The 48,552-nt window shown below is 60.6% G+C and carries 38 protein-coding genes, 1 tRNA gene and 1 pseudogene (1 of these 40 cut by a window edge); 26 read left to right on the top strand and 14 right to left on the bottom strand.

All coding sequences use genetic code 11. The features are described 5' to 3' along the window. The 9 genes and pseudogenes from FBY02_RS28605 to FBY02_RS19100 form a co-directional block, all read left to right on the top strand. A pseudogene (locus FBY02_RS28605) lies at positions 1-102 on the top strand (IS110 family transposase); the annotation flags it as partial. 67 nt (positions 103-169) lie between these two features. Beyond that, positions 170-742 carry an RNA polymerase sigma factor gene (locus tag FBY02_RS19135; protein ID WP_144929800.1) on the top strand — a complete coding sequence of 191 codons (573 nt, stop codon included), beginning with the start codon at positions 170-172 and terminating at the stop codon, positions 740-742. Beyond that, positions 739-1,353, top strand: a complete 615-nt coding sequence (locus tag FBY02_RS19130; protein WP_144929799.1) for a hypothetical protein — start codon at positions 739-741, stop codon at positions 1,351-1,353. The genes FBY02_RS19135 and FBY02_RS19130 overlap by 4 nt, the downstream gene beginning before the upstream one ends. Positions 1,354-1,663: 310 nt before the next feature. Next, on the top strand, positions 1,664-2,374 hold the full coding sequence (locus FBY02_RS19125; protein ID WP_256662542.1) for a hypothetical protein: 711 nt from the start codon (positions 1,664-1,666) through the stop codon (positions 2,372-2,374). 1 nt (position 2,375) lies between these two features. After that, positions 2,376-2,900, top strand: a complete 525-nt coding sequence (locus tag FBY02_RS19120) for a PIN domain-containing protein (protein WP_144929797.1) — start codon at positions 2,376-2,378, stop codon at positions 2,898-2,900. A gap of 136 nt (positions 2,901-3,036) precedes the next feature. Next, positions 3,037-4,536, top strand: coding sequence for a DUF3375 domain-containing protein (locus tag FBY02_RS19115; protein ID WP_144929796.1), 1,500 nt, complete (start codon positions 3,037-3,039; stop codon positions 4,534-4,536). Positions 4,537-4,538: 2 nt separating this feature from the next. Then, entirely contained in the window at positions 4,539-5,288 is a 750-nt protein-coding gene (locus tag FBY02_RS19110) for a DUF4194 domain-containing protein (protein WP_178115377.1), read from the top strand. After that, the gene (locus FBY02_RS19105; protein ID WP_144929795.1) at positions 5,285-8,590 is read left to right on the top strand and encodes an ATP-binding protein; all 3,306 of its coding nucleotides are present in this window, start codon (positions 5,285-5,287) and stop codon (positions 8,588-8,590) included. The genes FBY02_RS19110 and FBY02_RS19105 overlap by 4 nt, the downstream gene beginning before the upstream one ends. Further along, positions 8,541-9,731, top strand: coding sequence for a Wadjet anti-phage system protein JetD domain-containing protein (locus FBY02_RS19100; RefSeq protein WP_256662543.1), 1,191 nt, complete (start codon positions 8,541-8,543; stop codon positions 9,729-9,731). The genes FBY02_RS19105 and FBY02_RS19100 overlap by 50 nt, the downstream gene beginning before the upstream one ends. 116 nt (positions 9,732-9,847) lie before the next feature. Here the strand turns inward: FBY02_RS19100 and rhuM are convergent, their stop codons facing one another. Together rhuM and FBY02_RS19090 are read right to left on the bottom strand one after the other, a co-directional pair. Next, positions 9,848-10,852, bottom strand: a complete 1,005-nt coding sequence (rhuM, locus tag FBY02_RS19095; protein ID WP_144929794.1) for a RhuM family protein — start codon at positions 10,850-10,852, stop codon at positions 9,848-9,850. A 177-nt stretch (positions 10,853-11,029) separates the two neighbouring features. Continuing rightward, positions 11,030-11,106 (bottom strand) — tRNA-Arg (locus FBY02_RS19090). Positions 11,107-11,455: 349 nt separating this feature from the next. Here FBY02_RS19090 and gabD point away from each other — a divergent pair. The 3 genes from gabD to FBY02_RS19075 all read left to right on the top strand — a co-directional run bounded on the left by gabD (position 11,456) and on the right by FBY02_RS19075 (position 15,709). Further along, a complete protein-coding gene (gene gabD, locus FBY02_RS19085) occupies positions 11,456-12,898 on the top strand; it encodes an NADP-dependent succinate-semialdehyde dehydrogenase (RefSeq protein ID WP_144929793.1) in 1,443 nt (480 codons plus the stop codon). 174 nt (positions 12,899-13,072) lie between these two features. After that, complete coding sequence (gene gabT / locus FBY02_RS19080) at positions 13,073-14,350, top strand: 4-aminobutyrate--2-oxoglutarate transaminase (RefSeq protein WP_047700115.1); 1,278 nt, start codon at positions 13,073-13,075, stop codon at positions 14,348-14,350. A gap of 141 nt (positions 14,351-14,491) precedes the next feature. Continuing rightward, the gene (locus FBY02_RS19075) at positions 14,492-15,709 is read left to right on the top strand and encodes an HDOD domain-containing protein (protein WP_144929792.1); all 1,218 of its coding nucleotides are present in this window, start codon (positions 14,492-14,494) and stop codon (positions 15,707-15,709) included. Between the two features lie 118 nt (positions 15,710-15,827). Here FBY02_RS19075 and FBY02_RS19070 read toward each other — a convergent pair whose 3' ends face one another. Both FBY02_RS19070 and desA read right to left on the bottom strand, forming a co-directional pair. After that, complete coding sequence (locus FBY02_RS19070) at positions 15,828-16,817, bottom strand: sensor domain-containing diguanylate cyclase (protein WP_144929791.1); 990 nt, start codon at positions 16,815-16,817, stop codon at positions 15,828-15,830. Positions 16,818-17,012: 195 nt separating this feature from the next. Continuing rightward, positions 17,013-18,197, bottom strand: a complete 1,185-nt coding sequence (gene desA, locus FBY02_RS19065; RefSeq protein ID WP_144929790.1) for a delta-9 fatty acid desaturase DesA — start codon at positions 18,195-18,197, stop codon at positions 17,013-17,015. A gap of 146 nt (positions 18,198-18,343) precedes the next feature. Between desA and dibA the strand changes: the two genes are divergently transcribed. From dibA to FBY02_RS19020, 9 genes are all read left to right on the top strand, one after another. Further along, positions 18,344-20,248, top strand: coding sequence for a phosphodiesterase DibA (gene dibA / locus FBY02_RS19060; protein ID WP_144929789.1), 1,905 nt, complete (start codon positions 18,344-18,346; stop codon positions 20,246-20,248). A gap of 233 nt (positions 20,249-20,481) precedes the next feature. Next, positions 20,482-20,664 (top strand): sulfur starvation response protein OscA, encoded by a 183-nt coding sequence (gene oscA / locus FBY02_RS19055; RefSeq protein WP_042732574.1) that lies wholly within the window; start codon positions 20,482-20,484, stop codon positions 20,662-20,664. Between the two features lie 81 nt (positions 20,665-20,745). Beyond that, positions 20,746-21,759, top strand: coding sequence for a sulfate ABC transporter substrate-binding protein (locus tag FBY02_RS19050; protein WP_144929788.1), 1,014 nt, complete (start codon positions 20,746-20,748; stop codon positions 21,757-21,759). A gap of 167 nt (positions 21,760-21,926) precedes the next feature. Then, complete coding sequence (gene cysT / locus FBY02_RS19045) at positions 21,927-22,745, top strand: sulfate ABC transporter permease subunit CysT (protein WP_041023314.1); 819 nt, start codon at positions 21,927-21,929, stop codon at positions 22,743-22,745. Between the two features lie 12 nt (positions 22,746-22,757). Continuing rightward, positions 22,758-23,627 (top strand): sulfate ABC transporter permease subunit CysW, encoded by an 870-nt coding sequence (gene cysW, locus FBY02_RS19040; RefSeq protein WP_144929787.1) that lies wholly within the window; start codon positions 22,758-22,760, stop codon positions 23,625-23,627. A gap of 3 nt (positions 23,628-23,630) precedes the next feature. Continuing rightward, positions 23,631-24,620, top strand: coding sequence for a sulfate/molybdate ABC transporter ATP-binding protein (locus tag FBY02_RS19035; RefSeq protein WP_144929786.1), 990 nt, complete (start codon positions 23,631-23,633; stop codon positions 24,618-24,620). Positions 24,621-24,887: 267 nt separating this feature from the next. Next, on the top strand, positions 24,888-26,252 hold the full coding sequence (locus FBY02_RS19030) for a cytochrome C (protein ID WP_144929785.1): 1,365 nt from the start codon (positions 24,888-24,890) through the stop codon (positions 26,250-26,252). Further along, positions 26,249-26,767: a sorbitol dehydrogenase gene (locus FBY02_RS19025; RefSeq protein ID WP_144929784.1), complete on the top strand. Its 519-nt coding sequence runs from the start codon at positions 26,249-26,251 to the stop codon at positions 26,765-26,767. Before FBY02_RS19030 ends, FBY02_RS19025 begins: the two co-directional genes overlap by 4 nt. After that, on the top strand, positions 26,764-28,983 hold the full coding sequence (locus tag FBY02_RS19020; protein WP_144929783.1) for a GMC family oxidoreductase: 2,220 nt from the start codon (positions 26,764-26,766) through the stop codon (positions 28,981-28,983). The genes FBY02_RS19025 and FBY02_RS19020 overlap by 4 nt, the downstream gene beginning before the upstream one ends. A gap of 131 nt (positions 28,984-29,114) precedes the next feature. On the opposite strand, the gene FBY02_RS19015 is transcribed toward FBY02_RS19020, so the two are convergent. After that, entirely contained in the window at positions 29,115-29,639 is a 525-nt protein-coding gene (locus tag FBY02_RS19015) for a DUF962 domain-containing protein (protein WP_144929782.1), read from the bottom strand. A gap of 85 nt (positions 29,640-29,724) precedes the next feature. On the opposite strand from FBY02_RS19015, the gene FBY02_RS19010 reads away from it, so the two are divergent. Continuing rightward, a complete protein-coding gene (locus FBY02_RS19010) occupies positions 29,725-30,411 on the top strand; it encodes a Crp/Fnr family transcriptional regulator (protein WP_144929781.1) in 687 nt (228 codons plus the stop codon). 143 nt (positions 30,412-30,554) lie between these two features. Here FBY02_RS19010 and FBY02_RS19005 read toward each other — a convergent pair whose 3' ends face one another. Then, a complete protein-coding gene (locus FBY02_RS19005) occupies positions 30,555-31,559 on the bottom strand; it encodes an AraC family transcriptional regulator (RefSeq protein ID WP_144929780.1) in 1,005 nt (334 codons plus the stop codon). Between the two features lie 100 nt (positions 31,560-31,659). Between FBY02_RS19005 and FBY02_RS19000 the strand changes: the two genes are divergently transcribed. Continuing rightward, positions 31,660-32,733, top strand: a complete 1,074-nt coding sequence (locus tag FBY02_RS19000; RefSeq protein ID WP_144929779.1) for a fatty acid desaturase — start codon at positions 31,660-31,662, stop codon at positions 32,731-32,733. Between the two features lie 75 nt (positions 32,734-32,808). On the opposite strand, the gene FBY02_RS18995 is transcribed toward FBY02_RS19000, so the two are convergent. The 3 genes from FBY02_RS18995 to FBY02_RS18985 all read right to left on the bottom strand — a co-directional run bounded on the left by FBY02_RS18995 (position 32,809) and on the right by FBY02_RS18985 (position 36,891). Continuing rightward, positions 32,809-35,313, bottom strand: a complete 2,505-nt coding sequence (locus FBY02_RS18995; RefSeq protein ID WP_144929778.1) for a TonB-dependent siderophore receptor — start codon at positions 35,311-35,313, stop codon at positions 32,809-32,811. A gap of 86 nt (positions 35,314-35,399) precedes the next feature. Then, entirely contained in the window at positions 35,400-36,401 is a 1,002-nt protein-coding gene (locus FBY02_RS18990) for a FecR domain-containing protein (RefSeq protein ID WP_144929777.1), read from the bottom strand. Next, a complete protein-coding gene (locus tag FBY02_RS18985; protein ID WP_144929776.1) occupies positions 36,391-36,891 on the bottom strand; it encodes a sigma-70 family RNA polymerase sigma factor in 501 nt (166 codons plus the stop codon). Before FBY02_RS18985 ends, FBY02_RS18990 begins: the two co-directional genes overlap by 11 nt. A 253-nt stretch (positions 36,892-37,144) precedes the next feature. Between FBY02_RS18985 and FBY02_RS18980 the strand changes: the two genes are divergently transcribed. Further along, complete coding sequence (locus tag FBY02_RS18980; protein ID WP_144929775.1) at positions 37,145-39,025, top strand: methyl-accepting chemotaxis protein; 1,881 nt, start codon at positions 37,145-37,147, stop codon at positions 39,023-39,025. A 107-nt stretch (positions 39,026-39,132) separates the two neighbouring features. Here FBY02_RS18980 and FBY02_RS18975 read toward each other — a convergent pair whose 3' ends face one another. From FBY02_RS18975 to FBY02_RS18955, 5 genes are all read right to left on the bottom strand, one after another. After that, the gene (locus FBY02_RS18975) at positions 39,133-39,597 is read right to left on the bottom strand and encodes an SRPBCC family protein (protein ID WP_144929774.1); all 465 of its coding nucleotides are present in this window, start codon (positions 39,595-39,597) and stop codon (positions 39,133-39,135) included. A gap of 32 nt (positions 39,598-39,629) precedes the next feature. After that, complete coding sequence (locus FBY02_RS18970; RefSeq protein ID WP_144929773.1) at positions 39,630-43,133, bottom strand: non-ribosomal peptide synthetase; 3,504 nt, start codon at positions 43,131-43,133, stop codon at positions 39,630-39,632. Positions 43,134-43,143: 10 nt separating this feature from the next. Next, positions 43,144-44,076 (bottom strand): diiron oxygenase, encoded by a 933-nt coding sequence (locus tag FBY02_RS18965; protein ID WP_144929772.1) that lies wholly within the window; start codon positions 44,074-44,076, stop codon positions 43,144-43,146. Further along, positions 44,073-44,849 carry a DUF3050 domain-containing protein gene (locus FBY02_RS18960; RefSeq protein ID WP_144929771.1) on the bottom strand — a complete coding sequence of 259 codons (777 nt, stop codon included), beginning with the start codon at positions 44,847-44,849 and terminating at the stop codon, positions 44,073-44,075. The genes FBY02_RS18965 and FBY02_RS18960 overlap by 4 nt, the downstream gene beginning before the upstream one ends. A 687-nt stretch (positions 44,850-45,536) precedes the next feature. Further along, positions 45,537-46,226, bottom strand: a complete 690-nt coding sequence (locus tag FBY02_RS18955) for a GntR family transcriptional regulator (protein ID WP_144929770.1) — start codon at positions 46,224-46,226, stop codon at positions 45,537-45,539. A 194-nt stretch (positions 46,227-46,420) separates the two neighbouring features. Here FBY02_RS18955 and lapG point away from each other — a divergent pair, with 194 nt between their 5' ends. Together lapG and lapD are read left to right on the top strand one after the other, a co-directional pair. Further along, positions 46,421-47,113: a cysteine protease LapG gene (gene lapG, locus FBY02_RS18950; RefSeq protein WP_144929769.1), complete on the top strand. Its 693-nt coding sequence runs from the start codon at positions 46,421-46,423 to the stop codon at positions 47,111-47,113. Positions 47,114-47,127: 14 nt separating this feature from the next. Further along, positions 47,128-48,552, top strand: partial view of a cyclic di-GMP receptor LapD gene (gene lapD, locus FBY02_RS18945; RefSeq protein WP_144929768.1) — the 5' portion only. Its footprint extends 522 nt past the window's final position; the window shows 1,425 of its 1,947 coding nt (coding positions 1-1,425); its start codon is at positions 47,128-47,130; its stop codon lies off the right edge, out of view.

The following is a 48,552-nucleotide window of genomic DNA, read 5'->3' as shown; positions in this document are numbered from 1 at the left end:
GTGGTGCTCGCCCGCAAGCTTTGCCGAGTGGCATTTGCCCTGATGAAAAATCAGGACGAATACCAGCCGAAGCCTATGTTGCAGGGTTGTCCTGCAACATAGAATCTCCCACAGCGGGCCTGTGCTGTTTGCAGAATCGCATTTCAACTGGAAGGAATCCGCCACCCAAATGCCCACCCCGATTGACTCCGTCAGCGACGAAACGCTGCTGGCCCGCTACCGCGACGGTGATGGCGCCAGTTTTGAAATCCTGTATGCGCGGCATCGGCAGGGGCTTTACCGTTTCCTCGTATCCTTGAGCAACAAGGCCGAGCTGGCCGAGGAGGTCTTCCAAGACACCTGGCTCAGCCTGATCCGCAGCAGCACCCAGCCACAAGGACGGGCGAGTTTTCGTACCTGGCTGTTCCAGATTGCCCGCAACCGATTGATCGATCACTGGCGCCGGCACGGTGTTCACAATCCATTGCATGACAGCTATGACGAGCAGCTTCACGTCCAGACCGACGACGCCAATAGCCCGGAACAACAGTTGAGCCTGAGCCGCGATCAGGGCCGCCTGGAGGCCGCGTTGCAGGCCTTGCCCGAAGACCAGCGCGAAGTCTTCCTGCTGCGCCTGCACGGCGATCTGGAGCTGCCACAGATCGCTGCCTTGACCGGCGTCCCGCTGGAAACAGTAAAGAGCCGTTTGCGTTACGCCCAGCAGAAGCTGCACCGGCTGCTGGCCGAGGAGGTACCCGCATGATTGACTCCCGACAGACCCCGGATCCCGCCGACGAAGCGCTGGTCGAGCATTTCCGCCAACACACCGGCGGCGAGCCCCCCGCGTCCCTGGACGCCTTCATCCTGGCCACCGCCCGCCGCGAAGCGCCGGCGCCCAGGCCGAGCCTGTGGCAACGTTGGCTGCAGGCCTGCCAACGGCCGCGCTGGCAAATGGCGTTCGCCACGGTGGCGGGTGTGGCGCTGATGATCGGTCTGGTGCTGCGTTCGCCGGTTCCAAGGGACGAACTGGCGGCGCCGGCAACGCTGGATTATTCCGCTGCCCGACAAGAACTTGCCGTTGCCCCCGCTCCGGCCGCCCCTGCTGCTCCGGCACCGATGGCGCGCATGGCGCCCCTGGGTGAACTGAGCCGGGAACCGGAGCAGCCTGTGCAAGTCCAGGCGGATAAGCCCATGGCGAAAAAGAGCCAATCCGTACCCGCCGCACCCCCTTCGCTGGAGCAGGGGTTGCTGGAAATCCTGCGGCTGCGCCAGGCGGGGCAGACCAAGGCGGCGGATGAGAAACTGCTCGCGCTGCACAAGCGTTTCCCCAAGGAAGACTTGCCGGCACGGCTGGAGGCGTTGCAGAAGCGTTGAGGGAATCGGCGCATATGAAGCCCAGTGTCCGCACATCAATGCTGCTTACTTCAGGATGTCAATGAACCGGTGGCGAGGGAGCTTGCTCCCGCTGGGCTGTACCGCAGCCCTTTTTTGTGAGCGCTTCGCACTCAAGCGGGAGCAAGTTTTCTCGCTACGATGATTCATGCAAACCTCAGGAATGGGGGCGTGAAGTGGTAAGTTGCAATATTGCTGGAGAGGGCAGGCGAAGCTGTAAGCGGTCCGTCACCGCTTGGCGTTACAAATGCAGGCGTAGCAGGATCATATGAGCGGAACTATACTCGCCAGCATGAAAAAGCTGACGCTCGAACTCGACGGAACCGACCCAAGCAAGCTCTCGATGGCTCGCTTGACGGATTATCTGTGTGAGCTCGCTGAGCTTTTTGGCTCGCAAGATAATGTTCATTTTGACTCTGTCACCGAAGGCTGTGTCTGCCTGAATACATGGGTTGAGGATGAGAAATATCCCCACGTGTTAAACAGGGTGCGCGAGGCCGCTCAGGGAATCGGTCCTAAGCGGGCAAGAAAAGCGTATCAGCAGCTATCCACACTGATGGAGCAAGATCGAGTGGATGGTGTCCTGCAAGCAGCGGATGCGAACATTCTTCAATTTCCCAAAGCCAAGGCGGCTTTACCTCCCATGATTGTCATTAAACAAGGTAGCGTCCAAGGCCGCTTGTATGTGGTAGGCGGGAAGGATGAGACGGTTCCTGTTCGGCTTGAGGGGGCTGGTGGCGAAACGCTTCTTTGTGAAGCCGATACGGCATTGGCTGAACAACTGGGCAAGCTGTTGTTCAAGCATGTCCGGGTTCACGGGAAGGGGGAATGGGAAAGTCGACCGCATGGTGGCTGGCGGCTGCGAAAAATGTTCATTCAGTCTTACGAAAAGCTCGAAAAAACCTCTTTGCGTAGCGCTGTTACCCAGCTCAAAGAACTTGGTGGTATCACCTGGAGCGAGATGGATGACCCTCATGGAACGATTCAGAACCTAAGGGGGTGAGGTGCGCATAGTTCTTGATACTAATGTTCTCGTCCAAGCCTTGGGAAATGCAAAGGACGGTATCGTCTTGGTTGATCCCGCCACGGGGCACGATATTGATAGGGCGGAGGCTAGAGCTGAGGCCCTGATTGAACTGGTCGACGCGAGGGGCGGGACCGTGTTGATCCCAACACCTGCACTGGCTGAGTATCTGGTCGGCATTGATCGGGATTTTCATCAGAGTCACCTTGATGTCATAAACGGCCTCTCATGTTTTGAAATAGTATCGTTTGATCAGATCGCAGCGGTTGAATGTGCTCGAATGGTTGATGACAACGAACTGAAGGTGCTTGATCCGGCAGCAACGAAAGCCAAGTTACGTTTTGATCGTCAGATCATTGCGACAGCCTTGGCAACCAATGCTGATGAAATCTGGACTCATGATGCGGGGCTTTACTCCAAGGCTCAGAAGTGTGGGCTTGTGGTGCGATCGCTGGGAGATATTGAGCCGGCTCCCGAGCAACTCGAGGTCAATCTCGATCCCTAGGATTTATTGGAACGTAGACAACGGGATTCATTTGTTTTCATTACCACGCGGAGCGTAAAAGCGATCACCCATAAAAAGCCCCAGGTCTTACGACTCGGGGCTTTTTGTGCTCAGACAATCTTTGAATGTGGCCGTCATGGAAGAAAGCGCGCAACAGCGTTCAGAACGCTATGTATCCACCCGCAGCCAGCACCCGGCGTGGCTTTTGCTCGCCTCGCGTCGTGCTCCGCTCGTACTGGGTTGCCTACGAACACTTTTCGAGCGGGCGCACGATGGGATTCCCATGGAGGACGCGCTGCAGGCTCTATCTGAAATGCTGACTGCTTACGCCAGCCAGGAGCTCTATGAGATCGACCCGGATGCAACGCATCTCCAAGCAGGTCGTGAACTTCGTGAGTGGATTAAGCGGCGTCTTGTAGTCGAGCGGGAGGGCCGGATCTACGCAACCGACGCGTTGGAGTCCGCCATCCAGTTTGTCGACTCGTTGGATAGCCGGATCATGACCACTACGGCATCGCGCCTTTCGGTGGTCCAGCGCGAAATCGAAAACCTGGAAACAGGTCTGAACCCCAGCCCAACTGGCCGTATTATCAGCATTCGCCGCCGCATCCAGGATTTGGAGCACGAGCTAGCGCAGGTAGAGGCTGGTCACGTTGTCGTGCTGGATGAAGCACAGGCGATAGAAGGCATACGCGAGATATATAACCTGGCCACCAGCCTGCGCGCTGACTTTCGACGAGTTGAAGATTCTTGGCGCGAGGCTGATCGCGCTCTTCGACACTCCATCATCAGCGAGCAATCTCACCGGGGCGAAATCGTCGATCGCTTGCTGGATGGTCAAGATGCTCTACTTAATACACCGGAGGGGCGTGTCTTCGAAAGCTTCCAGCAGCAACTGAGGCAGTCCGCTGAGCTGGAAGTCATGCGAGAGCGCTTGCGCACTATCCTTCGTCACCCGGCGGTTCCAAAGGCGTTGAATCGTCCCCAGCAACGTGAGCTGCGTTGGTTGGCTTTACGCCTGGTTCGGGAGTCGCAGGCTGTGCTCCAGGCACGCGCCCGAAGCGAGCGCGATGTCCGCGGCTTCATGAAGACGGGGCTGGCTGCCGAGCATCATCGCGTCGGACAATTACTCAACGACTTCTTCAATTTATCGCTCAGCGTCGATTGGCAACGCCAGCCAGAACGCCGTAAGCCTGTCTGTCTACCGCCGGTTGGCGTAGCCATTACCGGTATTCCGGCAATCGAGCGTCTGCGCTTCAAAGCCTTGGATGACGATGATACGGGTGAGCTGGATCTGAGTTTGAAGCCAGCGGGACTGGAACAAATTGATGACGACTTTTGGGATGCCTTCGATGGACTGGATCGTGGAGCGCTGATACAGAACACCCTGGCAGTTCTGGTGGCACAGGGGCGACCTGTGAGTCTCGGGGAACTTGCATCTTTGCTTCCACCTGCCCACGACTTGGAAACCTTTGCGCTCTGGTTGGCGATGGCGCGCGAGGCAGGTATTGAGGTACTGACAGAGGAGCGTCAGCTCGTGGAGTTAGTTGACGAGGAGCAGCTACGCTGGCGCTTCAATTTGCCTTACGTCGGACTCGACCACGAGGCACTCAAGGATATCGATTGGGAGTTGTGAGCATGGCAGGGATCTTCGATCGAATTGCAGGCGCCCATAGTGCAGACGAAACGGCACTGACGGTGGAGCCCATGACGTGGGGTGACGGCATGGATGAGGAACAACCTGTCATGAGTTCGGCTGTACACGTCGATGAGCGCCGGTCGCCGCAACGGGTACGCGAGGCCGTACAGGAGTTGCTCAAGTACGGGCTGCTGGAACAGAGTCACAAGCCCAATCTATATCGCTCAGTGCTTTCCAATGTCGAGGAGGTAGATAGAGTTCTGGAACCGCTCGACCTTGCCATGGGGCTCGATGAGGTTCGGGGGCTAGTGTTTGTTATCGTTCGCCAGGATGAGTCGGCAGAGCAGGATGAGTGGTCGCATCCACTTGTGCGTCGGCAAAGGCTGAATCTGGAACAATCACTGCTGATTGCCATTTTGCGACAGCATTTCATAGCGTTCGAACAGGAAAGCGGTACGGGAGTCATTCAGGCGCTGGTAGCGGTTGATGATTTGATTCCGCAGGTGCAGCTTTACATGGGAGAACTGGGCAGTGAGGCGAAGGAGCGCAATCGCATCATCACGCTGCTTGACCAGCTCAAGGGGCATGGTTTGGTATCGGCTCCAGACGCACATGATCGCGTCATCATTCGCCCCATCATCACGCATTTGGCCAACCCGGAGAACCTGCAGGCGCTGGTGGCATGGCTGCGAGAGCAAGTGGAGGGCACGGCGACGCTGGCTGCTGATAGCGAGGAGGACATGGCATGAAGCAGACCCTCCTCTGGCGTGACAGCGAGACCTTCATTCTCAGCAGCATCGAACTCTATAACTGGGGCGGCTTTCAGGGCTATCACCGTGCCGAGATCGATCCCTCCGGTACCGCCGTGATCGGCCCGACAGGCAGCGGTAAAACGACGCTGGTGGACGCTTTGATGACCTTGCTGTGCGCCAATCCGCGCTACAACCTGGCATCCACGGGGGGGCATGAAAGTGACCGGGATCTGGTGTCCTATGTGCGGGGAGTGACCGGCCCCGGGGACGGTGGTGTGAAGCAATCTCATATAGCTCGCCAGGGTAAGACGGTAACCGCAATTGCAGCCACGCTCGAGCGTGACGGTACGCAGGTTCGACTGGGCGCTGTGCTTTGGTTCGAGAGCACAAGCTCCTCGGCATCAGATCTGAAAAAACTTTGGCTGTTAAGCGAGTCCCCCGAGCAGACTCTTGAGCATTGGCTCAGCCAGCATCACTCAGGCGGCATGCGGGCTCTGCGTCAAATGGAGAAGGAAGGGACTGGTATCTGGCCTTATCCGAGCAAGAAAACTTTCTTGGCCAGGCTGAGGGATTATTTCGAGGTCGGCGAAAACGCATTCACCCTGCTCAACCGCGCTGCCGGCCTGAAGCAGCTCAATAGTATTGATGAGATCTTTCGAGAGTTGGTGCTGGATGACCGCTCCGCCTTCGAGCGGGCTGCCGAGGTCGCCAGCAGCTTCGATGATCTAACTGACATCCACCGAGAGCTGGAAACCGCTAGAAAGCAACAGCGCTCATTGCAACCGGTCGCCGATGGCTGGGAGCGCTATGGGGCCTTGCAAGAACAGCTGCAGGATAAACAAGCTCTCGAAGGCATTCTTCCGGTCTGGTTTGCCGAGCAGGGTTATCGCCTGTGGTTGGCTGAAACCAATAGGCTCGAGAAGGAACACAAACAGGCCGAACTGGATCAGGAGCAGTTTAAGAGTCAGCTTGAGATCCAGAAGGGCGTGGTCGATCAACATCATCAGCGCTATCTGCGAGTAGGCGGCGCAGGGATAGATCAATTACGCGAGCGCATCGGTGATTGGGTCAGGGAGTGCGATAAGCGCAGCCTGAAAGCCGAGCAATACCAACGCTTGGCCAAAGGGCTTGGACTATCGGATGAGTTATCGGCCGCTGCTCTCAAGGAGAATCAGCAGCAGATCGCGGCACGATTGGAAATACTGACCCAGCAAATTAATGCCGCGCGCCAAAAGGCGTTCAACGCAGGCGTCGTCCAGCAGGAGCTGAATGGTCGTCTACAGACTTTACAGCAGGAGTGTGCTGAGGTTGAGAGACGGCCAGGCTCGAACCTGCCCGGGCACTTTCATGCTTTTCGAAGCGATCTGGCGCAGGAGCTTGGAGTCGATGAGTCGGCTCTGCCTTTTGTTGCCGAGTTGGTTCAGGTCAAGCCCGAGGAGCTGGCCTGGCGGGGTGCCATCGAGCGGGCCATCGGTAGCCACCGGCTACGTATCCTGGTGCCGCAGGGCTCATCCCAGGCTGCACTGCGCTGGGTGAACCAACGGCACAACCGCTTGCATGTGCGCCTGTTGGAGGTAAACGAGCGGTCTTCGCGATCAGTGTTCTTTGATGATGGTTTTACCCGCAAGTTAACCTTCAAGGAGCATCCGTACCGAGAAGCTGTAAAGGCACTACTGGCGGACAATGATCGCCACTGCGTCGAAAGCACGGAGCAATTACGTCATACCCCTCACGCCATGACGGCCCAGGGGTTGATGTCGGGTAAAGAACGCTTCTTCGACAAGCAGGATCAAAAGCGCCTGGATGAAGACTGGCTGACTGGCTTCGATAACCGCGACCGTCTGGCCTTCTTGGCTGAGCAAATTCGCGAGGTCAATGAACAGCTCGCGCCTGCCAGGCTGGCCTTGGATGCTGCCCAGAGCGGTGTCCGTCAGTTGGAGACTCGAGCTTCGCTGCTGCAACGCGTCGAAGAACTGCAGTTCGAGGAAATTGATCTGCCGGGCGCCGAGCGTCAGCTGGAGTCGTTGCGTACTCAGTTGGGCACCCTTACGCGCCCCGATTCTGACCTTGCGATGATCAAGGCTGAGCTGGATGAAGCCGAGGCCCTGCAGGATTCTCTGGATCAGCAGCTGCGCCAACGGATCGAGCAGCGTGTACGGTTGAGAACTCAGTTTGACCAGGCCGCATCCGCTACTCGTAAGGCCTATCACAGTGCCGAGAAGGGGCTAAGTGATACGCAGCGTGAACTGGCACAAGCGCATTTCCCGACCCTGACCGCCGATGACCTCGGCGATATTGTCGAGCTGGAGCGCAAGCATACGCGTGAGCTGCAAGGACAGCTCAAAGCGCTCGGCGAGAAACTGGGCGACCAGAAAACAGAGCTTGCCAAACGTATGTCTGACGCCCTGAAGATAGATACCGGGGCGCTTGCAGAGGTCGGGCGAGAGCTGATGGATGTACCCAAATATCTGGAGCGTCTACGTGTGCTAACCGAGGAAGCCCTACCCGAGAAACTCAAGCGCTTCCTGGAATACCTCAATCGTTCCTCGGATGACGGCGTCACCCAACTGCTCAGCTATATCGACCATGAAGTCTCTATGATTGAGGAGCGCCTGGATGACCTGAACAGTACGATGCAGCGTGTCGATTTCCAGCCCGGGCGCTATTTGCGCTTGGTTGCAAAAAAGGTCATCCATGAAAGTCTGCGCACCCTGCAACACGCTCAGCGCCAACTGAACTCGGCGCGTTTCATCGATGATGAGGGCGAGAGCCATTACAAGGCATTGCAGGAGCTCGTCGGACTGCTCAAGGACGCCTGTGAACACAACAGGAATCAGGGGGCAAAGGCGCTTCTGGATCCGCGCTTTCGCCTGGAATTCGCGGTATCGGTGATTGATCGAGAAAGCAGGAGCGTCATCGAGACCCGAACAGGCTCTCAAGGTGGTAGCGGTGGCGAGAAGGAGATCATCGCCTCCTATGTACTGACCGCTTCTCTCAGTTATGCGCTCTGTCCCGACGGCAGCAGCCGGCCGTTGTTCGGCACCATCGTACTCGACGAGGCGTTCTCGCGCAGTTCTCATGCGGTTGCCGGTCGGATCATCGCGGCGCTGAAGGAGTTTGGCCTACACGCTGTCTTCATTACGCCCAACAAGGAAATGCGCCTGTTACGCCATCACACTCGCTCGGCAGTCGTCGTTCATCGGCGTGGCATGGAATCCAGTCTGGTTTCCCTGAGCTGGGAAGCGTTGGATGAGCATCATCAACAGCGTATCAAGGCCATGCATGAAGTCGCCCACTGAGATCGGCCGCAACTTGGCCAGACAATGGCAGCGCTCCAGTGTTCGGTTGGACCGTTTGCTCAATCCCGCTAGTTGGCCGCAAAGCCTCAGCATCGGTAAGCCTTCGGCACGACTCTTCACTGACAATATCCAGGCGGTGCTCCGGCATGTGGAAAACTGGCGGGGCGTGAACGTGGGTAAGGTCGACTGGGAACCCGTCAGCTACCGAGCAGGGCTGGCCCCCATTTCCTTGCCGATGCGCTGGCACTTGCGCAGTCCCTCCGAATGGGTTGCCGCGACCAATGATCCAATGGTCAGCCAGGAATACGCTCAACTCGAGTATCTGGTCGAGCAGGTAGACAGCGCCTTTCATGCGTTGCTGGTGGCACAACGGAGCTTGTGGTTAACGAAGCCGTCTGAAGAAGTCGTCGCCACGGCGCGACTCGCCACCCGGTTGTCGCCGGGCTGCGCTCAAGGCCGTCCACTGCGCCTGCTTGCCGAGCACGGCGTAGACACCAAGTTTTTCGAGCGCAACGCCAGCTTACTGACCAAGCTCCTCGACGAGCGCTTCGAAGGCGCGGCGTCCGAACAAGGCTTGGCGACGTTTCTGGATGCCTTTGAAGAAGCCAATCATTGGGTTCTGATCGTTCCTCTTCAGCCTGAGCTGTTGCCCTTCAAGCGGCTTAGGCTCAGCACTGCGGAGCTGGCCGAGACCCCACTTCCCGGTTCTCGATTGCTCGTGGTGGAAAATGAGCAATGCATTCACTTGCTGCCAGAAACCTTACCGGACACCCTGGCTGTATTGGGCGCAGGACTCGATTTGCAGTGGTTGGCATCTGCACACTTGGCCGGGAAACAGATCGCTTACTGGGGCGATATGGACACCTGGGGCTTGCTGATGCTGGCGCGAGCGAGACTCCATCAACCCGCAGTCCAGGCACTATTGATGGAACAGGAGCTGTTTGAACAGCACTCGTTGGGTAACGCAGTCGTTGAGCCAACCAAAGCTCCAGAGTTGGCTCCGCCTGGTTTGCTGGCTGACGAAGCGGGTTTCTATCGGTATCTGCTGGTGCAAGAACGAGGACGTCTCGAGCAGGAGTATCTGCCAAAGGCACGAGTGGAGCGGGCTATCAGGGAGTGGGTTCGAAAGATCCCCGTATAGAGCTGCTGATAGGGAGTCAACGGTTGCTCAGCCGCCGTTAAGCAAACTTCCTGAAGTTTTGGGGCAGGGAGCACGGGATAATGCCGGGCAATGCGCAATTGCGATTTCGCGAGTGGTCAATGTTTCTTTTTTTGACTGTTCAGGCGCTTTTCCAAACGCTCCAGCTCTGCCAACTCTTGGGCATCGGTGGCTAGGGCTTCGGCCTGTCGGCGGTGCTGGTCGAACTGCTCGTATCGCTCATGTACCAGCTGTTTCATTTGTTCATGGCTGACGCTGCCTGCGGTGCGCAGGAGCGGTTGCTCGTTGAAGGCCATAAAGCTGTCAATGTATTGCCGCCAGTCGGCGAGCATTAGGTGCTTACGCTGCTCGGCGCGTAGTTCTGCGAAGTCCAGGAACATGCCAACCAGGCGATTGAGCTGGTCTAGCTCCTCGGCGTTCAGGTAGTTCTTGGCCACCACAACATCGGCCTTGCGCACCCGGTCGCCCTTGAAGCTGAGCAGGTTCATGTTGGGGGCGCGGCCATCGGCACGGTGCACGATCAGCTCGGCTGCGGTGTGGCCGGTTACGGCGAAAAACAGCTTGTTCTGCACTTCGGCAAAGAGCCAGGCGGTGTCCTGCTCATTAGCTCGGTAATCCTCGGCCAGGGTGAAGAGGTCGCGTACCTTCTGGTAGAAACGCTTCTCCGAGGCCTGTATGTCGCGGATGCGCTTGAGCAGTTCATCGAAGTAGTCCCAGCGGGGCTCTTTTAGCCGGGCATCGTCCATCACGAAACCCTTCTGCAAGTACTCACCTAGGGTGCGGGTGGCCCACTGACGGAACTGGGTACCACGCGTTGAGCGCACCCGGTAGCCTACGGCGATAATCATCGGCAGGGCGTAAAGATGGGTCAGGTAATCTTTGCCATCGGCGGCAGTAGTAAACTTCTGGTTTACAACTGCCCGTTGAGCCAGTTCCCCATCAGTGATGATGGCTTGGATATGCTTGCCAATGTTCTGCTTGCTGGTCTGGTACAGCTCGGCCATTTCCAGTTGTGTCAGCCAGACTTGGCCATCCATTTCACGCAAGGTGAACTGCGCCAGACCGTCTTCTGTGCTGTAGAGAATTAGCTCGCTATTTGCCATCAGGCGATCTCCAGTTCATCTCCCTTGACGGCGCTTGCCGGTGAGCAGTAGCTGCATAACTGCTACCTTTTCCTGCCGATTTTAAAAGCGAGAGATAATCAGAAACGGCAGAGCCCGCACGGAGCGGGCTCTGTCGAGCGTTTCGTAGACATCTATAGACAACTAGAAACAATTATCTGGCGCACCAGGCGGGATTCGAACCCACGACCCCTGCCTTCGGAGGGCAGTACTCTATCCAGCTGAGCTACTGGTGCAACGCGGCGCCATGATACTCATATGCATGGCGGGCGTCCATGCTGCTGATTTGCTGTTGTTTTCCGGCCTGGGGGCAGGCGTTGGCTACGCTGATCAGAAAAAACGGTCAATTTCGTCTTTTTCGTTCTTTTTTTCGAACAGCCTATTGTCCTTCACCCCCATCGGCCCTAGGATTCGTTTGAGATTTCAAACGCTCCTGTCTGGGTGCTGAACCGCACGTCTATGCTTGTTGTGCGTTATTTCTGTGCTTCAGCCCAGTGAATGATTTCCCTGACGGCAGCCCATAAGGCGCCTTTCTACAACTCTAATTCGCTCCGCGTGTGCGCGGTGCTGTTAAGGAAAGCCGACATGCAGCTTAAAGACACCCAGTTGTTCCGCCAGCAAGCCTTCATCGATGGCGCTTGGGTCGATGCGGACAATGGTCAGACGATCAAGGTCACCAATCCGGCAACGGGCGAAGTGTTGGGTACCGTGCCGAAAATGGGCGCTGCCGAAACCCGCCGCGCCATCGAGGCCGCCGACAAGGCGTTGCCGGCCTGGCGTGCACTGACTGCCAAGGAGCGCGCCAACAAGCTGCGCCGCTGGTATGAATTGCTGATCGAGAATCAGGACGACCTCGGTCGCCTGATGACCCTGGAGCAGGGCAAGCCGCTGGCCGAAGCCAAGGGCGAAATCGTCTATGCCGCGTCGTTCATCGAGTGGTTCGCCGAAGAAGCCAAGCGCATCTACGGTGACGTGATTCCCGGCCACCAGCCCGACAAGCGCCTGATCGTGATCAAGCAGCCGATCGGTGTGACCGCCGCCATTACTCCGTGGAACTTCCCGGCCGCGATGATCACCCGCAAGGCCGGCCCGGCTCTGGCCGCCGGTTGCACCATGGTCATCAAACCGGCCTCGCAAACGCCGTTTTCGGCCCTGGCCCTGGTGGAACTGGCGCACCGTGCCGGCATCCCGCAAGGCGTGCTGAGCGTGGTCACCGGCAGCGCCGGCGACATCGGCGGCGAGCTGACCAGCAACCCGATCGTGCGCAAGCTGTCCTTCACCGGTTCGACCGAAATCGGTCGCCAACTGATGGCCGAATGTGCCAAGGACATCAAGAAAGTTTCCCTGGAACTGGGCGGCAACGCGCCGTTCATCGTGTTCGACGACGCGGACCTGGATAAGGCCGTCGAAGGCGCGATCATTTCCAAGTACCGCAACAACGGCCAGACCTGCGTCTGTGCCAACCGTCTGTACATCCAGGATTCGGTGTACGACGCGTTCGCGGAAAAACTCAAGGCCGCGGTGGCCAAGCTCAAGATCGGCAACGGTCTGGAAGACGGCACCACCACCGGTCCGCTGATCGACGAGAAAGCCGTCGCCAAGGTCCAGGAGCACATCGCCGATGCCGTCGGCAAAGGTGCGACCGTACTGGCCGGTGGCAAGGCGATGGAAGGCAACTTCTTCGAGCCGACCATCCTGACCAACGTCCCGCAAACCGCTGCCGTGGCGAAGGAAGAAACCTTCGGCCCGCTGGCGCCGCTGTTCCGCTTCAAAGACGAAGCCGAAGTGATCGCGATGTCCAACGACACCGAGTTCGGCCTGGCCTCGTACTTCTATGCCCGTGACCTGGGCCGTGTGTTCCGTGTGGCCGAAGCCCTGGAATACGGCATGGTCGGCGTCAACACCGGGTTGATCTCCAACGAAGTCGCGCCGTTCGGCGGCATCAAGGCTTCGGGCCTGGGCCGTGAGGGTTCCAAGTACGGCATCGAGGACTACTTGGAGATCAAGTACCTCTGCCTGGGTATCTGATCCTGCTGCAAGCGCAAAGGGCACGAGAGCGCTGTCCCTTTGCGCCGTTTCAAAACTGCACTTTTTTCTGCGGCCGGGAACGCCGTGGCAGTCGATCATCGCATGCTGCCGCCGTTGAATTCCCGCCGTGTAATCCTTGAGCCGCGCCGCCCTGAGCTGCGAATGAGGACTGTAATGAGCAAGACTAACGCTGATCTGATGGCCCGCCGTACCGCTGCCGTTCCACGTGGCGTCGGCCAGATCCACCCGATCTTCGCCGAGTCGGCGAAGAACGCCACGGTGACCGATGTTGAAGGCCGCGAATTCATCGATTTCGCCGGCGGTATCGCCGTGCTGAACACCGGCCACGTGCACCCGAAAATCATCGCTGCCGTGACCGAACAGTTGAACAAGCTGACCCACACCTGCTTCCAGGTTTTGGCCTACGAGCCATACGTGGAGCTGTGCGAAAAAATCAACGCCAAGGTACCCGGCGATTTTGCCAAGAAAACCTTGCTGGTAACCACCGGCTCCGAAGCAGTGGAAAACGCCGTGAAGATCGCCCGTGCCGCCACTGGCCGTGCCGGGGTGATCGCTTTCACTGGCGCCTACCACGGCCGCACCATGATGACTCTGGGTCTGACTGGCAAGGTCGTGCCGTACTCGGCCGGCATGGGCCTGATGCCTGGCGGTATCTTCCGTGCGCTGTACCCGAACGAATTGCACGGCGTGAGCATCGACGATTCCATCGCCAGCATCGAACGCATCTTCAAGAACGACGCCGAGCCGCGTGACATTGCTGCAATCATCATCGAGCCGGTGCAGGGCGAGGGTGGTTTCTATGTGGCGCCTAAAGAGTTCATGAAGCGCCTGCGCGCCCTGTGCGACCAGCACGGCATTCTGCTGATCGCCGACGAAGTACAGACCGGCGCAGGCCGTACCGGTACCTTCTTTGCCATGGAACAGATGGGCGTTGCCGCCGACCTGACCACCTTCGCCAAATCCATCGCTGGCGGTTTCCCGCTGGCCGGTGTCTGCGGCAAGGCCGAATACATGGACGCCATCGCCCCGGGTGGCCTGGGTGGCACCTATGCGGGCAGCCCGATCGCATGCGCGGCGGCGCTGGCGGTGATGGAAGTGTTCGAAGAAGAGCACCTGCTGGATCGCTGCAAGGCCGTGGGCGAGCGCCTGGTCAGCGGCCTCAAGGCTATCCAGAAGAAATACCCGGTAATCGGTGAAGTCCGTGCCCTGGGCGCGATGATTGCCGTGGAGCTGTTCGAAAACGGTGATACCCATAAGCCGAACGCCGCTGCCGTGGCTCAGGTCGTGGCCAAGGCGCGTGACAAGGGGTTGATCTTGTTGTCCTGCGGCACTTATGGCAACGTCCTGCGTGTGCTGGTGCCGCTGACCTCGCCGGACGAACAGCTGGACAAAGGCCTGGCGATCCTCGAAGAGTGCTTCTCCGAACTCTGACTTTTCGAGCTGTGCGCTGACCCACAAAAAACCCGCTTTTTAGCGGGTTTTTTCATGCCCGGGTGCCTATCCTGAGGGTTTGGACTGTCTGGAACGGCAGCTATTGTCTAAGGTGCAGGTATTGCAAGGGAGCGATGCCGCATGACTGCTGTGGATTTACCCGCTGTACCCCGCATATTGATCGCCGAGGCCGACCCGGCCTCCCGTGAGTTACTGGAACAGGTGTTATCGGATCTGCGTTGCGATGCGCGGGTGGACACATGCAGCGAGGGCAGACGGGCGCTGGAGTTGTTGGCGCATCATCCTTACGATCTGGTGATCGCTGATTGGGAGCTGCCGGGTGTCGATGGCTTGAGTATCCTGCGCGGCCTTCGCAACCAGCGCCGCACCCCACCATTGCCATTCATCCTGATGAGTCGACGCAATGACAGCGCCAGCGTGCGTGAGGTATTGCCGCTGGCGCCGGCCGCCTATCTGACCAAACCCTTGGACCGGGAAAGCCTGAGCCGGCGTCTGCACGGCTTGCTGTTGGATGGCTCCGAAGACGCCGCCAGCGACGCGCCGGCTCCTGGGCCTGCGCTGACCCTGGCTGCGTATCTTGAGCGTCGGCGCGAGCAGTCCGAAGGCGCACCGTTGATGACCGATGTGCAAGTGGCGGTCAAGCGCAGCCTCAACCCCAGCGGCCTGGACCTGAAGTTGCTGGAAGAGGAAATCCGCACCGACCCGCAGATCACCGCCGTGCTGATCGCCGCGGCCAACAGCGCAGCCCAGCACCAGGGCGGCGGTCCGGTGCAGACCGTGGCCCAGGCGCTGCACCAGCTCGGCAGCGGGCAAAGCATGAACCTGATCCTCGGGTTGACCCTCAAGCGCTGTGCCCGCCTCAATAATCCCTGTCTGGCGGATTATGCCGAGCGTTATTGGCTATTGTCGCTGCACACCGCCGAATACGCCCGGACGATGGCTCGTTTGCTGGATCTGGATCAGGAGCGCTGTTATTGCGCCGGGCTGCTGCATCGCCTGGGTGAACTGGCGGTGTTGCGCTGTCTGGAAGAATGGAAACAGGCCAATGGCGCACTGGATGAGCCGGAGGAGGTGGGCAATGTCCTGGCGCAGTACGGTGCCGGTTTCGGCTCGGCGTTGCGTACCCGCTGGCGCTTGCCGCTGGAGCTGCGGGAGTTGATTGCGGCAGTCTATGGCCTCGGCGGCGGGGTGTACTCCCGCGAGGCCCTGGTGATGGACATGGCGGCGCAAATGGCCCACCTGACCGAGCATGAAGGCCTCGAAGAGCTGGCCCGGGGGCGCACGGCGCGTCTGCTGAAGATCGGTTTGCCGGAGTTGATGCGTTTGCGCAGGAAGTAGGAGCACAGTGGCCCCTGTGGGAGTGGGCTTGCTCGAGAATGGGATCTGTCAGCTAAGTTGATGTTGGCTCGCATACCGCTTTCGCGAGCAAGCCCGCTCCCACAGGGTCTTTTGTCGATCAGGCGACGATGATGCGATTTTTGCCCTGGCGCTTGGCTTCGTACATGGCGGCGTCAGCGCGCGCGAACAGGCTGTCGAGGGTCTGGTCTTCGTCGGTGATGCTGGTCAGGCCCTGGCTGACGGTGATGCCGAAACCCTGCTCCCCGCTGCGGAAGGTCAGGCGCTGGATTTCCCGTTGCAGGCGCTCGGCCACTTGCATTGCCATGTCCGGGGCACAGCCGGGGAATACGGCGGCGAACTCTTCGCCGCCGATCCGTCCGAACAGGTCGCCGCTGCGGAGCACGGTCCGCCCGCTTTCGGCGATTTTCTGCAGCACGTTGTCGCCCTCCTGATGACCGTAGGTGTCGTTGATCACCTTGAAATCATCGATGTCCAGCAACAGGAATGCCATGGGCGTTCCTTGCAATCGTGCCTGCTCGAATTCGCGATGGGCACATTCGAAGAAGTGGCGGCGATTGCTGCTCTGGGTCAGCACGTCGGTGGTCGCCAGTCGCTGCAGCTCGCTTTCCAGCAGCTTCTTTTCGGTGATGTCTTCGGCGATGCCCACCACGATCACCGGCTGCCCCGATTCGGCCTGGCGGTTGATGAAGCATTTGTCGCTTAGCCAGCGGATCTGCCCATCGGCGGCGATGATGCGGTACTCACGATCCTCCACGGCACCTTTGACCAGCACTTCGGCCAGGCTGCGTTCGGCGTAATCCAGGTCGTCGGGGTAGATTGCGTCACGCCACTCGTTGAAATCCGCCAGCACCAGACCGACGGGCCGGCCGAAGATCCGTTCGTAGGCGGGGCTTACATAGAGCAGTTGCCGGGTTTCCCAGTTGAATGCCCAGAGCACTGCATTGACGCTGACCAGCAATGAGCTGAAGAGCTGTTCACGTTCGCTCAGGCGCGCCACCTCGCCCTTGGCGTGCATCAGCGCCATGAGCGTCTGGGCCGCCTCGGGCCAATGAGGTTGGGTTGAATCCTGCAGGTTCTTGTCGACCATTGGTACAAATCTCAAAGAGCGTGCATTGTTGAAGGTTCGCACGCGCTTGCTCCGAAGCCCGCCCGGATGGCGAAGTGCTCTTGAGATAAGGGATTCGGGGTGAAGTTCCTTTTCAGGCGACGAAGGGGTGGGGTTCTGGCAGTCGCAGGATTGGGTGCAGAAAAGAAAACCCCGCCGGGTGGCGGGGTTTGGTTATCAGGCCGTAGCAGGCCGCAACGAGTAGGTCTTGAGTTGATCGGCAAAGTCGCGCAAGGATTGGATGCCGCTGACCTCGGCGTCGTGGACCCATTCCTTGATAGCCGCCAGCATGTCGTGGCCGTTGCTGCTGGTCTTGGCCCAGATCTGCTGCAGGGCCAGGCGTTTTTCGTAGATAACCTTCAATGCCTGGCTGTGCTCCAGCATGTTCTGGATGCGTAGATGGTGACGTTCATCCAGCAGGCTGGTTTCCCGCGACAGCAGGCGTTTGGCCCGGTGGAACTGGTGGCGCACCGAATGATCGACCTTTTCCAGTTCCTGCTTGACCAGCGGGGCGATCACCAGCCTGCGGTACTGGGCCATGATCTGGAACCGATTGTTGAGGATCGCGAGGGCGGTATCCATGTCCAGATGACCCTTGCCTTCGATCCGATGGGCAATCGGCGCGACCCGCTGGACCTTGGCCAGATGCAGGAAGCGGAACACCTGGATCCAGGCCCAGCCCAGGTCGAACTCCCATTTGCGTACCGACAGCTTGGCCGAGTTAGGGTAGGTGTGGTGGTTGTTGTGCAACTCTTCGCCACCGATCAGGATGCCCCAGGGTACCAGGTTGGTCGCTGCGTCGCGGCACTCGAAGTTGCGGTAGCCCACGGCATGGCCCAGGCCATTGACCACGCCGGCGGCCCAGACCGGGATCCACATCATCTGGATCGCCCAGATGGTGATGCCGATGGTGCCGAACAACAGCAGGTCGATCACGCCCATGATCGCCACGCCCAGGAGTGGGTAGCGGCTGTAGAGGTTGCGTTCGATCCAGTCTTCGGGGCAGTTTTTGCCGTAGATGCGCAGGGTTTCCGGGTTTTCCGCTTCGGCGCGGTACAGCTCGGCGCCTTTGCGCAGCACGGTGGACAGGCCTTTGACGACCGGACTGTGGGGATCGTCGACGGTTTCGCACTTGGCGTGGTGCTTGCGGTGGATAGCGGTCCACTCGCGGGTGTTCTGCCCTGTGGTCAACCATAGCCAGAAGCGGAAGAAATGTTTGAGGCCGGCGTTGAGCTCCAGGGAGCGGTGAGCCGAATAACGGTGCAGATAGACCGTGACGCTGATGATCGTGACGTGGGTCATCAGCAGGGTGACCGCCACCAGCGACCAGGGCGACAAGCCAAGAAAACCTTCGTACCACATAGGCTGTAGGGCCCTCGATAAAGATAGAAACAGCCGTTGCATTATCAACAGCCCTACAGATAAAACCAGTCGGCCTTTCAGATAAGAGTGGCAGGATGTTTCTTCCTCTATAATCCCCGCCTATTTATAAGGACATGGACGACCGCATGACTGCCCATCACCGCATTGCCATGGGTGAAGCGCTGCTTTACCTGGTGCTATCAATTGCCTGGTTGCAACTGGTTGGTTATTTATTAAGCAGTTTCTTCGATCAATCCGCCGCCAGGCAGACCTGGCAACTGATCAACGGCTATGCCTGGCTGCTGGTCAGCGCCGGGTTGATCTTTTTCGCGCGGGTGCGGATGTCCCGGTCCGGCGAAGGAGGGCACACGGGCGATCGCGAGCGTCTGCGCCAGGCCGCCGCCGTCTTCGATTGCACCCGCGAAGGGGTACTGGTGACGGATCGCAGCGGGCTCATCGTGCACGTGAACCGAGCCTTCATGGTAATAACCGGTTATGACCGGGATGAGGTGCTGGGCCGGCGCCCCAACCTGTTCAAGTCCGGCCGCCATGGGCCGGATTTCTACCGCGACATGTTTGCTTCCCTGAACGGGCGGGGCGAATGGAGCGGGGAAATCTGGAATCGACGCAAAAGCGGTGAGATCTTCCCGCAGTGGCAGACGATCCGGGCGCTCGTCGACGACAACGGCCAGGTCAGCCAGTACGTTGCAGTGTTCTCCGACATCAGTGCGATCAAGGATTCGCAACACGAACTGTCATACCTGGCTCATCACGATCCGCTGACCGGCCTGCCCAACCGCATGCTGTTTTCCGACCGTGCGGAACAGGCCCTGGCGTCGGCGCAACTGCACAAGCGCGGCTGCGCCCTGCTGTTGGTGGACCTGGACCATTTCAAGAACATCAATGACAGCCTCGGACACTCGGTGGGCGACGAGTTGCTCAAAGGCGTGGCCGAGCGGTTCCAGGAGCTCTTCGTGCCGGGGGTGACCCTGGCTCGCCTGGGCGGCGATGAGTTTGCCGTACTGGTGGAAAACTGTTCGCAGCCGGGGCAGGCAGCGGTCCTGGCCCAGCGCATTCTCGACGTCCTGAAGGAGCCACTGCGGGTCGACAGTCATGCCTTGTTCATCAACGCCAGTATCGGTATCAGCCTGTTTCCCGGTGACGCCCTCAGCGCCGGTCAATTGTTGCGCAATGCCGACTCGGCCCTGTTCAAGGCCAAGAGCACCGGGCGTGACGGCTATGCCTTGTACACCGAAGAATTGACCGCCCATGCGCAACAACAGGTCGAGATTGCCTTCGAACTGCGTCGTGCCCTTGCCCAGCAAGAGTTGCGGGTCCATTACCAGCCGGTGCACGACCTGGCGTCCAATCGCCTGATAGGCGTCGAAGCGCTGGTGCGTTGGGAGCATCCTGTGCGTGGTTTGATCTCGCCGGCCGAATTCATCCCCGTCGCCGAGCGCACCGGGCTGATCGCCCAGATCGATGGCTGGGTCATGGCCCAGGCCTGCCGACAGATGTGCCAGTGGCAGCAGGCCGGGGTCGCGTTGACGTTCGTCGCGGTGAACGTTTCCAGCCGATTGTTCGCCCATCGCGAGTTGTATGAGCAGGTTTCCCAGGTGCTGCATGAGACCGGTCTGGATCCGTCGTTCCTGGAGTTGGAGGTGACCGAAAGCGCGGTGATGGAAGATCCGGAAGTGGCGTTGGAGCAGATGCATCGTTTGCGGGAGCTGGGCGTGCGCCTGGCGATCGATGACTTCGGCACCGGCTATTCGTCGTTGCTGCGGCTCAAGCGCTTGCCGGTGCAGAAACTCAAGATCGACCAGGGTTTTGTCGCCGGGTTGCCGTGGGATGAGGACGACGCGGCAATCGTCCGGGTCATCATCGCCCTTGCCCGTAGCATGGGTATGCAGGTGCACGCCGAAGGCATCGAACAGCGCGAACAGGCGGGATTCCTGCTGGAGCAGGGCGGTGAGATGGGACAGGGCTACTGGTTCGGGCGGCCGATGCCGGCGCAGCAGCTGGATTGGGAACGGGCCCCGGCGATCACCTGACAGACAAAAAAACCTGTGGGAACGAGCCTGCTCGCGATAGCGGTGGGACAGTCAACATTTTGGTCTCTGGCAGACCGCATCGCGAGCAGGCTCGCCCCCACAGGATCTGTTGGTATTTTGGTTATATAAAAATTCTTAAATAGTCTTTTTAAGAATATCACGGCTTATCTAGTATTGCTCCAACGCCCCAGGCAGTGCCGCCACTGCCGGGCATTCATTCAAGGAGCAGCAGCATGAGCGCATCCCTACGTAGCGTCGACGGCCAGGACGAAGCAACCATCTTGCGCGAGATCCAGAGCGCATTGCGTGATCTGCGCTTTGGCGCGGTGGAAATCACCGTGCATAACGCGCAGGTGGTCCAGATCGAACGCAAGGAAAAATTCCGCCTGCAGCAGCCGAGCCACAAACCGGGCTGAAACAGTATGGCTGTGGGGAATTTTCAGGACCACCCGATCTGCCAGAAACCATAAGAAACCAGAATTCCAGGAGCTTTCACCATGTCGTCGATTCGCCGTTATGCCCTGGCCGCCCTGGCCAGCGCTGTTTTCGCAGGTTCCGCCGTCGCGAAGGATTACGAGCTGCTCAACGTGTCCTACGATCCAACCCGTGAGCTGTACCAGGATTACAACGCCGAATTCGTCAGTTTCTGGAAGCAGGCCCACCCGGACGACAGCGTGAAGATCCAGCAATCCCACGGTGGCTCGGGCAAGCAGGGCCGTGCGGTGATCGATGGGTTGCGTGCCGACGTCGTGACCCTGGCCCTGGCCGGTGACATCGATGAAATCGCCAAACTGGGCAAAACCCTGCCGCTGGACTGGCAGCAGCGTCTGCCGGAAGCCAGCACGCCTTACACGTCCACCATCGTGTTCCTGGTGCGCAAGGGCAACCCCAAGGGCATCAAGGATTGGGGCGACCTGATCAAGAACGACGTGTCGGTCATCACCCCGAATCCGAAGACCTCCGGCGGTGCGCGCTGGAACTTCCTCGCGGCCTGGGCCTATGGCCTCAAGGCCAACGGGGGTGACGAGGCCAAGGCCAAGGAGTACGTGCAGGCGTTGTTCAAGCACGTACCGATCCTCGATACCGGCGCCCGCGGTTCGACCATTACCTTCGTCAACAATGGTCAGGGCGACGTGTTGCTGGCCTGGGAAAACGAAGCCTTCCTGGCGCTGAAAGAAGAAGGGGGAGCCGACAAATTCGACATCGTCGTGCCGTCGCTGTCGATCCTTGCCGAGCCTCCGGTGGCGGTGGTGGACAAGAACGCCGAGAAGAAAGGCAACCTGGAGATCGCCGAAGCTTACCTCAAGCATCTGTACAGCCCGGCCGGACAGGAAATCGCCGCGAAGAATTTCTATCGTCCGCGCGACAAGGACGTGGCCGCCAAGTACGCCCGGCAGTTTCCCAAACTGGAGCTGGTGACCATCGACAAGGACTTCGGCGGCTGGAAAACCGCCCAACCGAAATTCTTCAACGATGGCGGCGTGTTCGACCAGATCTATCAGGCGCAGTAAGCTGGATGGACCTTGCAAAACGGTTTACTTAAGAAGGGCTTCTGTGGGAGCGAGCCCTGCTCGCGATGGCGGCGTGTCAGTCAACATCCAGGTTGCTGATCCGCCGCCATCGCGAGCAGGCCTCGCCCCCACAAGGATATTCTGCGCGTTCCCAACCAAGGACTTTTATGTCGCGTCGCATCTCCCCCGTCATACCCGGCTTCGGGCTGACGCTGGGCTACACCCTGGTGTACCTCAGTCTGATTGTGCTCATACCGCTGGCGGCGATGTTCGTGCATGCCGCCCAACTCACCTGGGAACAGTTCTGGACGATCATTTCGGCGCCGCGAGTGCTGGCTGCCTTGAAGCTCAGCTTCGGCACCGCGCTGTGCGCCGCGATCATCAACGGCGTGATTGGCACGCTGCTGGCCTGGGTGCTGGTGCGGTATACCTTTCCTGGCCGCAAGATCATCGATGCGATGATCGACCTGCCGTTCGCTCTGCCCACCGCTGTGGCCGGGATCGCCTTGACGGCGTTGTATGCACCGACCGGTCTGGTCGGCCAGTTCGCCACCGACCTGGGATTCAAGATCGCCTATACCCCGTTGGGCATTACCCTGGCGCTGACTTTCGTGACGCTGCCGTTCGTGGTGCGTACGGTGCAGCCGGTGTTGGCGGATATTCCCCGTGAGGTGGAAGAGGCGGCTGCCTGTCTCGGCGCCAAGCCCTGGCAGGTGTTTCGTCACATCCTGATGCCGGCGTTGTTGCCGGCCTGGCTGACCGGTTTCGCCCTGGCGTTTGCCCGGGGTGTGGGCGAGTACGGTTCGGTGATTTTCATCGCCGGCAACATGCCGATGAAAACCGAGATCCTGCCGCTGCTGATTATGGTCAAGCTCGACCAGTACGACTACACCGGCGCCACCTCCATCGGCGTGCTGATGCTGGTGGTTTCCTTCGTCCTGTTGCTGCTGATCAACTTGCTGCAGCGGCGCATCGAAACCCCATAAGGAGGCGCGAACATGTCCCAATCGTCTATTTCCGCGGCCTCCACCAACGCTGCCCGCCGTGGCAGCGCGACGTCGCGACGAGTCCTGATCGGTCTTGGCTGGTTGTTCTTTGCGCTGTTCCTGCTGTTGCCGCTGTTCATTGTGGTGTCCCAGGGCCTGAAGCTCGGCCTGGGGGCGTTCTTTACCGCGATCTTCGAGCCCGACGCGCTGTCGGCGCTGAAACTCACGGTGATTGCGGTGCTGATTTCGGTGCCGCTGAACCTGGTGTTCGGGGTCAGCGCCGCGTGGTGCGTGAGCAAGTATTCGTTCCGTGGCAAAAGTATGCTGGTGACCCTGATCGATCTGCCGTTCTCGGTCTCGCCGGTTATCGCGGGTCTGGTCTACGTGCTGATGTTCGGCGCCCAGGGCCTGTTCGGGCCATGGCTGGCGGACCACGACATCCAGATCGTGTTTGCGCTGCCGGGTATCGTGCTGGCGACGATCTTCGTCACGGTGCCGTTCGTGGCCCGTGAGCTGATCCCGCTGATGCAGGAACAGGGTACCCAGGAAGAAGAAGCCGCGCGCCTGCTGGGTGCCAACGGCTGGCAGATGTTCTGGCATGTCACCGTGCCGAACATCAAGTGGGGCCTGATCTATGGCGTGGTGCTGTGTACCGCCCGGGCCATGGGTGAGTTCGGCGCGGTGTCGGTGGTGTCCGGGCACATTCGCGGGGTGACCAATACCCTGCCGTTGCACGTCGAGATCCTCTACAACGAATACAACCACGTGGCTGCGTTCGCCGTGGCGAGCCTGTTGCTGATCCTGGCGCTCTTCATCCTGCTGCTCAAGCAGTGGAGCGAAAACCGAATCAACCGCCTGCGCGCCAGCGCCGCGGAGGAATAATTCATGTCGATCGAAGTCCGTAACGTCAGCAAGAATTTCAACGCCTTCAGAGCCTTGGACGACATCAGCCTGGACATCCAGAGCGGTGAGCTGGTGGCGCTGCTCGGCCCTTCGGGTTGCGGCAAGACCACCTTGCTGCGGATCATCGCCGGTCTCGAAACCCCGGACCAGGGCAGCATCGTGTTCCACGGCGAGGACGTGTCCGGCCACGACGTGCGTGATCGCAACGTCGGCTTCGTGTTCCAGCACTACGCCTTGTTCCGCCACATGACCGTGTTCGACAACGTCGCCTTCGGCCTGCGCATGAAACCCAAGGGCCAACGCCCGAACGAGAGCCAGATCGCGACCAAGGTTCACGAGCTGCTGAACATGGTGCAACTGGACTGGCTCGCCGACCGTTACCCCGAACAACTGTCCGGTGGCCAGCGCCAGCGTATCGCCCTGGCCCGCGCCTTGGCTGTGGAACCCAAGGTACTGCTGCTGGACGAACCGTTCGGTGCCCTCGATGCCAAGGTCCGCAAGGAACTGCGCCGCTGGCTGGCGCGCCTGCACGAGGACATCAATCTGACCTCGGTGTTCGTCACCCACGACCAGGAAGAAGCCATGGAAGTCGCCGACCGTATCGTGGTGATGAACAAGGGCGTGATCGAGCAGATTGGTTCGCCGGGCGACGTGTACGAGAACCCGGCCAGTGATTTCGTGTATCACTTCCTGGGTGACTCTAACCGCCTGCACTTGGGGGAAGACCGGCACGTGCTGTTCCGCCCCCATGAAGTCTCACTGTCGCGTTCGGCGCTCGAAGACCATCACGCCGCCGAGGTTCGGGACATCCGTCCGCTGGGCGCAACGACCCGGGTGACGTTGAAGGTGGAAGGTCAGGGTGAGCTGATCGAGGCCGAGGTGGTGAAAGACCACGACAGCCTGGTGGGGCTGGCGAAGGGCGAGACGCTGTTCTTCAAGCCGAAGGTCTGGCAGAAAGTCGCCAACCTTTAGGATCAAAAGCATCGCGAGCAGGCTCGCTCCCACAGGGATCGTGGTCTCCCTGAAATCCCTTGTGGGAGCGAGCCTGCTCGCGATGGCGTCCTCCATGACAGCGCTCTTCTAATCCGAATAACACCGTCAGGTTTTGCTTCGATTGGTTCTATTTCCACAACCCTTCTTGATTCAAACCCTACCTAGACTCTGACATGCCAGGAGGCAGTGAGAGTCCATGACGGACCGGTGTGATCCCCTGGCGCCCTGATGCCAAGGAGATCAAGCATGAGAATGGAAGTCAGTCGGCGTGGCCCGTTGGGCTGTGCCTTGTTAAGCGTTCTGCTATGCCCGTATGCCAGCGCCGACCCCTCGCTGTCGCCGCAAATACCCTTCGATGTCACGGCCACCCAACCCATCTCCCTGCCCAGCCTGCAAGGCAATTTCGATGAACTGTCGTGGCAGACCTTCATCGCTCTGAACTGGCCGGCCCTGGACAATGGCAATCCCAATACCGGCACTACCATTGGCAAGCAGGATGGGGCCACGGTCTGGGAAAGTTGGAAAGAGAGTTATCAGATTTTCCGCGCCAAGGGCCAGACGCCCTTGCCCTGGGATGCGCCGGCGACGCTCCCCGAAGTGTGCAAGCAGCTCAAGCCCGGGCGGCTGCTGCAGCAAATGGGCAAGGTCCCCGACGTGCTGGATGAATTTATCCAGCCCTTCGAAAGCGGCCCGCTGGTAGACCAGAACGGCGTTTATACGCGCAACGAAATCGTGGTCAACCAATCGATGTTCAACGGAATCGTCGACAACGGCCTGTACAGCATCGAAGGCCAGCAGAAATTCTTTGCCGCGAACAAGACCAACACCGTGGCGTTCAGCTGTGGTTCCAACGACACGAGCCAGGTCGGTTCGGTGATGGTGAAGGCATCCTGGAAGGTGCTGGGGGCCAACGACCGTCCCCAGGATTTCCACACGGTCGACGCGTTGGTCTATACGCCGGGCAACAGCGACCCGAGTCATGGGCCGATAGTCGAGGAGTCGTGCGCATCGCAATCGGTCGGGCTGGTGGGTTTGCACATTGTCCATAAGACCGCCAGTGCGCCGCAGTGGGTCTGGTCGACCTTCGAGCACGTGAACAACGTGCCGGAGCAATCCACACCGGTGGCGCAGCGCAAAGGGCCGTACCTGTTCTACAACGCCGCCAGCACCAGTGCGATCAACCAGCCTCCGCCACGACCATGGAACCCGGCCGTCAAGGCGACGCCTTCGCAGATCGTGCGCGAAGTGCCGCTGACCGGGCCCACCAACGCCTTGAACGCCAAGTATCAAACCCTGTTGCGCACGGCCAACCCGCAGAGTGTCTGGGCCAACTATCAGTTGATCAGCACCCAGTGGCCGACCGCCGCGCCGCCACCGAACTGCCAGATTTCGGCCGCCAACCCGCTGGGCAATCCCGCGCCCGCGTTCCTCGCCAACGCCACGCTGGAAACCTACATCCAGGGCACCACGCCCCAGGCGTCCTCCAGTTGCATGGCCTGTCATGGCAACGCCGCTACTCATGTCACCGAATCCCCGCGCACCAGCTTCGCGGACTTCACCTATTTGCTCGAACGCGCGCAGTCCACTTCCGGACAAGGAGCCAAACAATGAGCACTGACCTGGACAATTTCGTCGGCCTGTCATCGGCCCTGACCGGTATTCCCATCGCGCGCCTGGCGCCGCAGCTCGACCCGATAGGTCTGCCTCCGCTGTTTCTCGATTACGTCACCCCACGCATCACCACCGATGTGCTCAACCCGTTGCTGACGCAGTACGCCACGTTGGCGGCCGACAACGTGTCCCCGGATAGGATCGCCCAGCAGGTGCTGGTCACCACGCAACCGACCCCCAACTCCGTGCTGGCGGCGCGTTCAATCATGAAGCTCTGGTTCCTGGGTGTCTGGTACCAACCGTATGACGCGGGGAATTACAAAAAGGGTGACTCGGCGGTGGTGTCCGACCAGGCGTATATCAACAGCTGGGCCTGGAAAGCTGCCCAGGCTCACCCAATGGGCTACAGCGAATCGTTCTTCGGCTACTGGAACGAACAGCCGCCGAGCCTTGAGGACTTGACCGGCGTACCCGCCACCGCGTCCTCCAATGTCCAACAAGGAGACCGGTCATGACTATTGAACAAGCCGAAGTGGTGATCGTGGGCGCCGGGCTGGCCGGCAGTATCGTTGCTTATCAACTGGCCATGGCCGGCGTGGAGGTGCTGGTGCTCGAATCGGGACCGGAGATCCCGGTCAATCGGGCTCAATACCTGGAACGGTTCTACACCACCACGCTGAAAACCCCGGAATCGCCCTATCCACCGGTCACCAGCCTGGACCCGCCCCGTGACCCGGCCAAGCAGAACGCCCCGCGTGCGACCATCGCCGACCTGATCCTGGGATGGGACAAACCGGAGGTCAGTTACCTGGTGCAGAAAGGCCCGATGCCTTTCACCAGCACCTATGAGCGAGTCGGCGGCGGAACCACCTGGCACTGGGTCGGGACCTGCCTGCGCATGGTGCCGAACGATTTTCGCCTGAAGTCCCTGTACAACGTCGGGGTGGACTGGCCTATCGGCTACGACGACCTGCAGAGCGCCTATTGCCGGGCCGAAGCGGAAATCGGCGTCTCGGCCAACGTTGCCGATCAGGCCTACCTGGGCATGACGTTTCCCGAGGGCTACGAATTTCCCATGCACAGCATTCCGTTGTCCTTGGTCGATGGCAGTTTTGTCGCGGCGGTGACGGGACAGGTATTCGACGGCTTGCCGCTGGTCGTCAGCCCGACGCCGGCCGGACGCAACTCCCAACCCTATGCAGGGCGCCGCGTATGTGCCGGCAACACCAACTGTACGCCGATCTGCCCGATCCAGGCCAAGTACGACGCCACCGTGACGATGAACAAGGCCCTGGCCACCGGCAAGGTCAAGGTGCTGTACAGGACGGTTGCCACCAAGTTGAACGTAGGGTTGGACGGCACTATCTTCGGTGTGGAATTCAAGCAGTATCAATTGGGTGATGGACCGATCACCGGCAGTGGCGAGGCCATTGCTCAACGTTATGTCATCGCCGCCCATGCCATCGAAACCCCCAAGCTGTTGCTCAACTCCGCCACGCCCGACTGGCCCAAGGGCGTGGCCAACAGCAGCGGTCAGGTGGGGCGCAACCTGTCCGACCACCCGATCTACCTGGCGTGGGGGCTGATGCCTGAAGGCAAGGCGGTTTTTCCCTACCGTGGCCCCCTGTCCACCGCCGGTATCGAGAGCTTGCGTGACGGTGCCTTTCGCAGCGAACGCGCGGCGTGGCGTATTGAGATCGGCAACGAGGGCTGGAACTGGCCGGCCAACGATCCCTACGACACGGTGGCCGATTTTATCGACGGTACGAACAACAATGGCGTCAACCCGGTGAAGTCGGACCAGGACCCCATACCCCCTACCGAAGCGCTTTATGGAACTGCGCTGGTGCAAAAGCTCAACGACATTTTCATCCGGCAGTTCCGCATCGCATTCCTGGTGGAACAGGTGGAAGACGATCCCGATAACGCCAAGTGCTACATCGTTCCGTCGACCGAGTACAAGGACCTGCTCGGTATTCCCCGGCCGGAAATCCATTATGAATTGTCCAAGTACACCCAGAAGGGTTTCCTGGAGGCAAAACGGCTGGCCACTCACATTATCAAAGACCTGCTCGGCGCCGTGGAGCTGACCAAGCCGCTTACGCCAGGGACGTTCACTTACGGAAACGAACCTATGAGCTTCCAAGGTGCCGGGCACCTGATGGGCACCTATCGCATGGGCAGTGACCCGGCCACATCGGTGGTCGACAAGAACCAGCGCAGTTGGGATCACAACAACCTGTTCCTGGTGGGCGATGGGGTTTTCCCCAGCAGCGGGACTTCGAATCCGAGCCTGACCATCGCGGCGTTGTCGTTCCAGGCCGGGGATACCGTGGCCAACGACCTGAAGGCGGTGACGATGCAGGTCCAATCCAACGTCGCCTGGCAGGGCACCGGTGTGCAGATCAACGGATTGGTGCCGCGCCTGGTTCGCTACGTCAGCGGGCTATGGTGCGCCAGCCCGCAAGGCGGCAATGTCGATGGGAAGGGTGGTTCGAGGCACATCGACTACAGCAGCTATACCTTGCCCGGTGCTGCCGAAGGCGCCTTGATCGGTCGTGTGGGCAACAATGGCACGCCGTTCCTGGTGGGGGATCTGGCGCAGGTACCGGGCGACCAGCAAGGGGAGCTGCAACTGTGTATCAATGATGACCTGACCGGGAAACACGGGGCTGGCTTGAGAGATAACACCGGCGCGCTGACCATCCGGGTCGAGTTCGGTGCCTTGTAGTGCTTTAACAGGCAACCTGTGGGAGCGGGCTTGCCCGCGAAGGCGGCGGCAGTGTCGACATCAATGGCACAGATCCACCGCTATCGCGAGCAGGCTCGCTCCCACAAAGCCCACCTTATTTCGCGGGGGGGTCACGCCGCCGAGCGCTGACTGCGCAAGGCCACCGGGCCGGCGCGCTCTTCGATGGCCCGCTTCAGCTCGCTCCGCAGCCCCAGCAGGAATCCTGCCTCGACCACCACGAACAACGGCCCGACGATCAACCCGGTCAGGTCATCGACGAATGCCGGTTTGCGGCCTTCGTAATAGTGACCGACGAACTGGATCGCCCAGCCCACCACAAACATCCCCAGGCCACTGCCCAGCCATACCAATGTGCTTTGCGCGGCCAATACCTGCCCCAGCCACACGGCCAGGCCCAGCAGCAGCGTCATCAGCACACCCAGGCGCAACTCCAGGCGCAGGTAGAACCAGGCACTGGCCGCCGCGACCAATATTGCCGGCGACAGCAGTACCGCTCCCGTTGGCCAGCCCGGTCGTGACAGCAGCACGGCGACAGCGACGAAAATCAGCGGAATGCCAATGAAGTGGCTGGCGATGTTGCGCGGATCGCGGTGATAGGCGGCGTATTGACTGAGATGATCGACGAGGCTTTTCATTGTTGTTCCTCCTGAGGTGATGCCTGCATGATGCCCAGGATCTACAAGGCGTTCTGTCAGTTAGCCGACACTTCCCGGAGTTTCCATGAATTCGCACCCCTGGCATTCGCACCTGATGGCCGGCCACTGGTACAGCCATTTGCCCATTGAACTGCAGAATAGTCTGCTGGGCATTTCTCGCGTGCGGCGTCTTTCGCCGGGGCATCGGCTCTTCAAGCGCGGCGACCCGCCGTGTGGTCTTTACGCCGTGTTGGAAGGCGCGGTGCGGGTCGGTGCGGTCAACGAGCAGGGCAAAGAAGCGCTGCTGAGCGTGATCGAGGCTCCGCACTGGTTCGGTGAAATCTGTCTGTTCGATGGTCAGCCGCGTACCCACGACGCGGTGTGTGTGGGCCCTTGCACCTTGTTGCATCTACCTCAAGCGGCCTTGCTGGCATTGCTGGAAGAAGCGCCGGCCTACTGGCGGCACCTGGCCCTGCTGATGAGCCACAAACTGCGCCTGACCTTCATCAGCCTCGAACACCTGAGTCTGATGCCCGCCCCGGCCCGCGTCGCCCACCGTTTGCTGATGATCGCCGAAGGCTACGGTGAGACCGACGCGGTGCGCCAGGTCCTGCAGCTACCCCAGGAACAACTGGCATTGATGCTGTCGCTGTCGCGCCAGACCACCAACCAGATCCTCAAGGACCTGCAAAGCCAGGGCATCCTTCACCTCGGTTACGGCGAAATCGAGATCCTCGACATCGAGCGCCTGCGGGCGCTGAGTGCCACCTGAGTGATCTCACAATCAGTGTGGGTGCGGGTTTACCCGCGAAGGCGCCGGCAGATTCACCAGCACCGCAACTGATCCATCGCTTTCGTCGGATCGCCACCCGGCGCAAGCCCGCTCCCACAGGGAATTGCGGCCGACACAAAAAACTAGCGCAACCCCTCCCGAAACTGCCCTGGCGTCATCCCGGTCCAGCGCTTGAACGCGCGGCTGAAGCTGCTGGCGTCGGCAAAGCCCAGCAGGTAGCCGACTTCGCTCAACGAGCATTGGGGATCGCGCAGGTGCAGCAGCGCCAGGTTTTCCCTGCATTCGTTGAGCAGCGCGTCGAAGCGGCAGCCTTCGTCGGCCAGGTGTCGCTGCAGGCTGCGCAGGCTCAGGTGCATGGCTTGGGCGATGCGTTCGGCGCTGGGTTCACCTTCGGGTAGTTGGGCTTCGATGGCTGCACGCACCTTGCGCTCCCAGGTCAGCGGCTGGAGGTGGGCGAGGGTGCGCTTGAGCACCGCTTCGTTGTGTTCGGCCAGCTCCGGGTTGGCGTCGTCCAGGTGGCTGTCGAAGTCGGCGAGGCTGAACTCCAGGTAATCCTGTTCGGCGGCGAAATGCACCGGCGAGCGGAACGCTTTATGCCACGGCGCGGGGTCTGCCGGTTCAGGGCGGCGCAGGTACACCGCCAGCGGTGCGTAGTCGCGTCCCAGGCGGTTGCGACAGGTGCGCACGTAGATCGCGGTGAACGCGTCGATGGCTTCGAAAGCCGGCATGGGACGGCCCTGGGGCACATCAAGGGTGAAGCGGTAACGGTCTTGGCAGCGACTCAGTTGCAGCGTCAGCGCATCGCTGACCACCGGGTGATAGCGCACGATGCGCTCGAACACTTCCCGCAGGCTACCGCTGGCCACCAGGGCGTAACCCAAGGCGTGGAACGTCGTGGGGCTGACGAAGCGCGATACCCGCAGGCCGATGGCCGGATCGCCGCTGGCTTGCACCGCCAATGTCCATAAACGGGTGGTGGCTGACAGCGGGTAGCGGGCGTTCGGATCGTCCATCAACTGCGGGTCGAGCCCCGCCTCAAGACACAAGGCATGGCCATCCAGGCCCAGCGCATCGAGCTGTTTGCGCAGGGCGCGGGTCCAGCTGGCGAGGGTGGTGGGTTCGGTCATGATGATTGGCGCTTGCGGTCAACAGGTTGGCGTCTACGGCTATCACCCTGCGCAGCAACGCTGGTCAGGATGAGCACATCTCTAACAGAGGATTTAAGCCATGCATGGCCGTAGCGCAAGTCCCGAACGACTGAATGCACAACAGCGATCCGCCCATATTCGCCAAGTGGTATTGGCCCGAGGCGAAGCATTGCGCCGACGCTACCCGATCCTGCTCCATCAGGATGCCTTGGGTGCAGGCATTCTGGCGTTTGCCCTGGCGGGGATGATCGGATCGGCGCTGCTCTATATCAATGGACACCTGGCCGGCTGGGCATGCCTGCTGCTCAATGCCTTTTTCGCCTCGCTGACCCATGAGTTGGAACACGACCTGATCCACAGCATGTATTTCCGCAAGCAACGCTTGCCCCACAACCTGATGATGGGGCTGGTGTGGCTGGCGCGGCCGAGCACCATCAATCCGTGGATCCGCCGTCACCTGCACCTTAATCACCACAAGATGTCCGGCACCGAGGCCGACCTGGAAGAACGGGCCATCACCAACGGCGAACCCTGGGGGCCGCTGCGGTTGCTGATGGTCGGTGACAACGTCATGTCGGCGCTCATCCGTCTGTTGCGGGCCAGGACCTGGGCGCACAGGCGCAGCATCCTCAAACGCACGCTGAAAGTGTATTTCCCGCTGGCGTTGCTGCACTGGGGAGCCTGGTACATGTTTCTCGGTTTCCACGGAGCCAATGGCCTTGCCGGCCTGTTCGGTACCTCGATTGACTGGTCGGCGGACACCCTGGTGATGATGCACGTGATCAATATCGCGGCGGTGGTGATCATCGGCCCGAACGTGTTGCGCACCTTTTGCCTGCACTTCATCAGTTCCAACATGCATTACTACGGCGACGTCGAACCGGGCAATGTCATCCAGCAAACCCAGGTACTCAACCCGTGGTGGCTGTGGCCGTTGCAGGCGTTCTGCTTCAACTTCGGCAGCAGTCACGGCATCCATCATTTTGTGGTGAAGGAACCGTTCTATATCCGTCAACTGACGGTGCCGGTGGCACACGAGGTAATGCGTGAGATGGGGGTACGGTTCAATGACTTCGGCACCTTTGGCCGGGCGAACCGGTTCGTGCGTCAGGAGAGCGTCGCCAGGGAAGGTGGAGATACGGTCCGAGCTTGAGGCGGTCCGTGCGAAGAACAGCGGCGAAACCTGTGGCGGGGGAACAAGCTCCCTCGCCACAGGAATGGGTTATGACTAGAACTGATAGCTCACGGTAGCCGCCACGTTGCGCTCTTCGCCCAGGTAGCAGAAGCTCAGGCTGGCGCATGAGGCGATGTAGCTTTCGTTCGTCAGGTTGTTCGCGTTCAAGCGAACGTCCACGCCTTTTAATCCGACCTTGCCCAGGTCATACCCCACCGAAGCATCGAACAGCGTATAGGCCGGCACCTTCATGGTGTTCTCCGCGTCGGCCCAGCTGTAGCCGACGTAGCGCACGCCACCACCCAGGCGCAGGCCATCGAGCGCGCCGCTGTCGAAGCGGTAGTCAGCCCAGAGCGACGCCATGTGGCGTGGGGCCTGGGTCGGCGAGTTGCCCTTGTTTTCGATGATGTCGGTGGCGCTGCTGAGGGTGCTGATCATCGATTTCGAATATTCGATGTCGGTAAAGGTGTAGCTGCCCAGCATCTTGAGCTGCTCGGTCAGTTGCAGGTGCGCTTCCAGCTCCAGGCCCTGGGAGCGTACGGCTCCGATGGCGCGGTAGAAATTTTCCTGGGGCAGTTTTGTCGCCAGGTTCTCCTGGTCGATGCGGAACAGCGAGGCCGTGTACAGGTCGTCGGTGCCCGGCGGCTGGTATTTCAAGCCCAGTTCCCACTGCTTGCCGTCGGTGGGCGGCAGCGGGTTGCCGGCGCTGTCGGCATAGGAGTTGGGGTTGAACGACTCGGAATAGCTGATGTACGGCGCCAGGCCGTTGTCAAACAGGTACAGCGCGCCGGCGCGGCCGGTGAGCTTGGTGCGCTTTTCGTTGATCTCGGTGCCTTGCGGGCGGCCGGATTCGGCAATGCGGTTTTCATCGGAGGTCTCGACCCAATCCTGGCGCAGCCCCAGGGAGAAGCGCCAATGGTCCAGCTCGATCAGATCCTGCAGGTAGACGCCGGTCTGCTCCAGGCGCCGCAGGTAGCTGGTGGGGCTGAAGTAGGTAATGGCGGTGTTGCCGTAGCTCGGGTCGAAGGCATTGATCGGGGCCAGGCTGCCGCTGGTCCAATCGACCACGGTCTTGCGTCGCTGGTAGTCGGCGCCCATCAGCAGGGTGTGCTTCATCGCACCGGTCAAGAACTCGGCTTGCAGCATGTTATCGACAATGAAGGAGTGGAGTTTTTCTTCGGCGCCGGTGTAGTAGCGGTTCAGTTCATTGCTGGTGGGCGTGGTCCAGCCGAAGGCGTAGACCTGGTCGTTCTTGACCTCCGAATTCAGATAGCGGAAGTTCTGCCGGGCCGTGAACATGTCGTTGAAGCGATGTTCGAACTGGTAGCCGAACGACTGCTGGTCACGTTCATAGCGGTCGATGCCAGGCTCGCCTTCGAAGAAGTGTTCGGAAATCCGCCGGCCGTTGCGCGGGTGCAAGGCGCCATCGGCCGGCATGCCACCGTGGTAGCCGCCATCGGGGTCATGCTGCAGGTAGGCCTGGAGCGTCAGCGAGGTGTCTTCGCTGAAGTCGATATTCACCGTGGGCGCCAGGGCGAAGCGCTTTTCCTTGTTGTGGTCGAACTGGGTGTCGGAGGTGTCCGCCAGGCCGATCAGGCGATAGGTGAGGCGTTGTTCGTCATCCACCGGGCCGGTGAAATCGAAGCCCATGCAGCGCTGGCCCTGGGTGCCGACCGTGGCCTGGACCTGGCGGTAGGCCTCGTACAAGGGTTTCTTGCTGGTGAGTGCCACCAGGCCTCCTGGGGAGCTGCGGCCATAGAGCACCGAGGACGGTCCCTTGAGGATATCGACCCGCTCCAGGAAATAGGGGTCGACCTGCATGGAGCTGTAGGTCCCGCTGTCCCCCATGGACTTGAGGCCGTCCAGGTAGATGTTGTCCACCGAACCGTCGTTGAAACCGCGCATGGCCACGTAGTCGTAACGGTGGGTCGCGCCGTAGGGGTTGGTCAGCACGCCGGGGGTATAACGCATGGCCTGGGACACGGTTTGCGCACCCTGGTCATCCATCTGTTCTCGGGTGACCACGGACACGCTCTGCGAGGTTTCCCGCAGTGCGGTGCTGGTCTTGGTGGCGACCTGGCTATGGGTGGCATTGTAGCCCTCCATGCTGCCCAAGGCATTGCCCAACGCAAAACCCCGGATGTCCGTGGTCGGCAGTTCCAGGGTGTTGTCGGCGGGGGCGGCTTGCAGCACGTAGCTGCTGCCATCCTGGCTGACGGCGACCAGCCCCGATCCGCTGAGCAGATGGCTCAGGGCCTGGTCGGGCGAGTAGTCCCCCTTGAGTCCGGGGGATTGAACACCGTTGGTCTGTGCCGGCGTGCTGGCCAGGGTGATGCCTGCCTGGCGGGCGAATTGATTCAATACCTCGTTCAACGGGCCTGGAGCGATGTTGTAGCGCTGATGGCTGGTTGTCACGCCATTGTCGGCAGCGACCGTCAGCAGCGGCAGGACGCCGATACCCAGTACAGTGGAGAACAGCGCGGCGTGGACGGTCTGGTGCAACAGGCCCGGTTGTGAAGAGCGGGCGAGGGCATTACGGTGAAGTGAGCGCTCAGTCATTGTAGGTTCCATTGGAGTCGCTGAAGGCAGATAAGCGTTGCTTACTGTCCTAGCCGGACACCGGCCGGAAACCCGCCAAAAAAAAATCAGACCCGGCGCTCCACCGTGACCCACCACCGGGTTCGGTAGCGTATCTGCACCGCGAGCGTGCGGGGCAAAACAGCCAGCAGCTTGTCGGTGTCCTCCAGGCGAAATACCCCCGACAGGCGCAGATCGGCAATGGCCGCCGTGCATTTCAGATAACCCGGGCGGTAGCGGCCTACCTCGTTGAGGAAGTCCTCCAGGCGCATGTTGCGTGTGACAATCAACCCATCCGTCCAGGCGCCGGCGTCCATATCCGGCGATGGCGCCAGCGTCGCGGACGACGGGGTGATCACGTAGCTTTGCCCGGCACTCACCTGCATGGGCGCGCCGCTGGCGCTGGGATGGGAGCGGATCGCCACCGTGCCGTGGGTGACGCTCAAGCGCGTGCAATCGCTGTCCTGGCGCACGACGAAGCGCCCTTCGACGCTTTCGAACAGGCCGTGGCGGCTTTGTACTCGCAACGGGTGTGCGGTATCGCGGTTGCAGGTGAGCATGATTTCACCGCGCAGCAGGGTCACCCGGCGATGGTCGGCGTTGAAGTCCACGTTGGCGGCACTGTGGGTGTTGAGTTCAAGTCGGGTACCGTCCGGCAGTTGGAAGCCGCGTCGTTCACCCGTGGCGGTGGCGAAGTCGGCGCTCCACGGTTGCCATTGCGAATTTTTCCCCAGCCATGCTGCGCCACCCACCAGCACGAGGCCCGACAGCAGCTTCAGTGCCTGGCGACGAGCAAGGCCCTTGGCACTGTTTTCCAAGGTATCGAGGGCCGTATGAACGCCGGGCACTGCCCGTAGGTTCGCGGTCAGTTCGCTGTGCAGCGATTGCACCCGTTGCCAGGCCAGTTCGTGGGCCGGGTCGGTAGCGCGCCAGGCGTCACACTGTCGGCGCAGGGCGGGATCGCAAGCGTGGTCGCGCAGGCGCAGCAACCAATTGATCGCTTGCCTGACGACCTGCTGCGGCGGGCCGCTGCGGTGGATCCGGGTGTTATCCAGCGGCTCAGCTTTCATAGCGCAACACATAGCAGTGGTATAGCGCATCGGCCACATGACGCTCCACCGAGCGCAACGAGATACCCATCTGTTCGGCGATCTGCTTGTAGGTCAGGCCCTCGCACTGGGCCAGCACAAAGGCCCGGCGTACTTTCGGCTTGAGGCCTTCGAGCATCCGCGCAATGGCTTCCAGCAGTTCCAGGATCAAGGCTTGGGCTTCGGCACCCGGGGTTTCGGCTTGTGGCAGGTGGGCGATGGTTTCGAGGTAGGCGCGCTCGATTTCTTCCCGCCGCCAGTGGTCGATCACCAGGCCCTGGGCGATGGTGCGCAGGAATGCCCGCGGAGCCTTGAGTTCCAGGCGCTCGCTGCGTTGCAACAGGCGGACGAACGTGTCGTGGGCCAGGTCCGCCGCATCGGCAGCATTGCCCAATCGGCTGCGCAGCCATGTATTGAGCCAGCCGTGATGATTGCTGTAGAGCGCCTGTACTGCAAACTCGGAAGATGACATGAACGCGACGGGCCTGACGTTGCAAATGATAATGTGTCGCATTGTCATCATGGGCTGGTGAATTTGCAACCACCGTTCACCCCGCCGGGGCCTTCCGTCGCCCATTTCTTCTAAACGCTAATTTTTTCCAGCCTTTGGCCGACAGCTTGATATGTGTGCACCAAAGTGGAGCAGGCCACACGTCCTGCCCGCGCTGTTACATGGATCGTGCAACCGGAACGCACCCCCACTCCCTGCATAAGAAGCCTCATCGATGAATTTGAAATTCAGTCATAAAATCCTTCTGGCCGCCTCTGGTGTGGTGGTTCTGGCGTTTGCCCTGTTCACCCTCTACAACGATTATCTGCAACGCAACACCATCGGCCGCAGCCTCGAATCTTCCATCGAGCAATCCGGTGACCTGACGGCCAGCAGCGTGCAGAACTGGATGAGCGGGCGCGTGCTGGTGCTGGAAAACCTGGCGCAGAACATTGCGCACCAGGGTGCTAACGCCGATCTGGCGGGGTTGGTCGACCAGCCGGCGCTGACGTCGAATTTCCAGTTCACTTACGTAGGCCAGGCCAACGGGGTATTCACCCAGCGTCCTGACGCAAAAATGCCCGACGGCTACGACCCGCGTCAGCGCCCTTGGTACAAACAGGCGGTGAGCGCCGACAAGACCATGCTGACCCCACCTTATTCGGCCGCCGTCGGTGGGCTGGTGGTGACCATTGCCCTGCCGGTGAAGAAGAGCGGTGAATTGCTGGGTGTGGTGGGCGGCGATCTCAGCCTGGATACCCTGGTTAAAATCATCAACTCGGTGGACTTCGGTGGCATCGGCCATGCTTTCCTGGTCAGTGGTGACGGTCAGGTGATCGTCAGCCCGGACAAGGACCAGGTGATGAAGAACCTCAAGGACATCTACCCCGGTACGCCTGTGCGCATCGGCAAAGGTATCCAGGACGTCGAGCTGAACGGGCAGGATCGTATCCTTTCGTTCACTCCGGTGACCGGCCTGCCGGGCGCCGAGTGGTACATCGGCCTGTCGATCGACAAGGCCAAGGCCTATGCGCCGCTGAGCCAGTTCCGTACATCCGCGCTGATTGCGATGTTTGTCGCGGTCGCGGCCATCGCGTTGCTGCTGAGCCTGTTGATTCAGGTATTGATGCGTCCGCTGACCACCATGGGCCGTGCCATGCAGGACATTGCCCAGGGCGAAGGCGACCTGACCCGGCGTCTGGTCGTGCAAGGCAAGGATGAGTTCGCGGTGTTGGGTGGCTCGTTCAACCAGTTCGTGGAGCGGATCCACGCCTCGATTTCCGAAGTGTCGTCCGCCACCCGCCAGGTGCATGACCTGTCGCAGCGCGTGATGACGTCGTCCAACGCCTCTCTCGTCGGTTCGGATGAACAGAGCGCCCGCACCAATAGCGTGGCGGCAGCCATCAACCAGCTGGGTGCCGCGACCCAGGAAATCGCCCGCAATGCCGCCGACGCCTCGCAACAGGCCAGCGGTGCCAGCGAACAGGCCGACGACGGTCGTCAGGTAGTTGAAAAAACCATCCAGGCCATGACGGAGCTGTCGCAGAAAATCAGCCTTTCGTGCACCCAGATCGAAACCCTGAACGCCAGCACCGACAACATCGGGCACATCCTGGACGTGATCAAGGGCATTTCCCAGCAGACCAATCTGCTGGCCTTGAACGCCGCCATCGAAGCGGCGCGCGCCGGTGAAGCCGGACGTGGTTTCGCGGTGGTGGCCGATGAAGTGCGCAACCTGGCGCACCGCACCCAGGAGTCGGCGGAAGAAATCCACAAGATGATCACCTCGCTTCAGGTCGGCTCCCGTGAAGCGGTGATGACGATGAACGCCAGCCAGATGTCCAGCGAAGAAAGCGTGGAAGTGGCCAACCAGGCCGGCCTGCGGCTGGTCAGCGTGACGCAGCGGATCGGTGAAATCGATGGCATGAACCAGTCGGTGGCCGCCGCGACCGAAGAACAGAGCGCCGTGGTGGAAACCCTCAACATGGATGTCAGCCACATCAACCTGCTGAATCAGCAAAGCGTGGCCAACCTCAATGAAACCCTGAAGGACTGCGATGCCTTGTCCCAACAGGCCAATCGGCTGAAGCAACTGGTGGACAGCTTCAAGATCTGATCCAGTATTGTGGGAGCGGGCTTGCTCGCGAAAGCGGAGTATCAGCAAATCACTTGTTGGCTGACACACCGCCTTCGCGAGCAAGCCCGCTCCCACAAGGGGACTACCTAGGCGAACATTTTCTGCACATTCCCCATGGCCTCATCGGCAAAGCCTTGCAGGAAATCCCTGAACCCCGACGGCGAATGGGCATCGGTGTGGTCGGCGATGATGGTCCAGGTGGCGCGGCAGCGGTTATTCGCCAAGGGCTCGACGCGCATCGCGGCCCACAGGTTGTCGATGCCCAGGGTGTTGTAGATCAGCGTCCAGGTCATGTGCATGGCCTGGTCGTCACGGCTGTTGAGCTGTTCCACCACCAGGTTCTGCCCATCGACAAAGAACTTCTTGCGCAGGGACCTCACCCCCTCGCCGGTCATTTCGATACGCGCAAGCGCCGGAATGAAACGGTTGAAACCGCCAAAGTCGCCCACCAATTCCCAGACCTTGGCCGCGTCGGCCGCGACCTCCACTGAGGTTTCGACGTGGCAGGCTTGAGGATTCCTGATCAGGGTGTCGGGTTGAAATGCATTCATGGTCTTGCTCCTTGCTTTTGGGTTGGATGGCTTCAGATGAAGTCGATGGCTTTGAGGTAGTCGGCGCCGCGCCGCAGTAGGGCCGGGGATTTTTCCGGGTAGCGGGCACCCATCTGCCGCACCCCGGTCCGGGCGTTGTCGTGGCGGATCATCGAAATGTCGCCGATGTCTTCCTCAAAGCCGTTGAGGTAGAACCCCAGCACACCGAACAGCGCGTTGTCGGCATCGACCCGGCCCAGTTGCCGTTGCCAGTCCGCGACGCTGACCAGGGAAAACTCCCGGCCGCTGTCGCGGAACGACGCTACGTAGGCGTCCCAGCTCAAAGGCTCGGGGTTGTGCAGGTTGAACACCGCTTGTGTGGGCTGGTAGCGGCTGGCGTGAAAGGCGATGAAGCGGGCCAGGAAGTCCACCGGCATCAGATCGAAGTTGAGCGACAGATCCGGCACCTGGCCCAGTTGGATCGAGCCCTTGAGCATCAGCATCAAGCGATTCTTATGGGGCTGGCAGACCCCGGTCAGGCTGTTGAAGCTGATGTTGCCCGGGCGGAACAGGTTAACCCATACCCCGCGGTCCCGTGCCCGTTGCAGGATCCGTTCGCCGACCCATTTGGACAGGTTGTAGCCGTTCTTGATGTAGATCGGTGGCGTCGGTGCGGCGGGCTGTTCCAGGACCTGGCCGTCGGCGTCCAAGGCACTGGAGGCCGACAATGTGGAGACGAAATTGAAGATCTTCTTGCTGCGCCCTTCACACAGGCGAAGGCATTCGAAGATCGGCTCCACGTTGTCCCGCGCCAGGGACTCGTAGTCGAGCACGTGATTGACGTGGGCGGCGTTGTGCACCAGGGCGCCAAAGGTCCGGTCGATACGGGTGTAGACATCGTCCGGTAAACCCAATTGCGGTTGGGTGATGTCGGCGGCATAGACGCTGACCCGGCTCAGATCCAGATGCGTCAGGCGATTGTCCCGCAGGGCCTGGGAAAAGCGTTCTGCCGCGCTCTGTCCGGCGGACGCGCGCACCAGGCAGGCCACTTCGGTGGCGCCCCAGGCCAGCAGCGCCTCGACAATGTGTACGCCGAGAAAGCTGTTGGCCCCGGTTACCACCACTTTGTGCACATCACCGCATTGGCTGATGGGCAGCGGTTCGATGTTGAGTTCGGCTTCGGCATCGATGAAGGCCTGGGGACTGAGCACCGATGTGTCGCTTTGTTCGGGACCGTCGAGCAGCTTCGCCAAGGTCATCAGCGTCGGCGCCTCGATGAAGCGATTGATCGACAGGCTGCGGCCGAAGGTCTGGCGAATGCTCAGCAGCAATTGCGACAGCAGGATCGAATGCCCGCCCAGGTTGAAGAAACTTTCGTCCGTGGCAATGTCTTCGGCCGGCAGCTCCAGCAGCTCGGCCCACAATTGCTGCAACTGGGTTTCCAGCGGGTTCTGCGGCTGGCGTCGTTGGCCGCCGGCCTGGACCTGCACCGACAGGGTGAGCAAGGCGCGGCGATCGACCTTGCCGTTGCTGGTGTAGGGCAGGCTGGGCAGTTCGATATAGGCGCCCGGGTGCATGTAGCTGGGCAACGTGTCCTGCACATGCTCGCGCAGCGCCTGAAGGGCGGCGCCGGGCTGGTCTTCCCGGGGATGGACCAGGAACGCCAGGATCCTTCGGCGCTCGTCCACACCCACCGCCACCTGGCGGAACAATTGGCACTCGCGCAGGCAATGTTCGATTTCCTCGGGTTCGACCCGAAAACCCCGGATCTTCACCTGGTTGTCGCGCCGGCCGCACAGTTCGATGCCGTTGTCGCTCCACTGGCCGATGTCGCCGGTGCGATAGACCTGCAGCCTTTGCCCGTCTGGCAGGGTCAGGTCGAGATACCGCGTGGCCGTCAGTGTCGGGTCGTGCAGATACCCCAGGCCGACGCCCGGCCCGGCGATGTAGAGCTCACCGGGTACGCCTTGGGGCACCGGTTGCAGCTGTTCATCGAGGATCAGCACTCGAGCGTTGGCGATGGGCACGCCGAGGTTGCGGTTGTTATCACCCACGCCAAACTGCCGCGTGGTGGCAAGTACCGTGGTTTCAGTCGGGCCATAGATATTGTGGAAGCGGCATTGGGGCGCGAGTCGCTCGATCACGAACGGCTCACAGACATCCCCTCCGGTGATCAGGTGCGCCAGGCCCAGCGGTGCCTCCAGCGGCAACACGCTCAGTAGCGCCGGCGGTAGAAAGGCGTGGCTGACCCGCTGCTCGTGAATCAACGCCACCAGTTGCTGCGGATCGCGGCGCTGGTCTTCGCTGGGCACCACCAGCAATGCGCCCTGGAGGAAGGTCGGGAGGATATCCAGCAGCGACGCATCGAAGTTGATGGTGGAGAACTGCAACGCCCGGCTGTCGCGCTGCAACCCGACGTAATCGCTGTACCAGGCACAGAAATGGCTGAGGTTGCGATGGCTGAGCAGCACGCCTTTGGGTTGGCCGGTGGTGCCGGAGGTGTAGATCGCCACGGCCGGCTCGTCGATGGCCACCGAGCGGCGGATCAGCGAGACGGGGATGCCCGGCTTGAGCGCTGGCAGCCTATGTATGTTCAGCGCGGGCACGGGCAGATCGCCCAAGTCGCTGTCGCCATCGTGCAGCAGCAGGTCGGCCTTGGCGCTTTCCAGGATGAAGCGTCGACGCTGCACGGGGTGTTGCGGGTCCAGTGGCAGGTACACGGCGCCACAGCCCAGCACGGCCAGGATTGCCGCATATAACGGCGCGGATTTGGACAGACACACCGCAATCACCATTTGAGAGCTAGGCTTGTGGGTGCAAGGCTTGCCCGGGACGAATGACTCGGTCTGGTTGGGTACCGCTGTGTCGACATCGCGGGCAAGCCTTGCTCCTACGGATTGCGCGTGTCCCAGCCGTTCCAGCATTGCCTGCTGCAACCTCAGCGCCTGGGTGCGCAAGGTCTTGTAGTCGGTGAGCTGGCCTTCGACCCACAGCGCCGGTTGCACCGCATCATCGAGCATGCGTTGTTCGATGCCGTGCATCACCGGCACTTCGGCGGCGGCCAGCAGCCAGGGCACTGGCGGCCGGTTGAGGCCATGCTCGAAGGCCAGCGTGTCCAGCGCATCGAGCCCCTGTAACGGGTGTTCGGCAGCGTCGGCCTGTACCGTCGGCCAGTGATTGAGGCCGGTGTCATCCCGGGATAATTGGCTGACCAGCCGCGCCCCGATCTCAACTACCACCGCCAGGGCCTGTAGCCGCAAGGACTGACCGTTGCCGCTTTGCGGAGCTATCACCTCCTGGCATAACAGCCGCTGCGCACCGTCGCGAAAAATAATGACTGGTTGCGGCAATGCTTCGCCGGGCACCGTTCGCAGCGCTACGCGCACCTCAAGGCGTGAGCGGACTTCAATGGCGCACGGCGCCGTACCATCGTCGATCAACAAGTCGACCGCCGGAGATTGAATCGTCACGACACCATGGCCGTGCAGTTCAAGTTCCTGGGCCAGTTCGGCCATGGCCTGGCTGGTGCCAGGCACTGCAATTTCGAGGCGTCTCATCGGCAGCTCCTCATGGGGTCAGGTAATCGGCCAGGGCATCGCGCACGCAGGGGGAGGCGAGCATCGAACTGCTGCGGAAAAAGCGGGTGATGTTGCCCACCAGTGGATGGAAGCGATTGATGGGGTAGGCCAGCGCGCCGGCCTCTTCGCGCAGGGACTGGCGCACAGATTCGTCGACGGGCAGATGGGCGATCAGCTCGAAATCGAAGGCCTGCTGCAGATCGCTCGCCAGGTACTGGACGATGAAGCCAGGCATCAGCCGGGCAATCGCCTGCTGGTCTTCTTCGGGGGCTGCGCGCCAGTACATCTGCACCAGCCGCGTCCAGAAACCCGAGTGCCGTCCCTCGTCCATCAAATGATCGGCCATCAGACCCTTGATCGACGCCTTGACCGAGTCGTCCCGGGCGAATGCGGCGACTTCGTTGGTCACGGTGTTCTCGGCGATCGCGATGCAGATAAGCTCCACGGCGCTTTGCAGATGTTCCGGCGCCTGGGCCAGCGTCGCCGGTATCGCGCGGCTGAGTTCGATCTGGGGCGGCAACGGAATCGGCTCGATGCCGGTCATGTCGATGGTCTGTTGCATGAAATCCATCGCCACCAGCGCGTGATAATCCTCGTCCACCACTACCGTCATCGCGTCGTAGCGACAGGCGAACGGGAACTCGATGCCGAAGCGATTCTTGGCGATGCGCCGGGCGGTGTGGTCCACCAGTTCGGTCTCGAAGATCACCACGTCGTTGATGAACTTGTAGAGGCTCTGCACCAGCGCGTAGTCGCGCAGTTGCGGACAATGGCTGAGAAAGGTCTGGCTGTGCACCAGGGGCTGGCGGCTCATGGGGAAGATCAGCTTGCCGTCATTTTCGACCCGGCGCCGTGGCCGGGTACGGATCGTGGCGCGGCTTTCCCAGGCGTCGGCGAAGGACTGGTATTGGATGGCGTTCATGGCGTCACCTGCGCGAGCGGTTGGGCCATGCTCTGGCGCAGGCCATCCCACAGGGCCGCTCGACTGTGAACGGCGGCGAGCGCGGCGGACAGCACCTCGGTTTCGCGCTGCGGGTCGCCATCGATCAAGCGGGCCAACAGTTTCTCCGCCGCAGGGCCGTGGTCTTCGGAGTCGACTTCGATGTGCCGTTGCAGGTAGTACCGGAACGTCGGCGCCTGATCCAGGCCGATGCCCCAGGCGTCCAGCATGCGCTGGAACATCTGCGGGATGACACTTTCGCGACCATGCACGAACGCGGCGGCTACGCTGTGGGCTGGGGCATGCAGGGCAGTGTGCAGGGTCTGGCGAACGAAGCGGGCCGCCGCGGGTTCAACCTCGACGCTATCCAAGGCGGTTTCGGGGCTGACGCCTTCCTGTTGCAAGGTAATGAATTGCTCGATCGCCCGGGTATCCGCACCGACTTCGCGCATGGCGTCCAGGTACAGTTCGAAATGGCTGCAGTACCCTGCGCCGGGGCGATCGTCGGACTCTTCGCCCAGTACGATTTCATTGATCAGGCGTGCCGCTTGCGGATCGGCCGGTGGCAGCCAGGGCAGATGGATGCAGGTCAGTTCCCGTTGCAGCCGCTTGGTCAGCGACATGAAATCCCACACGGCAAAAACGTGGCTTTCCATAAAGCGGCGTAACAGGTCGATTGATGTTATTTCGGAAAAAACAGGGTGTTGGCCAAGTTCACGTTTTTTCAAAAAAAGTTGTTCTTTTGTTGGCTGCATTTGAACGTCCTCATCAATGATGTTTGTCCGTCAGGGTGCCCCGGGCCTTTAATAAGGCGAGCGGGTGCCTGAACCGGAATCCATGAATTACCCAAGTCATGCAAGTGTCTGCTGCTATTTCAATTACAAGGCATGAATGCCTTTATTTTTAATTGGTTGTGGAGTTTCCAGGTCGTCGAAAGCAAATCGACGTAGAAAAAACTAATACACGAAACAATCCGTCGGCAAGCGATTTTTTAATTATTTAAAGTTTGTATTTTATTGGGCGCGAAGAGTTCTTGTAAAACTTGTTGAGCAAGTTTTATTGGGGCGAAGTTGCTCCTTCCGATTTATAGCGATCAGAATAAATAGTTCGAGTGAATGCCTCACCCGGAGCACTTCAGGGAGCAGGGAATAAAGAAGTTTGTGTTTTATGGGCGGGACGTCGGTCGGACATTCGATTCTCCCGCCGGTGGGCGACGCTCCTTGCGTGGTGGCTTCGATTCGCCCGGCTTGTCGCCAGGCGCTGACTTCTTCAGGTCTTTTTCTGAATCGACAAACGCAAGAGTGAGCCCAAATCGACGGCAGTGCCATTGAACTGATGTGGCGGCGGGTCGCAGACACGGCCAAGCCGCGTCAGGCTGGCGGGCAGACGGCTAGGAAGGATATGTAAGAAAGTGATACGCCGGCCAGGTCGCCGGCGAACGATCAGTTGGATGGCTGTTCCAGGTATCGCCGAATAGTGACGCAGGCTTTTTCCAGATGACGCTCCAGCAGGGCCACCGCTGTATCGGTGTCCTTGGCGCTCACGGCCTCGAGCAATGCGCGATGATCATCCTGGGTCAGCTTGCCGAGCCCCATGGACGACAGGTGAAAGCGCAGGAAACGCTCCTCTTCATTGAGCTCGCGTTCGATCAGGTCCAACAACTTGCTGTTGGGTGCCTTGTGGTAAAGCGACATGTGGAACAACCGATTGAGCTTGCCGATCTCGGCATGATCGGTCTGTGTTTCCAACTGTTCGATGTAATGGGCGGCCAGCGCGAGGTCGTCGGCATCGAGCAGAGGTATCGACAGGCGCAAGGCGAACGCTTCAAGCACCGCGCGCAGCGTGTAGGTTTCGATGGCGTTGTTGGTAATCAGTGGGGCGACCACGGCGCCTTTGTGTTGAACCACATTGAGCAACGATTGCGCTTCGAGCTGGCGCAACGCCTCGCGTACCGGCATGCGACTCACGCCGAACAGGTCGGCCAGTTCCTGCTGGCGCAGAGCCGTGCCGCAGGGCAAGCGTCCGTCGAGGATGGCTTCGCGCAGGGCGCTCTCGATGATCGAGCGGGCCTGGGCAGCGGGTATGGGTCCGTTGACCTGGATAGTGCTTAACGGCTTGGGCTTCTTTGTCACGACCACGCACCCTGAATGACGAATTGGATCCATGCCAACATTAATGACAGATTACCTGGCCGTCAAAGTCTCGCGGCCGGCCTTCCTGAACTAAAGTTTAGCGTGCCTGGAGTGATTGCACCCTGCCATTGTCTTTTGCCGGGCCAGCCTTCACCATCCCACGCATCCTCAACGGTCTTTCTGGACGCATTCCCTTGGCTGCACCTTCTCCTGCCCTCAGGCCCCTGCGCTGGTTGTGTTCGGCATTGTTGCTGGCCGGCCTCATGCTCAGTGCCCTGCAGGCCGACTGGGACTTTGCCCAGATCAGCCGACGGGCGCAGGCCCTGTACGGACCGTTGGGCGACGGGCAGCAACGGATCGATGCCTGGCAGCACCTGCTGGCGACCGAGAAGCAGACGCCGGAGTTGGAGCAGCTCAAGGTGGTGAACCTGTTCTTCAACAAACAGGTGCGCTACGTGGAAGACACTGACCTGTGGCATGAGGTCGATTACTGGGAAACTCCGATCCAGGCTCTATGGAAGGGGGCCGGAGATTGCGAGGACTACGCCATCGCCAAGTACTTCAGCCTGCGGCATCTCGGGGTATCCAGTGACAAACTGCGCATCACCTACGTCAAGGCGTTGCGACAGAACCGGGCGCACATGGTGCTCACCTATTACGCCACGCCCGAAGCCATGCCGCTGGTGCTCGACAGCCTGATCGACGCGATCCAGCCGGCCAGCCAGCGAACCGACCTGTTGCCGGTCTACTCTTTCAATGCCGAAGGGTTGTGGCTGCCGGGCACCAAGGGCAACAAGAAAGTCAGCGATACCAAGCGCCTGTCCCGGTGGCAGGATGTGTTGAAAAAAATGCAGGCCGAAGGTTTTCCGGTCGAGACGACTAACTAGGAGCATGCGCTCAGATGTCTTTGTTCAAACAACTGTTGATCGCTATCTGTCTGTTCCTGGTGGTTGCCTTCAGCGGCAGCTTCATGGTCAGCCTGGAAAGCTCGCGGGCCCAGTACGTCAACCAGCTGCGCTCCCACGCCCAGGACGCGGCCACGGCGCTGGCGTTGTCCCTGACGCCGAATATCGACGATCCGGCGATGGTGGAGCTGATGGTCAGTTCCATCTTCGACAGCGGTTACTACGCCAGCATCCGCGTGGTCGACGTGGCCACCGACAAGACCCTGGTCGAGCGCACTGGCACGCCGGACGCCGGCAGCGTGCCACGGTGGTTCGTCAAGCTCATTGGCCTGGAGCCGGCCGGTGGCGATGCGATTGTCAGCCGTGGTTGGGAACAGGCGGCACGGGTCGAAGTGGTCAGCCATCCGATGTTCGCGCTTGCCAAGCTGTGGCAGAGCGCGCTGGGCAGCCTGGGCTGGTTGCTGCTATGCGGCGCCGTGAGCGCGGTGTTGGGGGCCTTGCTACTGCGTCGCCAGCTCAAGCCACTGGATTACATGGTGCGCCAGTCCCATGCTATCGCCCGGCGCGAATTCCTGAGTTTGCCGGAGCTACCACGCACCCCTGAACTGCGCCGCGTGGTGCAGGCGATGAACCAGATGGTCGAGAAGCTCAAGGCGTTGTTCCAGGAGCAGGCCGAGCGCAGCGAAAAGCTGCGGATCGAGTCCTACCAGGACAACCTCACTGGTCTGGCCAACCGTCGTTATTTCGAAATGCAGCTCAATGCCCGGGTGAGCAACCCGGAGCAAGCCAGTTCCGGCTATCTGTTGTTGCTGCGGGTCCGGGACCTGGCCGGTTTGAACCAGCGCTTGGGTGGGCAGCGCACCGACCAATTGCTCAAGGCCGTGGGCGAGCAGCTGTTACGCGAGTGTGCCCGATACCCGGAAACCCAGAATCTGGTGACGCGTATCCGTGGCGGGGAATTCGCGGTGCTGGCGCCGGGGCTGGTGCGCGAAGAGGCGCTGCAACTGGCGCAGAATCTCGAAGCCGCACTGGCGAGCCTGCATGCCACCGGTGCGACCGACGTGGCGTCGGTGGCTGCTATCGGGCTGGCGCCTTTCATCCATGGCGACTCGCCGCAAGCGGTGCTGCAGCTTGGCGACCAGGCCCTGGCCCAGGCCGAAAGCCAGGGCGAGCCGGGCTGGGCCTGTCTGGAGCACAGTGCTTCGGCCAGTGTCGGCGACGATCATCATGCCTGGCATACGCTGCTCGACCGGGCGTTGGACAATCAGCGGTTCGAGCTCTATTTCCAGCCGGTGGTGGCCGCCCAGGACACTCAGATGGTGCTGCACTACAAAGTCCTTTCGCGGTTGCTCGACGATCAGGGCCAGAGCATTCCCGCCGGGCGTTTCCTGCCTTGGCTGGAGCGCTTCGGCTGGACGGCG

The sequence above is a fragment of the Pseudomonas sp. SJZ078 genome, assembly GCF_007828255.1.
In the GTDB taxonomy this organism is placed as follows: domain Bacteria; phylum Pseudomonadota; class Gammaproteobacteria; order Pseudomonadales; family Pseudomonadaceae; genus Aquipseudomonas.
This window is presented reverse-complemented; position numbering and strand designations above follow the sequence as displayed.

Excerpts from the sequence above, each read along its gene's own strand:
- FBY02_RS19135 (WP_144929800.1), top strand. The coding sequence starts at position 170 with ATGCCCACCCCGATTGACTCCGTCAGCGACGAAACGCTGCTGGCCCGC.
- FBY02_RS19130 (WP_144929799.1), top strand. The coding sequence starts at position 739 with ATGATTGACTCCCGACAGACCCCGGATCCCGCCGACGAAGCGCTGGTC.
- FBY02_RS19125 (WP_256662542.1), top strand. The coding sequence starts at position 1,664 with ATGAAAAAGCTGACGCTCGAACTCGACGGAACCGACCCAAGCAAGCTC.
- FBY02_RS19115 (WP_144929796.1), top strand. The coding sequence starts at position 3,037 with ATGGAAGAAAGCGCGCAACAGCGTTCAGAACGCTATGTATCCACCCGC.
- FBY02_RS19110 (WP_178115377.1), top strand. The coding sequence starts at position 4,539 with ATGGCAGGGATCTTCGATCGAATTGCAGGCGCCCATAGTGCAGACGAA.
- FBY02_RS19105 (WP_144929795.1), top strand. The coding sequence starts at position 5,285 with ATGAAGCAGACCCTCCTCTGGCGTGACAGCGAGACCTTCATTCTCAGC.
- FBY02_RS19100 (WP_256662543.1), top strand. The coding sequence starts at position 8,541 with ATGAGCATCATCAACAGCGTATCAAGGCCATGCATGAAGTCGCCCACT.
- rhuM (WP_144929794.1), bottom strand. The coding sequence starts at position 10,852 with ATGGCAAATAGCGAGCTAATTCTCTACAGCACAGAAGACGGTCTGGCG.
- gabD (WP_144929793.1), top strand. The coding sequence starts at position 11,456 with ATGCAGCTTAAAGACACCCAGTTGTTCCGCCAGCAAGCCTTCATCGAT.
- gabT (WP_047700115.1), top strand. The coding sequence starts at position 13,073 with ATGAGCAAGACTAACGCTGATCTGATGGCCCGCCGTACCGCTGCCGTT.
- FBY02_RS19075 (WP_144929792.1), top strand. The coding sequence starts at position 14,492 with ATGACTGCTGTGGATTTACCCGCTGTACCCCGCATATTGATCGCCGAG.
- FBY02_RS19070 (WP_144929791.1), bottom strand. The coding sequence starts at position 16,817 with ATGGTCGACAAGAACCTGCAGGATTCAACCCAACCTCATTGGCCCGAG.
- desA (WP_144929790.1), bottom strand. The coding sequence starts at position 18,197 with ATGTGGTACGAAGGTTTTCTTGGCTTGTCGCCCTGGTCGCTGGTGGCG.
- dibA (WP_144929789.1), top strand. The coding sequence starts at position 18,344 with ATGACTGCCCATCACCGCATTGCCATGGGTGAAGCGCTGCTTTACCTG.
- oscA (WP_042732574.1), top strand. The coding sequence starts at position 20,482 with ATGAGCGCATCCCTACGTAGCGTCGACGGCCAGGACGAAGCAACCATC.
- FBY02_RS19050 (WP_144929788.1), top strand. The coding sequence starts at position 20,746 with ATGTCGTCGATTCGCCGTTATGCCCTGGCCGCCCTGGCCAGCGCTGTT.
- cysT (WP_041023314.1), top strand. The coding sequence starts at position 21,927 with ATGTCGCGTCGCATCTCCCCCGTCATACCCGGCTTCGGGCTGACGCTG.
- cysW (WP_144929787.1), top strand. The coding sequence starts at position 22,758 with ATGTCCCAATCGTCTATTTCCGCGGCCTCCACCAACGCTGCCCGCCGT.
- FBY02_RS19035 (WP_144929786.1), top strand. The coding sequence starts at position 23,631 with ATGTCGATCGAAGTCCGTAACGTCAGCAAGAATTTCAACGCCTTCAGA.
- FBY02_RS19030 (WP_144929785.1), top strand. The coding sequence starts at position 24,888 with ATGAGAATGGAAGTCAGTCGGCGTGGCCCGTTGGGCTGTGCCTTGTTA.
- FBY02_RS19025 (WP_144929784.1), top strand. The coding sequence starts at position 26,249 with ATGAGCACTGACCTGGACAATTTCGTCGGCCTGTCATCGGCCCTGACC.
- FBY02_RS19020 (WP_144929783.1), top strand. The coding sequence starts at position 26,764 with ATGACTATTGAACAAGCCGAAGTGGTGATCGTGGGCGCCGGGCTGGCC.
- FBY02_RS19015 (WP_144929782.1), bottom strand. The coding sequence starts at position 29,639 with ATGAAAAGCCTCGTCGATCATCTCAGTCAATACGCCGCCTATCACCGC.
- FBY02_RS19010 (WP_144929781.1), top strand. The coding sequence starts at position 29,725 with ATGAATTCGCACCCCTGGCATTCGCACCTGATGGCCGGCCACTGGTAC.
- FBY02_RS19005 (WP_144929780.1), bottom strand. The coding sequence starts at position 31,559 with ATGACCGAACCCACCACCCTCGCCAGCTGGACCCGCGCCCTGCGCAAA.
- FBY02_RS19000 (WP_144929779.1), top strand. The coding sequence starts at position 31,660 with ATGCATGGCCGTAGCGCAAGTCCCGAACGACTGAATGCACAACAGCGA.
- FBY02_RS18995 (WP_144929778.1), bottom strand. The coding sequence starts at position 35,313 with ATGACTGAGCGCTCACTTCACCGTAATGCCCTCGCCCGCTCTTCACAA.
- FBY02_RS18990 (WP_144929777.1), bottom strand. The coding sequence starts at position 36,401 with ATGAAAGCTGAGCCGCTGGATAACACCCGGATCCACCGCAGCGGCCCG.
- FBY02_RS18985 (WP_144929776.1), bottom strand. The coding sequence starts at position 36,891 with ATGTCATCTTCCGAGTTTGCAGTACAGGCGCTCTACAGCAATCATCAC.
- FBY02_RS18980 (WP_144929775.1), top strand. The coding sequence starts at position 37,145 with ATGAATTTGAAATTCAGTCATAAAATCCTTCTGGCCGCCTCTGGTGTG.
- FBY02_RS18975 (WP_144929774.1), bottom strand. The coding sequence starts at position 39,597 with ATGAATGCATTTCAACCCGACACCCTGATCAGGAATCCTCAAGCCTGC.
- FBY02_RS18970 (WP_144929773.1), bottom strand. The coding sequence starts at position 43,133 with ATGAGACGCCTCGAAATTGCAGTGCCTGGCACCAGCCAGGCCATGGCC.
- FBY02_RS18965 (WP_144929772.1), bottom strand. The coding sequence starts at position 44,076 with ATGAACGCCATCCAATACCAGTCCTTCGCCGACGCCTGGGAAAGCCGC.
- FBY02_RS18960 (WP_144929771.1), bottom strand. The coding sequence starts at position 44,849 with ATGCAGCCAACAAAAGAACAACTTTTTTTGAAAAAACGTGAACTTGGC.